The sequence below is a fragment of the Variovorax sp. P5_A3 genome, assembly GCF_056400665.1.
The window spans coordinates 1-54390 of record NZ_JBFUKW010000038.1 but is presented as its reverse complement, the minus strand read 5'-3'; the positions used below and the strand labels follow the sequence as shown (position 1 = coordinate 54390).

The window sequence follows — 54390 nt, the reverse complement described above, 5'->3', positions numbered from 1 at the left end:
GCCGATGTAGTCGTCAAGGCACTCGGGCAGCAGAGTGACCTGCTGACGGTCCTCGCCTTCGATGAATCGCTTCATGGGCCACCACCTCGTTCAGACGGGTTGGCTCAATATAGGCGACCATCAATGGAGTTTCCACACACCCTCGGCCCTCACGCGACTTCGGGCGGTGGCGACGGAGTGGGGCGCTGTGAATGACCGTAGACCGCCGGATTGCTGTCCGCCGCTTCCGCCTGCTTGGGAGTCCGCTGTCGCTGCCCGGCCGCACAGGCGCTCGCTCCCGCGATCTACGATTGGAGTGGTTGAAAGCTCCAGAGTGCAGCCGTGGGTGGCCGCGGCCATGACGGAGGGGCGGCCAATGCCGTCCGTCAAGGAAGGAGCGCATCATGGAAGCGCATGTCACTTCAAACAATTGTCCGTGGAACAAGGGAAAGCTGGTTGGGCAGAAGGCCCCATTGAAAGCGAAGGTGATCTGGGCCATTCGAACTCATCTGCAAATGAGCAAGCGTGTGCGCGATCTAGCGCTGTTCAATTTGGGGTTCGATAGCAAGCTGCGGGGATGCGATTTGGTCGGACTGCGAGTCCGGGACATCTGCCACGGTGACCGGGTATCAAGTCGCGCTATGGTCACGCAGAGCAAGACGCAGCGTCCCGTGCAGTTCGAGATCACGCAGACGACTCGTGAAAGCGTCGAAGCCTGGATTCAACGCAAGCATCTACGCTCCGACGACTTCCTCTTCCCAAGTCGGGTCACGGGGACGGCCCATCTCGGCACCCGTCAGTACGCCAGAATCCTCCACGGGTGGGTGGAGGACATCGGATTAGATACCGTCGAGTACGGGACGCACTCTATGCGGCGCTCCAAGGCGTCGCTCATCTACAAGAAGACGAAGAACCTGCGGGCGGTCCAGATTCTGCTGGGCCATAGCAAGTTGGAAAGCACCGTCAGGTACCTCGGAATTGAAGTGGACGACGCCCTTGAAGTTGCGGAGCAGATCGACGTCTAAGGTCTGATGGCAGCAGGCGGCGTACAAGGCGCCGCTTGCGGGCGCTGACCGGCCGCGATCGGGCGTTCCGCTGAAGGTTGCCTATCGCTGTGCGGCCGCCTAAGAGGAGGCCGCCTCGTTCATGCTGATTTGGCGGCGCCCAGTCGATCCAGGGCGGCGACCGCATCGGCCGCTAAGTCGAGCTTCGACGCCGCAAGGTTCTCGCGCAGATGCGTGACGGACGAGGTGCCCGGAATCAGCAGGATGTTGGGCGCGCGGCGCAGGAGCCATGCGAGCGCCACCTGCATCGGCGTGGCGCCCAACTGACGGGCCACATCGGAGAGCTCCGAGGACTGCAGTGGCGTAAACCCGCCCAGCGGGAAGAAGGGCACGTAGGCGATGCCGTCGTGCGCGAGGTCGTCGATGAATTCGTCGTCATGTCGATGCGCCAGGTTGTACTGGTTCTGCACGCAGACGATCGGACAGATGCGCCGGCCTTCGGCCACCTGTTGCGGCGTGACGTTGCTCAGGCCGATGTGATGCACCAGCCCGCGGTGCTGAAGCTCGGCCAGGGCCGTCAGCGGTTCCTCGATCGCACCCTCGGCCGGGCCGTGCGCGTCGAACATGAAGCGCAGGTTGACGACATGCAGTGCGTCCAGGCCGAGGTTGCGCAGGTTGTCGTGCACGGCCTGTTCGAGCTCCTTGGCGGACTCTGCCGGCAGCCATGCGCCCTTGTCGTCGCGACGCGCGCCGATCTTGGTGGTGATGACGAGGTCGTCGGGGTAGGGCGCGAGCGCCTCGCGAATGATCTCGTTGGTGATGTGCGGTCCGTAGTAGTCGCTAGTGTCAATGTGATTGACGCCCTCGGCAATTGCTTCGCGCAGCACAGCGAGCGCGCCCGCACGGTCCTTCGGCGGCCCGAACACGCCGGGGCCGGCCAGTTGCATTGCGCCATAGCCGACCCGCTTGACAGTGCGGTCGCCGAGGGTGAATTGGGTGGAAACGGTGGAGACAGGAGTTTTTGACATGGTGCTTCCTTGTTGATTGGACTTCAGTCTAGGCAACCCATGGCTGCTTGATAAGCCACCATAATCGGCACAGGCTGTGTGGAAATCCAAACAATGAAAGTCGACCTTGGCGATCTGAACGCATTCGTCGCGGTCGCGGAAGCCAGGGGCTTCCGTGAAGGTGCACGACTGCGTGGCGTCAGCGCGTCGAGCCTGAGCGAAGCCGTGCGGAGGCTGGAAGTGCAAATGGGCGTGCGACTACTGCATCGCACGACGCGCAGCGTGCTGCCTACAGAAGCAGGCCAGCGACTGATCGAGCGGCTGAGGCCTGCGTTCAGCGAAGTCGAAGCAGCGCTTGATGTGGTCAACAGCTTTCGCGATCGGCCGGCCGGCACCTTGAGGCTGAACGTGCCCATCAGCGCGTCACGTCTGGTGTTGCCGAAGATCGTGCCGGATTTTCTCGCAGCCTATCCGGACATCTCGCTCGAGGTGATCGCAGAGGATGGATTCGTGGATGTGCTGGCGGCGGGCTGCGATGCCGGCATTCGCTACGAGGACCGGCTGGAGCAGGACATGATCGCCGTGCCCATCGGACCGCGTACCCAGCGCTTTGCCGTCGCTGCCTCGCCCGAATATCTCGATCGCCGCGGTCGCCCCAAGCATCCGAGCGAACTGCTGGGGCATGCCTGCCTGCGTGGCCGCTTTGCCAGCGGCCTTATGCCGCCGTGGGAGTTCGAGCGAAGGGGCGAGAAGCTGCGCGTCGACGCGGCGGGCCCGTTGGTGGTGCGACTGGGCGGCACGGCCGATCTTGCGGTGGATGCGGCCCTCGCGGGCGCTGGGGTCATCTATCTCTTTGAGGACTGGCTGCGACCGCACCTGGATAGCGGTGCGCTGGAGCCCATCCTCGGGCCGTGGTGGCCGCGCTTCTCAGGGCCGTTTCTGTACTACCCGGGTCGACGACTACTGCCCGCGCCGCTGCGGGCATTTGTGGATTTCATCCAGAGGATGGTTTGGCAATGAATCCCTAAAACGGCAAGCTTCGTCGGGGTCAATGGACTGGCACGCGTCGAATGTCCCCAGGCTGCCTATCCTCAGTCTCTAGCGCTGGCCGGGCTGGAGGTCGGCTTTCGCTGCTCAACGAGCGCCCGCGCAAATTGTCCAATGGAACCCCCGTTGGGCGCGGAGTCGCCTGCTGAGAATTTCTCATTGGATCGAATGCACCCCGCCGCTGGGTCACAGTTCGGGGCAAGGTGCGGGGCAGCGACAATGCCCTTATGAGCATAGGCAAGCGCATCTCGGCAGACATCGGTGGTGACGCCCTGCACTCGATTCGGGAATTGGGTGCGGCGGCCAGGCTGGCCCGGACGACGGCCGGGGAGGGGCAGGCCGCAGCGGCCGCGCGCCCGGGGCGTGCATATCCAAACCATTGGGCGCATCGAAGCGGGGGAGCCCGGCGTTGCTGTGGGGCACGTGCTGGGGTTGCTCGCGCTCTACGGCATCGGTGTGAGACTGAAGCAGCCGGAGGACCGTTGAGCCATGGACTTGCTGTCGACAGAGCCCATCACCATCGCCCTTCGCACGCTTGCGAACGGGGCCCTTCGGCAACGCGCTGCTCGCAACAAGGCCAAGTACGAGCTGTCTCAGTGACTCGCTCGCTACTTGTTGCACCGCACTTTCAGCGCTACCCGAATCGAGAATGGGCCGTCGTAGGCAATCCGGTCGCGGCGGCGGCGGGCGTACGTTCGGGTTCTAATGCGAGCCATGAATACGACCTACCGCATGCCCGGGGCAGTTTTGACCGAGCGCGAGCACTCGGTTCCCTTGGTTCACGGCGATCCGCTGCGTGGCACGATCAGCGTGTTCACGCGCGAGCTTGCTGCCCCAGACGGTCTTGATCGCCCCTACCTCGTGTTCCTGCAGGGCGGCCCAGGCTTCGAGGCCGCCCGCCCGACGAGCCCGCCCTCAGGGTGGATGGCGCGTGCCCTTGCGGACTTCCGGGTCCTGCTGCTTGACCAGCGGGGCACAGGGCGCTCTGCGCCCGTCGGGCCAGTCATTCCTGGAGCAGCGCCTGCCGATCAGGCCGAGTACCTCACGCATTTCCGCGCCGACTCGATCGTGCGCGACCTCGAACTGATCCGCGCTGAACTCGGCGTCGACTGCTGGAGTCTGCTCGGTCAGAGCTTCGGGGGATTCACCTCGCTCACCTATCTGTCGCTGGCGCCCGAGGGCCTGAGGGAGGTATTGATTACCGGCGGCCTCGCGCCGATCACGAATCGGCCGGTCGACGAGGTCTACGCGGCGACATGGGCGCGCGTGCGCGAAGCGAACCAGCGCTATCACGCGCGATACCCAGGAGACCTCGATCGTTTGCGGACGATCCTGCGCCGGCTCGACGAGGAAGATGTCCGCTTGCCCAACGGCGACCGGCTCACATCGCGTCGGTTTCGGCAGACCGGAATGTGGCTCGGCGACAGCGCTGGGTTCGAACGGCTGCACCACCTGCTCGAACTGCCCTTCCGCTCGGCCGCATTCATGGTCGACGCGCAGATGGCGTCATCTTGGGAGCGCAATCCGATCTACGCGACGCTCCATGAGTCCTCGTACGCCGATGGGGGTGCTACTCGCTGGTCGGCACACCGGCTCGCGCCCGAGGAGGCGATGACCGGCGACCTCCTCGGCGCAGAGCACGTCTTCCCTTGGATGTGGGACGACTACGCGGGCTTACGCGCGCACCGCGAGGTGGCGCAGCTTCTGGCCCAGCATCCATGGCCGCGCCTGTACGACGCTGACCGCCTCGCCCGCAATGAGGTCCCAGTGGCAGCGACCGTGTACGTCGACGATGTCTACGTGGAGCGATCATTTGCCGAGGAGACGGCCCGTGGCGTTCGTGGGCTGCGGGCCTGGGTTACCAACGAGTACGTCCACAACGGGCTGCGGGCCGATGGCGAGCGCATCGTGGGTCGCCTGCTCGACATGGTCCGCGGCCGAGCCTGAACCGATGGACGTGGCCTTCGCGTACCCAGCAAAGGAATGTCTGCAGAGCGTTGGCTAGCGGGGGCCGAGGCTGTGTGCAAACCGTTGGCTTGCAGTGTGCAGGACATGACCGCGAACGCGACGGGTGGCCAAGAGCGGCTTATCCAGTACTGGTGCGTGGCAATTGCGCCCGGGGGCAGTCGAATTGATCGTTGGGAGGCATTAAGAGGCTCACGCCTCCATCGATCTCATCGCCTTCATCGTTCTGGCTATACCCAAGATCGCGATGACCCTCTTCAGGTTGTAAGCCAGCACGTGAAGGCTCATCTCGGTGCTCACGTGCTCCAGTTTCCTCGTCAGGAAGTGCGTCCAACCCATCCAGTGTTTGAAGGTTCCGAACACGTGCTCAACGATGCATCTTCGCAGCGTCATGGCCACAGGCTTGCGATCCATGCGTTGCTGGACACGCTCGAGGACCTCCTCATGCTCCCATCGACGGATGCGTCGGTAGTCGCCGGGCGTGCATCGATCCTTCATCGGACATCTGGGGCAAGCGCTGGTCCAGTAGAGACGCGCCTTGAGCCCGTTCCTCTCTAACGTGCTGAACCTGTAGATCGCTCGTTCGCCGGCAGGACACTGATACTCGTCAGCCTTTGCGATGTAGATGAAGTCGCTTTTGTCGAAGCGCCCCTCGGCCTTGGCATTCGAGGTCATCGGCTTGGGCACGTAGGTCTTGATGCCCGCGTCCTCGCAGGCCTGGAGTTCCGTGCCGTTGAAGTACCCGCGGTCGGCAAGGGCTTGCAGCTTGGTCTTGCCCATCGCCTCGCGCGCAGCCTTTGCCATCTTGCTGAGTTGCGCGCGGTCGTGACCAACGTTGGTGACCTCGTGCGCCACGATCAGGTGGTGCCTCGCATCGACGGCCGTCTGGACGTTGTAGCCCACGATGCCCGTGCTCTTGCCTGACTGAAGCATCGAGCGCGCATCGGGATCGGTGAGCGAGCGCTGCCCATCAGGCTCCTTCTTCAGCTCTTGCTTGGTCTCGTCGAGCTTCTTCATCTGCTCGCGCAGCTTCTTGATCTTGTCCTGCAGCCGCTCGGTCTTGGCTTCCACCTCAGGGGGCTGCGTGCGGTCGGCTGTCTCCAGTGCGTCGAGGTAGCGTTGGATGCTCTGCTCGATCTGCTTCTGACGACCGTCGATCTTGCCTGGGGTGAAGTTGCGGTCGCGGCTGTTGACCGCCTTGAACTTGCTGCCGTCGATGGCCACGACGGCGTGCGTGAACAGCCTGAGCTCACGGCACAGGATGACGAAGCGGCGGCAGACGTTGCGAATGCCCTGGCCGTTGTCGTGGCGGAAGTCGGCGATGGTCTTGAAGTCCGGCGCTAACCGGCCGGTGAGCCACATCAGTTCGACGTTGCGCAGCGCCTCGCGCTCCAGCCGACGACTGGACTGAAGCCGATGTAGTCGTCAAGGCACTCGGGCAGCAGAGTGACCTGCTGACGGTCCTCGCCTTCGATGAATCGCTTCATGGGCCACCACCTCGTTCAGACGGGTTGGCTCAATATAGGCGACCATCAATGGAGTTTCCACACACCCTCGGCCCGTAGCGACCGCTTCCCGGGCTGCACTTATGAGCCGAGCCTAGGCCTCTACAGTTAACTCAGCTGCTGTCGTTTGGTGCGAATCGGGCACCACTGTGAGCCCGTTCGCATGCCTACCGCTTCATCCCCTCTCTACCTACGATCAAGCACATGCGGCCTTCCGCCGTATTTCGTGCTCCGACACCCATGGGTGTTGAACTGCAATTTGCTGCCAGTTGCCTAGCTGGCTTGGCCCGAGTCCCGGGCCGTCCCTTTTGGAGATTTCGCCATGTTTTCTGTAGACGACACCCTGCATTCCGTTAGCCAGAGGTCCAACGATGCGGTTCCGTCCCGTTACGCGTTGCGGGTCGGCGAGATTGACGCCCTGGTGGTCAGCGATGGAGTGCTACCGCTGCCAACCTCGACGATGGCCACCAATGCCGAACCGGCTGAACTGGCGAACTGGCTGAACCACATGTTCATGCCGCCGGACAAGTTCGACTGGCCGCTGAACGTGATGGTGGTCCGTAGTGGCGAGCAAACCATCCTGATCGACGCCGGGCTGGGCAGACAGTTCTCGGGCTTCCCGCGCGCCGGGCAGTTTCCTCAGCGACTGGAGGCTGCCGGCATCGAACTCGAGTCAGTGACCGATGTGATCATTACCCACATGCACATGGATCACGTGGGCGGGTTGCTCGTCAGCGGGGTCAAGGAGCGCTTGAGTCCGGATGTGCGTATCCACGTCTCCGCTACCGAAGTCAAGTTCTGGACCTCACCCGATTTCTCCCACACCGTCATGCCGAAGCCGGTGCCGGAAGTACTCCGATCGACCGCCACGAGCTTCTACAACGAATACCGCGACCGGCTGAGGACCTTCGAGGACACGCATGAGGTCGCACCGGGTGTGGTCGTCCGTATGACTGGCGGCCACACTCCTGGGCATAGTGTGGTCGACTTGGTGTCAGGCGGTGAACGGCTGACCTTCGCCGGCGACGCCGTGTTCCCAGTGGGGTTCGACCACCCCGACTGGCAGAACGGATTCGAACATGACCCCGAGGAGGCGACCCGAGTTCGTGTCCGTCTTTTCCGGGAACTGGTGGAGACCCGCGGACTCTTGGTGGCCGCTCACCTGCCGTTCCCGTCCGTTGGTCGGGTGGCGGTCGACGGTGATGTGTTTCGTTGGGTACCGGTCATCTGGGATTACTGACCGCGTGCCGGCGGCGGATGGCAATGTACTGGTCGCCTGATTCGTTCAGCGCGTTTTGGTCAGGGGCGCTGCCAGCGATGGGTAGGTGTGTAACATTGCCTCGACCTCTCCCCTGCCATCGACAAAGTAGCGACCATGAAGAACGCCATCGCAGCCTTCCTCGCATCTGCGGCGGCGTGCATCGCGTCACCGGCGGCGCTCGGACAGGATGTGAAGCTGGATCCCGACACGGGCTTGCCGGCGTCGCAGCCTTTCGATTTCCCTGAACTGGGGGTGGTTGCCCCGTTTTGGGCAAAACGTCTGACAGGCTACTTCACGACGGCTGACGGGACCGACCTACGGTACAGCGTGCTCTTACCCAAGGGATCGGGAAAATTCCCCGTCATATTGAGCATCAATGGGTACGACGCGGGCTCTATCGGAGGCTCTCCCTATCTGAAACATAGGACTGCCATGTCGGTCGAGCTCGACAAGCTGCTCGTCGAGGCTGGCTATGCGGTGATGGGTGTCAACGCGGCCGGCACGGGATGCTCCGGGGGGCAGCTCGAGTACACCCGACCGCAGCTTGGCAGACACGGCGCCGAAGCCGTCGAGTTCGCTGCGTCGCAACCCTGGTCGGACGCAAAGGTCGGGATGGTCAACTGGTCGTACGGTGGCTCTTCCCAACTTGCGACTGCGCAGTTCCAGCCGCCGCATCTTCGGGCCATCGTGCCCGGCATGGTGTTGACGGACTTCCGCGATGCCCTGGTACCCGGCGGTGTTCCGGCGCCCGGGTTCATCACGCCCTTTCGGATCGCTTTTCGTTCGTACTGGGAGAAGGTGGTCGCGCAGACCGCAAAAGAGGAGGGCGACGATCGTTGCCTGAAGCAAATCGAGAGGAATCTCGCAGCCGAGGACTCCAACTCCGAGATGCTTCTGTTCTTGTCCCATCCCTTGCGCGACGAGTACTTGAACAGTTTCGACCTCGCACGCCTTGCCGATCGCGTTCAGGTCCCCGTGTTGTCGCTCGAAGCGTTCCAGGACCAGGCCATCACGCCTCGCAGCGGCTACTACCAGTCCAGGCTCGATCCCGACAGGCTGTGGCTGATCCAGACGAACGGTCGGCACGACATGTATTTCGCCACGGAATTCCAGGCCGTGGCCAAGAGGTTCCTCGACCGATTCGTCAAGGGCGAGGACAACGGCTTCGAGCGCGACACGCCACGCACCACCGTCTGGATGGAGGCCTTCGAGACGGGGGACAAGACTTTGGAGCGGCGGACATCTCCAAAGGCCCGCTGGGTGGTGCGCAGGGGTGCGATCAAGGCCGATGATCTGGTCGTCAAGGAGTTTCACCTTGGTGCCGGCAACCTTCTCGCCGACAAGACCATGCCCGGGGCGGCCGACGGAATCGATTACCCGGGTGCCGGAGTGGCCGTCAACGACATCGCGGGCAACACGTTCTGGGGACCATTGCCGGCCGACTGGACGAAGGCGAGCGTGGCCTACACCTCGGCACCACTCGGCCAGGACATGATGGTCTACGGACCGGGCAGCGCGGACCTCTGGGTCTCGGCCAATGGCGGCGATGCGGATGTTCAGGTCACCGTCACCGAACTGCGGCCTGATGGTCAGGAGACCTACGTGCAGCGTGGCTGGCTGCGTTTGTCGAACCGTGCGCTCGACACCGCGCGTTCGACCCTTCTTCTGCCGGTGCATGCCGATCGTCCCGAGCAATTCCTGCCTCTGTTTCCGGTACGTCCGGTCTTCGCTCGCGTCGAGATCAACAAGGTGGGGCACTACTTTCGCAAGGGTTCGCGGCTGCGTATCTGGATTGATACCCCGGCTCAAACCGGCGGCCTCCGGTTCGACACATTCACGCAGCAACAACGCATCTACATACTGCACAACGCGAAGTACGACTCGCTGGTGCGATTCGGCGTCCTGAAGGATGTCAAGGGGCCGGAGGTCTACCCGGAGTGCGGCAAGGCGATTTTGCAGCCGTGCCGTCCGGATCCGTTGGCGAGCAACTGAGCGGCCGGCTCCCATGCGCTACAACCCGGCGCTCGACGGTGTTCGGGCCCTGTCCATCCTCGCGGTCCTGTTTTTTCACTGTGGCGTGCCGGGCGCCGGCGGTGGGTTCGTCGGGCTGGACGTATTCTTCATCCTCTCCGGCTACCTCATCACGTCGCTGCTCGCGACGGAGTACCGCAGCGGCGGCATCCAGATCGGGCGCTTCTACGCACGGCGAGCCCTTCGGCTTTTTCCGACTTTGCTGTTGGTGGTGGTGGCCTACGTCGCGCTGGCGCCCGTGCTTTGGCCATCCGAGGATCGATGGTTGTCCGCCGGCCTCGCCGGGTTGTACATCTATGACTATGCGTTGGCCTTCTACCAGGTGCCCTACACGATCGGCCACACCTGGTCGCTCGGTGTCGAGGAGAAGTTCTATCTGCTGTGGCCTCTTCTGCTTCCGTTCCTGTTGCGAAGGCGACACCCGGTCGCCTGGCTTCTGGCGGGTTTTCTTGCAGTAACCGCGTGGCGGTATTACGTGGCCATGACCTGGCCGTGGCCGCAGGCCTACTTCCGTTTCGACACGCGCATGAGCGGCATAGTGCTTGGGGCGATTGCCGCACTGACGGGCTTGAAGGTCTCCAGGTTAGCGGTCGTCGTCGCATGCGTGGCGCTTGCGGTCCTCGTCGCGCTACCGTCACTCCCGAGGATCTATCAGACGGAGGCGGTGACATTGCGCATCACGTTGGCAGAACTCTCCGCCTTCGTGCTGGTATGCCACGCCGCGGAGCACAGCAATTCCTCAGTCCTCGCGTCACGCCCCTTGGTCTACGTCGGCAGGCTGTCCTATGGCGTCTACCTCTGGCATTTTCCTTTCGCCGTGTGGGTGCGTGACTCCCAGCCTTGGTGGATCACGCTGAGTACCACGGTCGCCTTCTCTTTCACGATGGCCGCGCTCTGTCTGCACTTGGTGGACGGGCCAATCAAGCGATGGCGCCAGAAGGCGCTGCCGCTGGTCCACAGCGCCACCTGACCTGCGCCGGCAGCCACTGCCGGGGATTCCGAAGGTGCACCCCTCCAAAGGATGACCTTAAGATCCCCTCATGAAAATCGCCGAGGAGGCATCCGACACCCACTGGCTCTTCGGGTCTTTCGTCGTCTGGGAGACGCAGCGCCGGCTCGAACGCTCCGGACAGGCAGTGCGCCTGGGGCCGCGATCGTTCGACCTGTTGCTCCAGCTGATCAAGCGAGCCGGTGAGTTCGTTGGCAAGGAAGAACTACTCTCCACGGTCTGGGCCGGCGTCGTGGTCGAGGAGGCCAGTGTGCGAGTCCACATGTCCACGCTTCGCAAGGCCCTGGGCGAACCGGATGATGGCGACGGGTGCGAGGAATGGATCACCAACGTTGCGCTGCGCGGCTATCGATTCAACGGCCGGGTCCGGCGCGAGGCCATCGTCGACCCATCGATCGCCCTGGCGCCGCCGATTGCTCCTTCGTTCGCGAAGCTACCGGTAAGACTGACCGACCTTGTCGGACGCGAAACCGACGTCGAAGGCGTTCTCGCGTCGCTCGCCGATCACCGGCTGGTCACGATCGTCGGCACAGGGGGCATCGGCAAGACCAGCGTCGCAATTCGTGCCGCAGAGAGCCACCAACTCAAGCACGGCACCACGATCGCTTTCGTCGACCTTGCGCCACTGATTTCCCAGGACCACGTGCTCGGCACCATCGCGCGTTCGCTGGGGGCGCCGGCCGACATGCCCGATGTCGTCCAGGCCATCCATCGGTGCCTGACAGGGCGAGACGTGCTTGTGCTGATCGACAACTGCGAGCACGTCGCGGATTCACTCGCGTTGGCGATCAACGGATTGCTCTCGACATTGCCCAGTTTGCGTGTCCTGGCGACCAGCCGCGAGGCGCTGCGCGTGACCGGAGAGTACGTGCTTCGGCTGTCACCGCTCGCGGTTCCCGATGCAGAGTCTGACACGCTCGCGGAAGCGTTGTGCTGGCCCTCGGTCAAGCTGCTCGTCGAGCGGGCCAAGGCTGCGGGGGCCGGCGTGTTCAACGATTCACATGGTCGTTTGCTCGCGAGGATCTCGCGGCAGCTCGATGGCATACCACTCGCCATCGAACTGGTGGCCGCGCGGCTTGGCGTCCAGTCCGTCGGGGATCTCGCGCTCCGGCTGGATGATCACCTTCGGCTTTCCTCCGTCGGCAACAGGGCTGCTCCACCGCGGCATCGCTCGCTTGCGGCGGCGCTCGACTGGAGCATTGCCCTGCTGAGCGAGGTGGAACTGCGGCTGTTCCGGCGGCTGTCTGTCTTCCGGGGCCGCTTCGACGTCGAATCCGCGCTCAGCGTGACTGCCGGCGATACGGATCCAGAGGTGGCGTTCGATGCGCTGATCTCGCTGGCCAACCAGTCACTGGTTTTCTTCGATGGCAGCGACGCCATTGCACCTTATCGCTTGCTGGACACGACCAGAAGCTATGCTGCCGCGCTGTTGGCGCAGAACGAAGAAAGTCCGGTGTTGCTGCGCCGCTATTCGCTGTTCATGCTCGACCTCATGAAAGCGGCGACGGCGGATCTGCCGAAACTCTCCGAGCAGGCATGGGGCGACCAGTATGCGTTCCGCCTGGATGATGTGCGCTTCGCGCTCGAGGTCTGCCTGGCGCGGCAACCCGACGCGAAGACGGCCGCTTCGCTTGTCATTTCGTCCGCGCCCTTGTGGTTTCACGTATCGCAGGTCGCGGAGTATCGCGACAGGATTGCGGCTGCGCTCGAATTGATCGACCGGCAGCCCGAGCCGGACACGGAGACAGCCACTTGGTTGAGTACCGCCCTGACCAGTGCCCTTCTTCATACGGGAGGCTCGATTCCGGAACTGAATGCCGCCTGCGACCGCGCACTCGCCGGAGCGCTGGTGGTCAACGTGCGCGTGCTGGAGGTGCAAGCCCGCTGGGGCAAGTGCACGCATGACATGTTTCGCGGCGAGCATTCGATGGCGCTAAGGGAGGCCGAGAAGCTGATGACGGTCGCGCAATGCTGGTCCGAGCCGGCAGCCCTCAATCTCTCCCACCGCGTGATGGCGATGGCGAGTCATTTCTGCGGCAAGTTCGACGCGTCGAGGCAGCATAGCGAAGCGGCGATCCGCACTGGCGGCGGCCTTGGACTTACGCGGGCCAGCATGGTCGGGGTGGACGTTCTCGTCGCGGCGAACGCCATGCTTTGCCGGACACTCTGGGTGCAAGGGAAGACGGCGAAGGCGCTGGAGTCGGCCAGCGAGGCCGTAGCGCGCGCGGAAGCCGCCGGAAACGCGGTGTCCCTGTGCGCCGGGTTGTACGGGGCTTGCGCTGTCGCCCTGTGGTCAGGCGAACTGGAGCTTGCCCGCAAGTGGGTTCCCATGATGAAGGATGCCGCGCAGCGAAGGGGGCTCGTGGGCTGGCTCCGCTATGCCGAATGGTTCTTCCAGGGCCTACTGCTCGAGAGCGCGGAGGATCGAAGCCTCTACATCCGTGAAGTGTCCGATCGGCTCGCCACTTATGACGCGCCGCGCAGGGAGATGCTGGTGACCTTCTGCGCCGACTGGGTCGACGACGAGATGATCGCGCGCGTTTCCGGCGGGGAGGGCTTGTGGAGCGCGTCGGAGGTATGGCGAGCCGCCGGCGGGCGCGCCGAACGGCGCGGCACGCCCGATGAAGCCGAGGTCTTCTACCTCCGGGCCATCGAGACCTCCAGGCAGCAGGGCGCGATGGGTTGGGAACTTCGAGCGGCGCTGAGTCTGGCGAGGATGTGGGCGAGCCAGGGTCGACCCGAACAAGCGGTGAAACTGCTGGACGAGACTTGCGCGCGCTCCACCCCCGACAACAAGAACGCCGCGCAAGCGGAGGCCGACGAGTTGCGCAAGCAACTCTCGCCCTACTAAAAAAGCCGGGTTTTGTTCCATGCGGAGGCGGAGTTCATACGCGGCGGGGCGCGCGCGTCACTCCGAGGGCGGACGTGCGGGTGACACGGCTCCATTGAACCCGCGCGCCGACCAGAGTTCGGGAAAGGGGAGTTCATCCATTGCTGGCGCCAACGATGCGTGACGTGTTGCCATGCGTTCGCGATAGGTCCAGGCCGAAAAGGCTTCAGCTATCTCCGCGAGCGTGTCGCCGAGTAGCTGGAGGGAAGGGTCCGGGAACGGATCCTCATGGATGTCACGCCAGATCTGCTCGATATCCTGGTTAGGGACATAGGGGGTGCTCGGATCGCGTTCAAGCAGATGTTCCGGCACGGTCATCCCGGTGCGGCTGAAATAAGCCAGGACGTCGTCGTAGAGGCTGGGTTCGACGAGCGCAGCGTTCGCCTGCTCGACGCCCAGCAGGCACACAAGGTGACGATAGCTCCGACCTTGAAGGGGAGTTGCGTCTCCGAGCCTCGCGGAAACTTGCGAAGTCATCGCGAGCAATCCCTTCGGCTTCATCCATGCGATCGAGCGCCACGTAGCGTTCAGCGGTTCGAAATGAGCGACAACGCGCTTGAGCGTTCGCGTCGCTTCGGCGAGGTTGTCGACGCGCAGTTGCTGCTGAGCGGCCTGAAGTTCCCTGGCGATCAGCATCCACCAGAGTTCGGACACCTGGGCTGCGACGATAAAGCCGAATTCGCCCGAGCGGTCGATGAGGGCCTGCTGAAAGTTTTCGTGCTTCACCACAGGCTTTCCAGCAGCGCGTCGAGCTTCGCCGTCGCGCCGTGACCAAGATCCGCAACTTCGTTGGGGTAGTTCTTCTTGAGCAGTGTGGCGACTTCGGGAAGTCTGGCCTTATCAAGATCGAACGCATCGACACGATCTGGCAGGCCCAGCGCGTTCACCACGCCTGAGATCCTGCCGGCAAGCCGCGCCGCGACATCTTCCTCGCCAGGATGCGCGGAAAAGACTTCGAGCTTGTCACCATAGAAATCCGCGCAGGCCCGGATGACAGGCGCGAGGGTGATGCAAGACGTCGCGCTGTGGGGCAGCCCGTAGGTGCCGCCGAGGATGTGTCCGATCCGGTGGCTGAGTCCGTAGATGACCGATGCGGGAGAAAAGTAGCACTGCCACGCGGCCAGTTGAAGTTGCAAAAGGTCGTTGGTCGTCACCAGGCCCTTGTCGATTGCCTCGCGCGTCTGCATCGTCTTGGGCCATTTCTCGAGAACACGGAGAAATCGGGCGACCCCACTCGCGGCCATGATTGCATGCGGATGCTCCTTGGTCACCTTGCGCATACCCTCGACTGCGTGATCCATGCCCTTGATCGCCGAGGACAGGAGCAGCGCGCGCGGCGTGTCGAGCACGAGCACGGGGTCGACCACGACGACCTTCGGGGTGGTCTCACGAACGGCGTAACTGCGCTTGAACTTCTGTGCGCCGTCGGTCTCGGTGATACCAAAGTAGTGCGAGAACTCCGAACCGGACAGTGTCGTGGGCATCGCCGCGATCGGCAGGAAGCGGCCGGTCTTCTCATGATGCAGATGGGACACCGCCTTCGCCGCGTCGAGCACGGATCCGCCACCGAGGGCGATGATGGACTCCGCACCGGCATGCAAGCACGCATCGAGTCCTTGCTGCACGGCGATGTCAGGGACGTGTGCAGGCAGATCCGTGAAGCTGCCGACGCCCTGCTTCACGTTCGGCTGCACGTGGGTCTGGTTCAGCTTTGCCAACGGCTCCACGGTGAAGGTGATCGCGCGGCAGATCCCGTAGTCCCCGAGCCGCGCCACGGTGCTTTGCAGGATGTGCTCGCCCCAGAAGACTCCGTCTTGCGGCAAGCAGTTGTATTGGTTCATTTCGATCGACCTTTCCGATGACTGAATCGAAAAGATAGACCCTCGGCTTTCCTCTCACAAGCCGTCGAAATTCAAACGCAGCGTCCATGTCGGTGGACGACCGAGGTCCGGGAGCGCTACGGCCCGTCGAATGCCGTGATGACAGGAATCTCGACGGCCAGGAAGTCAACCAACGAACGTACGGCTGGCAGCAATCCTGTGCGGAAGGGAATCAGCGCGGACATGCGAGCGTCCGCAGCCACCCAGTCGGGCAACAACTGTCGCAGGCTGCCGCTTTGCAGTTCCGATCTGCAGATGTAGCCGGGCAGTGCGGCGATCCCGAGGTTGGCGCAAGCTGCTTCCTTGAGCGCGACCATGTTGTTGCTCTGGAATCTGGGGTCGATGGGCATGACGACTTCCGCGCCGTCAGGCCCTTGCAATTGCCACTGCAAAGGTCCGTTGCGCACCATCGAAATGGTGGCGTGTTTCGCAAGATCCTCGGGACGCTCGGGCACGCCTATCTGGTCCAGGTACTTCGGTCCGGCGAAGAGATACCAAGGTACGTGGGCGATCGCCCGCTGCACCAGCGTCGAGTCCTGCAGTGGTGTCGTGTGACCGCGTATCGCGAGGTCAAAGCCTTCGCCGACGATGTCCACGTAGCGATCGGTCGCGATTTCGATGATGTGGACCTTCGGGTGCCGGTTGAGAAAGATAGGCAGAAGATCCCGAAGCGCGAACTGGGCAATTTCAACGGCTGTTGTCAGGCGAATCACGCCGCTGGGCTCGGTCAACCTCTGTCGGACCGCCTCCTCGGCAGCCTCCGCACTCTGGAGCGTCGCGATGGCGTACTGATAGAACTCCTTGCCAATGTCGGTCATTCCGAATTGGCGGGAGGTCCTGTTGAGGAGGCGAACGCCGAGGGACGCCTCGAGTTCCTGTACGCGGTGACTCAATGTCGACTTGGGCAGGCGAAGGCTCACGCCGGCGGCCGTGAATCCGCCGCGGTCGACGACCTGCACGAAGTAGTAGACATCCTTCAGATCCAGCATGTGAGCCCTGATGAGAAGTGGCGCGAGGCTGCAGCATGATGCCGGAAGGGCGAGGCGGTCAATGGACCGCCCCGTTCAACGTCCCTGAATTCGCTCAGGACACGGCCTCGAGTTCGCGCTCGCTGGCGCTTGCCAAGGCCTGTGCGACCGATGCGACGCGTCGCCCCTGAAAGTTCGCCACCGCCAGGTGGTCCGCGTCGGGCATCACGGAATCCTGATGCGATACATGGGTTGCACCGTAGGGCGTACCGGCCCTGAACATCGCGGCGTCGGCATATCCCAGCGGCACGATGATCAGGCCAAGGTGCGCCATCGGTCCGTAGATCGACAGCAGCGTGGACTCGTTGCCGCCATGCTTCGACGAGGTCGAGCCGAACACCGACCCAACCTTGCCGTTGAGCTTGCCCTGGAACCAGAGGCCACCGAGCCCGTCGATGTAGGCCTTCAGCTCCGCGGAGATCGATCCGAAGCGCGTCGGCGTTCCGAAGACGATTGCATCGGCCCATTCGGCGTCTGCCTCCGTCGGGGCTTCGTACTTCGCATTCATCTCGGTGGCGCGCTCCGACCAGCCGGGCGATTGGCGCATGACTTCGTGGCTCACGAATTCCCGGGCGCGACGAAGCCGGACTTCGGCACCCTCCGAAATGGCACCTTCCGCGACGGCTTTGGCCAGCAGCTCGGTCGAACTGTTGCGGGAATAGAAGGCGATGAGGACTTTTGGTTTTGACATGGAATAGACCTTGGTTGAGGTGGAACGAGTTCCTTCCCGGTACTCGTCGGCCGCGTCCGTGCAGACCCGCGGGCGTCCGATACCGGGGAGATACAGCTTTCAAAGCGACGCGTGCCGCACCAGTGCGGCGAGCGTGGCGGTGATGAGTTCAGACCGCGATCGGCTCCAGGCGGCTGAGGAGTTCGTGCTTGCGCTCGCGCAGCCACGGCGGGAGTTGGAACTCCGCGCCGAAGTGACCGGGCTCTTCGTCTATGGCGAAGCCGATGTCGGTCGTGGCCGCCTCGAACATCACGCCACCAGGCATCTTGAAATACATCGAGCGGAAGTAGTTGCGATTGACGGACTCGGAGGTGTCGATGTGGCCCATCGACATCAGCTTTTCCTTGATGATCATTTGCTGTTCGACGTTGTCCACCGCGAAGGCAACGTGATGGATCGTGCCTTCGCCGTAGATCGAGGACCCTTGCAGCCGGTCGGGCTCGTGCAGGAACTCGACGACCGTACCGGGCGTGCCGTCGGCGGTCTCAAAACGGTGGTAACGACCCGACTCGCCGGCGTAGCGGAATTCCAGGGCGTCCTGCATGAAGATGATGGACTCGGCCACCTCGCGAAGCGACAACGTAATGCTGTGTACGCCGCGGATCGCGAACTCCTGTGGAATGTCGCTGGCCGAGCAGGGCGGGCGAGAGTCCCTGTCCGACGCGACGAGGTCGAACTCGATGCCGCAGGGATGCTGGAAGCGCTGCCGCCGTTCGCCGAAGCGCTCCACCACGTCCCTGTCGAACACGATGCCTTTGGCGCTGAAGCGCTCACGCCAGAAATCCAGAGAGTCCCTGGGCACGGAATAGTTGATCACCTTGATCTGACCTGATCCGCGTCGTCCCTTCACGCCCTTCTGTTTGAAGGGGAACGAGGTCACCAGTGTGCCGGCGTCGCCATCGGCATTGCCGTAGTAGAGGTGGTAGACGGGGTCCTCGCCGTCGAGGAGGACTGTCTTCTTGACGAGACTCTGTCCCAGAAGCTTGACGTAAAAGTCCACATCTTCCTGTGCGCCGCTGACGCAGGCGGTCAGGTGATGGAAGCCTTTGATGATTGACATGGAAATTTCCTGTAGATGATGAAGCGGGTGTCGGATGACTTCTCGGATGCCTGTGCTACGCGTCGATGAAAGAGGTGAAGTCATCCATCTGTACCTTTTGCAGGGTCATCTGGTTCTCGGGCAGGCTGTTGTCTGCCCAGCCGAGCGACATACCGGCAATGACCATCTCGTCTTCGGGAATGCCAAGCTCGGTGCGCAGCACGGGATACTGCAGAGACCAGATTTGTTGGGGACAGGTATCGAGCCCTCTGCCCTTGGCGGCCAGCATGATGCTCTGCAGGAAGCAGCCGTAGCAAATGAAGCTCGCCCACTCGAGGCGTCGGTCCATCGTGAAGATGATGCCGACCGGTGCATCGAAGAAGAGAAACTGCCGTTCGACATCACGCATGCGCCCAGTCTTGTCGCTGCGATGAACGCCTTGCGCGTCGCCGAGCTGGCCGCGGAATGTGTTGAAGCGGGTCGAGTACGGGTCGTGAAGCGGCTGCGGGAAGAAGGGATATTCGGGTGCCAGCTTCTCGGGCCCGGCACGAAACGCCGCCACGGCTGCCGAGGTCACGCGTTCGCGCGCGCTGCCCGTCACGACATAGCAGCGCCAGGGCTGCGTGTTGCTCGAACTCGGTGCGTACTTCGCTGTGGAAAGTATTTCCCTGACTGTTTCGAGCGCAACGGGTCGATCGAGGAAGCCTCGCTTGGTCCGTCGCTCTCGAATCAGGTCATCAATGAACGGGTTTGCAGTCATTTCGTAATCCTCGATCCGTGGGTTCGCTGACATGGTGTGCTCCTCGTGTGTGTGACGCCTTGATGAACGCAGGGAAATCGTAGGGACGCAGTGATCGGTTGAGAAGGCGGCAATGCTTGTACGCAGGGTTTCGGATTGCCGAACGATCCTTGCTCGAATCCACCTTAGGCATCAGCGGCAGCATCCGCAGCGGACATTGGGTCTGCCCCGCCCTCTCTCTTTCGAGGGGGGCTTGCTCCAATCGTCGCCGGACCTTGCCCACGCGAAGGGGCTTCTTCCTCCGCGCACCGCGCCGCTATCTTCCTTGACTGGCCATATGCGGGCACACCGGCGGAGGATCGCCGATGAAGGTGCGGGCCGACCAGAGCTCTGGGAATGGAATTTCGTTCATCGTGGGAACGAGCCAAGCAACACCTTCAGTGCCGAAGTAGGCAGGCCGCGCGCCGAAGGTCCGGCGCGTCGCCATCAAGTGGCGATGCTTCCAGGCGCTGAATCCTTCAGCGATGTCGGCGAGCGTTTCGCCGAGTTGCTGGAGTTCGGCATTCTTCCCCGGATCCGCGTAGATGTCGCGCCAGACCTGTTCGACTTCCTTGCTGGGCTGGTACGGCGCGCTCAGGTCGCGTTCGAGCAGTGCTTTCGGCACGTCCATGCCGCTGCGCCTGAGATAGGCGAGTACGTCGTCATAGAGGCTCGGCTCCGAGAGGGCTCTGCTGAGTTGCGCCCAGCGCTGGGGTTGTGGCTTGAAGTGCTCCAGGTGCTGTGCCTGCTTGATCCCCAGCAGGTAGACCATCTGCCGATAGGTCCAACCCTGGAGTGCGGTGTCCTTGCCATAGGTGGCCACGGCGCGCGAAAGAATGGACAGCAGGTCGGTAGGCGTCATCCAGTCGATCGAGCGCCAGATGGCCTGCAGCGGCTCGTGGTGGGCGACCACGCGTCGCAAGGTACGGTGGGCCTGGAACAGGTCGCCGGCGCGTAGGAACATCTGAGCGGCCTGGATCTCCTTGATGATGAGCATCCAGTAGAGCTCCGACACTTGCACATGGGTGATCCATGAATGCTCTCCAGGATGATCGCTGACCGTGCGCTGCAGCGAATGCAGGGCGTCCGTCTGCATCCACGCGCTGTAAGGCGTCTGTCCGCTCGCCTGGCTGGTCGGCGCGTGGCTCTCGAGGCTCGTAGGGGTGTTGCTCATCGTGGTGCTCCTGGTTGTGTTGACGTGGGTTGTTTGACTGGTGGCCGGGCGCCAAGGATCAACTCCATCTGCTGCGCAATTTGCAGGAGCGCGCCGTCCTGGCCGGGCCTGGCCACGATCTGCAGCGATGCAGGAAGCGAGGAGTCGGAGCAGGCCAGGGGAATCGAGATCGAGGGGAATCCCGAAACGTTGAAGGGGGCGGTGTAGGTCATCAACGCCTCGCGGACGGTGCCGGTCCATCGGCCGATGGTTGCCGACTGCGCGCCAGCAAGTGGTGCCGCGCAGGGGCAGGTCGGCAGGACAAGGTAGTCGATCGCGAACATCACCTCGTGCAGGCTCGCTGCAAAGCGCCTTCGGATCTGCTGCGCCCGCGCGTAGTCGCGAAGAACGACGGACTTTGCGTGTTCCAGCCGCTCGATCGTCTCCGGGCTGTAGTGCGTGATGATCCGGGCCCACTCATTTCTCCTGAGGTGCTCGATGGCTCCTTCGGTCAGGACAATGCTCGCGAAGGCCTCGTAGACGGAATCGAAGAGGCTCTGTGCATTGACTTGCTCGCACGCGAATACTTCGTCGAGACACTCGATGGCGTCGTCGAATGCCAATGCAATTTCGGGACTCAGTGGAACCGGCGGAATCTCGCGCAAGACGCCGAGTCGCGCGGAGACCCACGCATCGTTGCCGGGAGCCTCGATATGGAAGGCGCTCGCGAGGATGCCGACGTCTTCAACGCGCTGTCCAAGGAGGCCGGGGTGATCCAGCGTCGGCGCCAATGGGAATACGCCGCGCGTGGATAGCGTGCCGATCGTCGGCTTGAAGCCGACGACACCGCACAGCGCGGCGGGAATCCGGACGGAGCCACCCGTGTCGGTGCCCAGCCCGGCCGCGACTGACCCGTAGGCAATGGCGGCAGCCGCCCCGCCACTGGATCCACCAGGAATTCGAGTTCGGTCCAGAGGATTCAGCGCGTCACCGAACACGGTGCTGGAAGTCGTCACGCCCCACGCGAATTCATGGGTGGTTGTCTTGCCGATGGGAATGGCGCCTTGCTCGACCAGCGATCTCACGACGTCGGCATCGGCGGTGGGGATGTGGCCGAGATAGGCGGCCGAGCCGTAGCGGGTTTCGACGTCCTTCGTGTCGATCAGATCCTTGACGCCGAAGGGCAGCCCTTCGAGCGGCCGCTGCCTGCCTTGCGCGATTCGAAGATCGCTGTCCGCGGCGGCTGTCAAGGCGCGGTCCCAGGCGATAACCGAGAAGGCATTGACGCTTCGCTTGCAGTCTCCCGCCGATTCGAGCGCTTGCTCCGTCAACTCGACAGCGGTCGTGCGTCGCGCGGCAAGGGCGTCGGCAGCCTCTCGAAGGCCTGGGGCCCGCATGGGTGAATGACAGGTGTTGCTCATGGGTGGGTTTAGCGATCAAGGCGTATCTCTGGCGCAAAAAGATATGCCATCCACCGACCGTTGTGTTCCGTTCATTCCGGGACACAGCGTTCATGAACGTGGACGATCGACGGAGCAAGAGATCGTTCGCCTTACTCGGACCCAGCGTGCAAGGAGTGCCAACTTCTCAAAGGTCGCAGGCGAACCTAGAGTGCCCTTCGACCACCCTGAATGGAGTACCTGTCATGAATACAACCCAGATTGAAGCTATAGCGAGTGATCAGTCGTTGACGACGATGGCGGCTGCCGCTCGCGCCACCATGGCGGACCCTGCCCGCTCATCCATCGTGGGCGGCGACGACAATCCGCGCTTTGAGCTGTTCCATGCGGCGAGTTCCCTGTGTTCGCAGAAGGCGAGGACGGTTCTCCATGAGAAGCAGTTGTCCTATCGCTCGAACGACATGGTCATCCTGGGTTCGATGGGCGCGGAAGGGCTTGTCCCCGCCGAGCATTACAGCCCGGCATACGTGCGTCTTCGGCTGATCGCCGGCAGGGAGCTGGGCCGGGAGTTCGTCTCCAGCTACAGCGGTCGAACGTCGGTCGAGACAGAAGGCTTTGACCCGTGTGTCGTGCCGCTGCTCGTCGATCACCAGGCTGGTCGCGTGATTGCAGATTCCTTGCGGATCTGCTGCTATCTCGATGCCGTGTCGCGCGAGCCGATTCAGCTTGTTCCGGATGACCCCGATGATGTCGCGGAGGTGATGCGCCAAGTGGGAATTGTCGACAGGATTCCCAACACGGCGTTGCTGTACGGCTTTCATCCGGATGCCGACAGGCGACCGGAGCCGCTCAGGTCGACGATGGCAACCGTGTATGAGCACAAGATCATGGCGTTGGAGGCAATGATCGCTGCCAGTGCCGGTGAGCCCGAGTTGGTCGCCGCATATCGCGCCAAGATGGCGAAGGAGAGCGGCGGCCTGAGGATGCGTTACGAGGCGTCGTTCCAGCGCGCCGCTCGCGACCATGCGGCGGACCTCCTGAAAGACCTCGATCTCGTCATGGAGGGGCAATCAACCTACTTGAACGGCGCCTCGTTCACGCTTGCGGACGCCGTCTGGGGTGTAAACCTGGTTCGCATGGCGTATCTGGGCCTGGCGCCTATGTGGGATGGGCTTCCCAACGTCGCTCGCTACTTCAATCTTCTCGTCGAGCGGCCTTCCTTGCGCAAAGAAGCGATCCAAGCCTCGATCGACAGTTTGCCACGCTCGGATGCCATGGGTGCCCTCTTGCGCTAAAGCCGAAGCGACCTGCTGCAAAGGATGGTCATAACAAGCCTTGACAGGCATTAACTGGTCTTTGCGAACCTGGGCGAGCAGAGTAGCCGTACCGATTTGTATCGCGAAACGAACTCTCTGCCTCCTTTCCAACCAAGGAGCTGCCCACATGACATCCTCTTCCGCCGTCTACCCTGCACCCACTCCGCTATCACCGCGCGCGGATCCCCTGGCATCCAGCTTCGCCACGACCTACGCCGGCGTTGTCGCCTTCATTGCGGTCGTCACCGAAGGCAGTTTTGCCCGGGCTGCCGACCGTCTCGGCATCGGTCGCTCGGCGGTGAGCCGCAGCGTCCAGAAGCTCGAAGACCAGTTGAACGTCCGCCTTTTTCTTCGGACCACGCGAAGCACGAAGCTGACCCGTGAAGGCGATCTCTTCTACGCCAACTGCCACACCGGGGTCGACCGAATCGTTCAGGCCGTCGAAGAAATGCGGGATCTGCGCGAGGGACCTCCTCGCGGGCATCTGCGCATCAGTTCACCGGTCGGATTCGGTCGGAAGGTTGTCGCGCCGCTGCTCGGGGAGTTTCGTGCCGTCTACCCGGACGTGTCAATCGATCTCGTCCTCGACGACAAGCCGACCGATTTCATCTCGGACCGCGTAGACATTGCGTTTCGCAACGGCCGTATGGAGGACGCCCAGATCATCGCAAAGCAGATCATTCCCATGCAGGTGCTGGTCTGCGCTTCGCCCGAATACCGGGATGCTCACGGGTTGCCCGAAACGGTAGATGACTTGCTCCATCACAGGTGCATCAACTTCCGCTTCGGATCTGGTCGGATCTTCGAGTGGGAGTTCAAGGTGGATGGCCAGGCGCGCAAGTTCCTGCCGCAAGCAAATGTCACCTACAACGACCCCGACCTGGTGTTGCAGGCCGTGCTTGACGGCCACGGCATTGCCCAGATGGCGGGGTACCTGGTCTGCGATCAACTCCGCTCCGGTGCCCTTGTTCCGTGCCTTCTGCGGAATGCGCCCGATGACCGCGGTCACTACATCTGCTACTTGAGCCGGCAACACCTGCCTTCGCGTATGCGAGTCTTCATCGACTTCATGACCACCAGGATCAGGGCGTCCGACCTTCAGTGCGCAACGGACTTCGGCGTGACGGCCGGAGTACCGGGAGCCAGGGTCTGAAGACGACTATTGGTGCACCCGCAGCAACAGCATGAGTCCTGTTGCGGATCTACAGGCATCGGCAGCCCGAACCTACGATTTGCGCCATGGGCCGACATCGCCAATCCCACGAGGAGGCGTCCGCCGATACATCATTTACGTCAGACAGGAACCGCTCATGAACACCCCGCAAAACCCATTGCGTCGCAACCTCATTGCGACCGGAGCCGCAGCCGTTGCCACCAGCACGCTTGCATTCGGCCTTCACGACGCAGCTGGCGCCGCAACCCAGCAACACACCACCCAATCCGAACGGAGCTCAAAGATGGCCAGCAGCACTATCACCATCAAGGACGGCACGCAGATCTACTACAAGGACTGGGGCGACGGTCCCGTGGTCACGTTCTCGCACGGCTGGCCGCTCAACGCCGATGCGTGGGACGGACAGATGCACTTCCTCGCCCGCAACGGCTTCCGCGTCATCGCCCACGACCGCCGCGGTCATGGCCGATCGACCCAGTCGTCGTCGAACAACGACATGAACGGCTATGCCGATGACCTGGCAGCGCTCTTCGACGCGCTCGACCTGAAAAGGGTCGCCATGGTTGGCCATTCCACTGGCGGCGGCGAGGTCGCCCGCTACATCGGCCGCCACGGCACGAAGCGAGTGGCCAAGGCCGTGCTGATCGGGGCCGTGCCGCCGATCATGGTGAAGTCCGCAGCCAACCCTGAAGGCCTCCCCCTCGAGGTCTTCGACGGCATTCGCGCCGGTGTCGCGGCCGACCGCTCCCAGTACTACAAGGATCTGGCGATGGCGTTCTACGGCGCCAACCGCCCGGGCGCGAAGGTGTCGCAGGGTATCCTCGATCAGTTCTGGCTCTGGAGCATGCAAAGCGGCCAGAAGAACGCCTACGAGTGCATCAAGGCCTTCTCCGAGACTGACTTCACGGAGGATCTGAAGAAGTTCGATGTGCCCACGCTGGTGATGCATGGCGAAGACGATCAGATCGTGCCGGTCCACGACTCCGCGAAGAAGTCCGCGCGTCTCATCAAGGGCGCGAAGGAAATCTACTACCCCGGCGCGCCCCACGGTCTCACCGCGACGCTCCAGGACAAGGTCAACGCAGATCTTCTCGCGTTCCTGCGGAGCTGAGGCATGCAAATGGCCGGATGCCACATGACTGTCGCGCCATGCTGAAGCTGTTGCTGCAGACTACGATCGAGGGTGACCCGGACGACTGGAACGTCGATCGATTCAGTCGCCTACGCTCGTTCCTTTCCGAATTGCAGACCCAGGAGGGCGAGCCCGCATTTCGGGTGGAGGCTCGCAATCGGACAAGGCGTGGCGAACCGGACCCCGTTTTATCGAATCTTGACTATTCGGATTTCGACCAACTCTGGCTTCTCGCCGTGGATGTCGGTGACGGCCTGACTTCCGAGGACTGCCAGGCCATCAGCCGCTTTCGACGTCAGGGTGGCGGGCTATTGGTCACGCGCGACCACATGGACCTGGGTTGTTCGATCTGCGACCTGGATGGTGTCGGTGCCGCACACCACTTTCACAGTCATAACCAGGAACCCGACGAGAGTCGTCGCTGTCTCGACAACCCCTTTTTGGCAAACATCTCGTGGCCTAACTATCACTCAGGTGCCAACGGCGACTTCCAGCGAGTGCAGCCCGTCGGAAGCATTCATCCGGTAATGCGAGACAGGAACTCGCCGACCGGCGTGATCCAGTATCTGCCCTCTCATCCGCATGAAGGCGCCGTGAGTGCTCCGCCGGACGATTCGACCGCACGGGTTGTCATGGAGGGAAAGAGCTCGGTGACAGGTCGGCGCTTCAACTTGTCGGTGGCGTTCGAACGTGCCGGGAAAGGTGGCCGGGCGATCGCGCAGTCGACCTTTCATCACTTCGCCGACTACAACTGGGATCCGTCGACAGGCTGCCCGTCATTCGTGAGCGAGGCCCCCGGCGACGGCATCGTCAAATTCCCGGAGGCGCTTCGCTCGACCCAACAGTACGTCCGGAACGTCGCAATCTGGCTAGGCGCCCGAAACCAGATTCCGTGATGGAGAAGACCATGAACAATCAGATTCCTATCGGCACATCCGACGGCACTTTCATGGCGTATGTCGCGCGTCCACAGGTGATACCAGCACCTGCGGCCGTCGTCGTCCATGAAGTCTTCGGCGTCAATGCAGACCTGCGACAGTCTTGCGACGAGCTTGCGGCACGAGGCTATCTCGCGATCTGCCCCGACCTCTTCTGGCGGACGGACCCGGGTATCAGCATGACCGATCGAACCGAAGCTGAGCGGGCGAAGGCATTGGCGCTGTACATGGCGTTCGACTCCGATGCCGGTGTGAGCGATATCGCGGCCACGATTGACGCAGTTCGCGTGATGCCGGACTCCACCGGTAAGGTTGGCCTAGTGGGTTACTGTCTCGGCGGCCTCATGACCTACCTGACGACCGCACGGGTGGGTGCGGACGTTGCGGTGACCTACTACCCCGGCAACGCCGACAAATATCTCGACGAAGCAGTTGAAGTAACAAGTCCGTTGATCGTCCATCTCGCGGAAGAAGACGAGTACATCTCGAAGGATGCGCAGCAACAGATCTTGGCCGCACTGAAGGGCAGTCCGTGTGTTCAGGTTTATCGCTACCCGGGTTGCAAGCATGCATTTGCTCGCCATGGCGGCATCAGTTTCGACGCATCGGCGGCGGCACTTGCCAATGGCAGGACCGATGCATTCCTTGCGCAGTATCTGAAGACGGGCTAAGCGCCCGTGAAAGCGATGGACTGGACCGCGCAGCAACAGGAGCGACCATGAATCAGGCGTCGCGTCACATATCTGTCCGCATTTGTCATGACGAGCCATTGCTTGCCGCGGGGCTGCTTGCGCTGATCGAGCAAGCGCCTGGCATCGAGGCGGGCTACTTCAGACGCGATGGTGATCGTGACTTCGATGTCGTTGTGACGGACCTTCCGAATGGACTTGCACTTCTCGCGTCCAGGGGAGCGGCACACAGTTGGCCCAGGATCATCGTCATCACACGCCAGGCCTGCGAGGGCGATGTGATGAACGCGCTTGAAAGCGGGGCGCACGGATATCTCCTGCAGAGCTCCGATGCGGGAGAGTTGATCGACGCGATCCGACACGTCGCACGGGGTGGTGCACGCTACCTGTGTAGTGATGCAACGGCGCTGGTCGCCAGCGGTGTTCTACCAGCGAAGCTCACGGCGCGGGAGAGCGAGGTACTTCGCCTGCTGGTGCAAGGCGATCGCAACAAGGGAATTGCACGCCAACTCGATATCTCGACACACACCGTGAAGGCGCATGTATCGACCCTCTGCAACAAGCTTGACGCGATGTCGCGCACGCAGGTGGCGATCAAGGCGAGAGGACTAGGGCTTGTGCGAGTGGATGTCGGCTCGATTTCGGGCTGGATCGAGACGGAGTGACGTCAGAGCCTCCGTTGAGGAGCGCCCTGCCTAACTCGGTAGCCGGCCCAGAATCTGGTGAGCTGGGCTGGGGGCGGTGAGCAGTTCGGGCTACTTCACCGGGATGAAGAAATCAGCGCCCTTGTCTTTGATAAGTGTCACGATGAACTTGGCGGGTTGAGTGCTGCTCGCATTGCGCCCGACCGTATGGACATCGTTGAGTCCTTCGTAGAAGGACTGCCCCTTGGTCAGCGTGACCTCCTTTCCGCCCTTGACGCCCATCACGATGGAACCTTCCAGGACGTAGACAAGCGCGTGCGCATCATGCCGATGCACCGGGTCCACCGCGCCGGGTGGATAGTCTACGCTGATCATCAAAACCTCTTTGCCCGGAATGTTGGGTAGGTCACGCGTCATCAGCGGTGTGACGACGGCTTCCGGCGCTGCGCCAGCTTGCTGCGCGAGCACGATGCCGCATGCCATCAACAGGTATCTTCCAGATTTCCAGATGGACATCTTTTCTCCTTGAGAGGCCCCGTTAATCAGGGCCGGGTTGCAGATCGTCGAGACGCCGGTCACTCGAGCGGCGCTTCGGACGGAGGCTGGCGCATGCCCACGGCCATCCGGTTCCAGGCATTGATCAGGGCGATCGTCCAACTCAGTTCGACGATTTCCTGCTCGCTGAACAGGTCCTTCAGCTTGTCAAATGCACCGTCCTGGTCTCCGTGTTGATCGGCGAGCCGGGTCATGGTTTCGGCCCAATTCAGCGCCGCGCGTTCGCGTTCGGAGTAGATGCCGACTTCGCGCCAGGTCGAGAGGCTGTTGATGCGCTGCCAGCTTTCTCCGTGCTTGCGCAGGTCTCGGGCGTGCATGTCGAGGCAGAACGCGCAGCCGTTGATCTGGGAAACACGGGTCTGCACGAGCTCCATGAGAGCAAGGCCAAGGGTGGACTTGGCAATCGTGGCGTTGACACCTGCCAGGGCCTGGTAGGACTTCGATGTGATCTGGGTCCAGGGGAGTCGAGCTTGGTTCATGATGGTTCCTTGTTGAGGTTGAGGTTAGGGTTGATCGGATTCGCTCACAGAAGACGTTTGACGGCGTCCCGTTGTGACAGGCCCTCCGTCAGGGGGCGCTTAACATTGAGGAAAGGCGGGCCAGCTTCTCGGGATTGCACTGGGCATGAATGCGCACGATGCGTGCGCCGTCCGTCTCCAGAGACTGGGCGGATTCCAGGACGCCGTCGATGAATCGCAGAAGCCTCCACTCGCCGTTGATTGGCGCCAGCCGAATGCGCAGCAAGCTCCCGTAACGCTTGCGGGTGGCAACATAGAGGCGCGCGATGCGGTCGCTTCCGCGCAAGGGCCTTCTGACGCGTTGGGCGTTACTGCTGCGGTAGCCGACCAGTTCTGCGTCTTCTGTCAGCATCGCCTTCAGCATCGCAATGTCCCCTCGCTCCGATGCTGCCGCGAAGCCACGCAAAAGGCGGAGGTGCCGCGTCCTCACGACCATGGAGCGGGTGTGCTTCTCCAGGAGCTGAAGCTTGGCGCAATGGACCAGTTGGCGACAGGCAGGCTCGCTTGTTGCCAGCGTGATTGCCACTTCGCCGAAGTCCGCACCGAATACCTCTGTCATGAGGAACGCTGCCCGCGCCTTGGGCGACAGATGGTCGAGCAGAGTGAGAAAGGCGATCGTGATGTTCTCGACGTTCTCGCATACCTGATCGGTCGAAGGGGGCATGTCACCGAAGAGGGGCGTGGGCAGCCAAGATCTCGAAAATTGCGCGGTCTCGGCCCGCACTGTCTGCAGGCGGCGGACCGCCAGGCGCGTCGTCACCAAAGCCAGCCAATCCTCGGCGTGGTCCCGCACATGGTGCTCAGCTTCCTGCCAGCGAAGCCAGGCGCCCTGAACCACATCTTCCGCTTCTGCGGTGGAGCCGAGCATCCGGAATGCGATGCCATGCAGACTGGGGCGCAGGCGGTTGAAGGTGTGAGAGGAGTCGTAAGAATGAGTCATGGTCGCCTACCGTTTCTGCGCCGGGCGGCCGAGCCAATCCGCGAAGGCAATCTTGCCGAGTCGAGGGTTCTTTCCTGGGGTGAGAGACACATCGTTCAAGGCGGCACCAAAGTAGAGGGCATCTGGATCGATAGTCACCCTGCGAGCATCCTTTGTCGCGCGCAGGTACTGTCCGACGAACTTGTCGAGGCCCATCAACACAGGGCCAGCGATCTCGATCACCCTGTTCGTGGCCACCTGGGTAGCAATCTCTGCCAGCGATTCCGCAACGTCCTCGGCTGCGATGGGCTGGACAAGGGCTGGTGACACGCGGACCCTGTCCCCTTCAGTGTTGGCGTCGGCGATATCTCCGACAAACTCGAAGAATTGCGTTGCACGCACGATGGTGTAGGCCACGAGCGCTGCCTTGATCCGCTTCTCCTGGGCCAGCTTGGCGCGGAAATAGCCGCTCGCGAAAAGGCGCTCCGTGCCCACGATCGACAGCGCCACATGGTGGCGGACGCCGGCAACCTGTCCTGCTGCCAGAAGGTCGCGACTCGAAGTCTCGAAGAAGTTGATGACTTCGGCGTTCTCCGAGGAGCGCGAATCGGTGACGTCCACGGCGACCTTCGCGCCTGACAGGGTCTCGGACAGGCCTTGTCCGGTCATGGTGTTGACGCCGTTGGAGGGCGACGCGGCGACGCGGCGACGACGTGGCGGCGGTTTGGGGGGTGCATTTGTGACAGGTCTGCATCAAGCGGTCCTTGAACACGTCCGTCAGGCCGTGGGTTGATAGTTCAAGCTTAGGAATGCCCGGCTCGGAAGGCAGCGGCTGTTGGATTGAGAAATTCCTGTCTCTTTGAGGGGGGCGCTAGGGACGGTATGTCAAGAGTGGGCGACCACGCATTCGAACGGCGCTGTTCGTGTGCTGGGAAGTTGGTGGGAAAATCGTCGCAACGCCCAATCGATGATGGAGTCAACAGATGCTGCGCCTCTATGACAGTCGCTTGTCCGGAAACTCGTGGAAGGTGCGCATCCTGCTGAGCCAGCTTGGTCTTCCGTACGAGCGAATCACGCTCGATCTCGGCAAAGGCGATTCGCACCGCCCCGAATTTCGCAAGTTAAGTCGCTTCGCACGCGTCCCCGTTCTGGAACTCGAGAACGGTCAGACGATCGTCGAGTCGGCGGCGATCCTGCTCTATCTTGCGCAAGGCACGCCCTACCTGCCTGACGATCCCCACGTCCGAGCGGAAGTCACGAGTTGGCTGTTCTTTGAACAGGCCGACTTGCAAAAGGCGATTGCCATACCGCGCGTCTGGCATCTGTACGGCCTCGCCGGTGACAGGCAGCTTGAGGTTCAGCGTTTTCACGCGGACGGGTATCCGGCACTCGAGAAGCTGGATCAATGGCTGCTCGAGCGAACGTGGCTGGTCGGCGATAGCTACACGATTGCAGACACCGCGGTCTTTGCCTACGTGTCGCTGGCTACGGAAGGCGGCTACGAAATGGAGCGCTTCGCCTCCATTCGCGAATGGATCCAGCGAGTCAGGCAGCAGCCTGCATGGGTGGAACTGATACCGGACGCCCGCTGAGCCGCGAGTCCAGCCAGACCAGCTTTTCGGGATTCCGTTGCGCCTGGATGCGGTGAATTCGGACGCCGTCGGTTTCAAACGCCTGTGCCGATTCCAGGACGCCACCGATAAAGCGCAGCATTCCCCATTCGCCGTTGATCGGCGAAACCTGTGTGCGCAACGCCCTGCCGTAGCGTCGGCTGTTTGCAAAGTAGAGCTGCGCGATGCGTTCACCGCCTTTAAGCGGCGCGCTGAAACTTGGAACCTTGCCGCCTCCATCTCCGATGAACTCGGCGTTGTCCTCCAGCAGCGACTTCATCGACATGAAGTCTCCGCGCTGCAGCGCGCCGGCGAAGTCTTCCACAAGACGCAGATGGGCTTCCGGGGACACTGCGAAGCGCTTGCGCTTCTCCGAGATTTGAGTCTTGGCGCGACGCACGAGCTGGCGGCACGCAGCTTCGCTCTTGCCCAAGGTGCGGGCGATCTCGCCGTAGTCCGTGTCAAACACCTCTCGCATCAGGAATGCGGCGCGCGCGTCCGGCGCAAGTCGCTCCAGTACTGTGAGGAGGGCGATCGAGATGTTTTCCACCTGCTCCAGCATCATTTCCGGCGAAGGGGACGAGTCGGGGGTGAGCGGCTCGGGCAGCCAGATGCCAACGTAGCGTTCTCGCTGGACTTTGGCCGCACGCAGCCTGTCGATCGCCAGACGTGTGGTCACCGACACCAGCCACGCCTCAGAGTTGTCAACCGCGCTGGCGGCCGCCTCACGCCAGCGCATCCAGACGTCCTGGACGATGTCTTCCGCCTCCTCATGCGAGCCGAGCATGCGGTACGCGATGCCTTGAAGTCGCGGGCGCAGGCCTGCGAACATTGTGTCGTCGCCGTCTGCGTCGTTCGTGACTCCCGGCTCGCCTTCGTGGGATGACAGGGAATTGATCATCGGCCTTGCTCCTCTGGTTGGCCGTCGTGGGCGACGGTTTGATCGGTCCAGGACTGCTGATGCATGGAGGGTACGAACGCAAGGATGCACGGGCAGCCGCTTTTGGCGGGAGGGAAATCTGTCCAGTTTTGGGGGGGCAGCGTCGTACATGAGCGATTGATTCCGATTGCTCAACACGGTGCATCGCTGGTTCGATCTACCGAACAGCGAGGTCGATCAATAGCATGAGGACCGTCGCAGTGACCGCAGCGCATTGCGCGCGAGTTGCCCACGCAGCGTTCACCCCACGTAGAAAGACTCTGATGTCCACGAATGATTCACAGCCGCCCGCGCGACGCGTCTTCCTGCGTCGGGTAGGCGGCGCATCCGGTGCTGCACTGGCGATCCCGTCGCTGCTCGGTGGCCTGGCGGTATCGCCCGCGTCGGCGCAAGACGCGGGCTCCCCCGAGGACGAAAAGTCCCAGCGTCCTACCTATCTGTCGCTGGGCCGGCAGGAAGCTGCGTGCGTCGAGGCCTTGGTCAACGTGATGTGTCCGTCCGATGCTCTGACGCCGAGCGGCGTCGCTTGCGGAAGCAGGCCAATGCTGATTGGTACGCGCACGCCTTCAACGTCGCGGTCCATGGCAGCAACTATCCGCACCGCGAAAACGACCCGGATCTTGATCCGACCTACCGCGACGCCTACGGCATGCCGCTGGTACGCATGACTTTCAATTTCCACGAGAACGACTATCGGATGAGCGAGTACGTCACGAGCAAGGCCGCCGAGATTGCGCGTGCGATGGGTGCCACGGCGGTAGGCACGCCGCAACCGAGACGAGGCGACTTCGACGCCAGGCAATACCAGACAACTCACACCACGGGAGGAACGATCATGGATGTCGATCCCTCCACGAGCGTGGTGTCGCCACGGCTGCAGCATTGGGACGCCCAGAACCTTTTCGTGGTCGGTGCGTCGATCTACCCGCACAACGCCGGCTACAACCCGACCGGACCGCTCGCAGCTCTGGCGCTACGCCTGGGCGATGATCTCGTGCGGTATGCCAGGCAGCCGCGGATGTTGTGAGGAAGCTGCGATGCGAACCATACTTCTTTCCGTCTGCGCAGCGGCCCTCGTGAACCTGGCTCATGCGCAGCAGCCCGTCGAACCTCCCAAGACATGGCTGACATGCGCGGCATGCCATGCGGCGCAGGGTTCGGCTGCGATCGGTCCGTCGCTCAGCGGCGTGCTGGGCCGGAAGGCCGGCTCGGTGCCGGGCTTTGGCTACAGCCGCGCGATGAAGGGCTCCGACATCACCTGGGACGAAAAGTCGCTGACGGCCTTTCTGAGTGATCCGCAGCAAGTCGTGCCAGGCAATCGGATGCCCTTTGCAGGCGTTCCCGACCCGGTCCAAGTGGCGGAACTCGTCAAGTACCTCGCGACGCTGCGCTAGCCGCTCACCGCCTTTTTCAACAGTCAATCATCATGACCAAGCTGACGCATGCGAACGGCGCCCCCGTCGTCGACAACTTCAACATCATCACCGCGGGCGACAGAGGCCCGGCGCTTCTTCAGGACATATGGCTCATCGAGAAGCTCGCGCACTTCGATCGCGAAGTCATCCCCGAGCGGCGCATGCATGCCAAGGGATCGGGTGCGTTCGGAAGCTTTACGCTCACGCACGACGTCACGGCTTACTCGAAGGCAAGAATGTTTGCCGAGGTCGGCAAGAAGACCGAAGCGTTCGTTCGCTTCTCCACTGTGGCGGGAGAGCGCGGGGCTGCCGACGCCGAGCGTGACATCCGCGGCTTCGCGGTCAGGTTCTACACCGAAGAGGGAAACTGGGACGTCGTGGGTAACAACACGCCCGTGTTCTTCATGCGCGACCCATTGCGATTCCCTGACCTCAATCACGCCGTCAAGCGCGATCCGCGGAGCAACCTGCGCAGCGCGCAGAACAACTGGGATTTCTGGACCTTGCTTCCAGAGGCGCTCCACCAGGTCACCATCATCATGAGCGATCGAGGATTGCCCGATGGTTACCGCTTCATGCATGGATTCGGCAGCCACACCTTCAGCCTCATCAATGCCCGCAACGAACGCCATTGGGTCAAGTTCCACTTTCGCAGCCAGCAGGGAATCCGGAACCTGACGGACCAGCAGGCTGCTGCTATCGTGGCGCAGGACCGCGAGAGCGCGCAGCGCGACCTGCTCGCGGCTATCGACGCTGGAAACTTTCCGAGATGGACGCTGTGTATTCAGGTCATGACCGAAGCCCAAGCGGAACGCAGCCCCTTCAACCCCTTCGACCTGACCAAGATCTGGCCGCATGCGGATTACCCATTGCAGGAGGTCGGCGTGCTGGAGCTGAACCGCAATCCTGCCAACTACTTTGCTGATGTCGAGCAAGCCGCATTCACACCGGCGAACATCGTGCCGGGAGTCAGCTTCTCGCCGGACAAGATGCTGCAGGCGCGGCTCTTCAGTTACGGCGACGCGCAACGCTACCGTTTGGGCGTGAACGCGCAACAAATCCCCGTGAACGCGCCGCGGTGCCCGTTCCATAGCTTCCAGCGCGACGGCCGCATGCGTGTGGACGGCAACCACGGCGCAGTTCCCGGGTATGTCCCGAACAGCCTCGGCGAATGGGCAGACAGCCCTCAACTTGCAGAGCCTCCGCTGCCGTTGAGCGGCACGGCGAAGCACTGGGACCATCGCGCGGATGAAGACTACTACTCGCAACCGGGCGCGCTGTTCAGGCTGCTCTCGTCGGAAGCGCGGCAGCGGCTCTTTGACAACACGGCGCGATCACTCACCGGAACGACCGAGGCAATCAAACAGCGGCATGTGCGCAACTGCTCACTCGCTGATCCCGAATACGGCACCGGCGTCGCCGCCGCTCTGGAGAGGCAGGCACTGGCGAGCCTTAACGGCATGCTCAACTTCATCTGACGGTTGCCGACCTCTTTGCCTGTCGAGCCCGGGACGTCCATGAATCGCGCTGAGCTTACCCGGCGGGGCCGACATCGCGGACAGCTGTCAGCGCGAGGCCCTCGATGTCAGGCGGGCGCGCATCGCACGCATCCTCGATGACGAGGACCGCACCATGTCGTCCACCAACTTCGTCCAGCAGGCTTCTCATGGTCTGTGCCGCGCGCAGCTCCCAGCCCCTCGCGCCTTGCTCGTTTGCGACGTCCAGGGCCCTCAAATAGAGAGCCTTCGCTGCGGCCTCGTTGCCTTGTCGCTCCTGGCAAAGGCCGGCAGCGCGGAAGACCTCAGCCGCACTCCACTGCCCCTCGCCCCGGTTCGCACGCGCGACCAGTCGGGCGGTGACCCATTCAGGCACGAACGTAGCGAGCATCTCAATTCGTGCGTCGTCCATTGTCGACAACCTGTTCGAGATTTTCTGGATGTACGCACTTCGATCGGCGACTTCGGAAACCTTAAGTGCATCGTCATAGCAAAGTGCCCAGTCGTGCCAGTAGGCGAAGGCCTTCGAACTGGTCTCCCTTAGCATTCTGTCAACCCACTCACGTGCGATCCTCTGCTCGCCGGCCCAGATGGCCACTGGGCAGATCCAGAAAAGCGCAACGCTCAGCGACATTGCATGGGCAAGCGCTTCTGCTTCTTCGAAGCAACGCGCGGCAGTGGTCATGGCAAGTCGATCGTCGCCCTGAATCCACAATGTCCGGGCGAGAATGGCCATTGCGGTGGTGCGCGCATCGGGTTGAAGGGCATTTGCGTGGTTGCGCCGGGTGAGGCCGCCCACATTCATCGCCGCTACCGCATTCAGCTTCGCCTCGGCAAACGCGCCGCAGAAATGGCTGGCGAGTGCCAGCATCCGATGCGACAGATTCCGTGTCGCGTCGTTTTCCGATTGGCTTGCGAAATCGCTGAGTCTTTTGGCATGCCGCAGTGCCGATGAGTAATCACCGCGAGTGATGTTCAACGCACAAAGGCCCCAGCGAGCCTGGAATTCAAGGGTTTCCGACTTGAACTCCAAAGCGATGGCAAGAGCACGCTCGCAGGTTTGGGTCATGTCGGCCACCGTCCCTCCGGTATGCCAAAGCGCGTTGTAAAGCGCAAGTAGCAGCCGCCCGGTCGTCATCCGGTCGCTTCCGGGCGTCGCATTGACGTAGTTCAGCGTCATTTCGATGCGACCGCGATACTCGCTGACCTCGGATAGACGAAACCAAAGCGGACCCGAAGCAGTCGCGAGCGCTCCGACGATTTCGGTATCTTCGGTCTGGGCGATCGACGCATCCATCGCAGCACGTACGTCATCGAGAAGAGATCCGTAGCGCTGCGTCCAATCCTGCGCGTCCAGCGTGGCCAAGTCGGCGGTCGCACGTTCCATCAGTTCGAGAATGAGGCGGGCGTGCCTTCTCGACACCAGCTCCCGCTCGTCAGCGCGGACAAGCAGGACTTGTGCATAGCTTCTTGTCGTGTCGAGCAGCCGGTAGGGCGCACGCGTGCCGTTGTTGGCGTCGAAGACGACCAACGACTTCCGGGCCAAGGCGATCAGCGCGTCCGACGCCACGTCATGCTCCATCTCTCCGCTCACGATGCTGACCGCGGCCTCGACTCCGAATCGCGATCGAAAGATCGACAGCCTTCGGAACAGGAGCAACTCCGATTCGTTCAGCAGGTCCACGCTCCAAGCCAGGGTAGCAGCCAAAGTTCTCTGTCGGGGAAGGACAGCGCGACTGCGCGCTGAATGGAGCCGCATGTGGCCGTCGAGCCTGGACGACAGATCGCTTGCGGACTGCACGGCCAGGCGTGTCGCGACCAGTTCGATCGCCAATGGAATGCCGTCGACCTGTTGGCAAATGCTTGTCAGCGGGCCGCTGCTCGCGTCGTCGAACGCCTCGGCGCCTGCGGCAGTGGCTCGCTCCAGGAGGAGCTGTACCGCAGGCGACTGCAATGCACGGCCCAGGGAGGCGGGCTGACGATCGTGGACGGCGAGTGGAAGCAGTCGCAATACACGCTCGCCTGCGATGCCCAGCGTCTCCCGGCTGGTCGAGAGGATCCGCAGATTCGGCAACGCTGCGAGGAGGCGGTAGGCAAGCGGTGCAAGTGTCGCGATGACATGCTCGCAGTTGTCGACAAGCAACAGCGCGTCTTCGTTTTCAAGTCGCCGGATGATCGCTTGTTCGACTTCTTGTCCGTCAGCTCGCACACCGATCGACCTGGCAACTGTCGTCAAGACGTGGCCTTGTGATGTCAAGGGGGCAAGATCCACAAGCCGAACACGAGAGTGGTGGCGTTGCCTGTAGTGCTCCGCGGCGCGAATGGCGACGCTCGTCTTCCCCACGCCACCCGTTCCCGTCACCGTCACCAATCTGCCGACAGTGAGCATCTCCAACAGCTGCTCCACTTCGACGCTACGCCCAACAAGGTTCGACAACAGGGCGGGCAATTCCACGTCCGGCTCGTCTTCAGTCGAACGGGCCGCCTGGACCGCGTCGATGGGCTGCCCGAACTCGCAATCAACCCGGCCCAGAAAGCGATATCCGCGAAGTGGAATGTTGGTAATCCACTCGACGCACCCGTCTTCCTGGCCGGGCCTACCGAGAACCTTCCGGAGTATCGACATGTGGACGCGAACACTGGCTTCGTCGACCACCACATCCGACCAGACGGCCGCGAGAAGTTCAGCCTTGCTGACCACCTCGCCCGCTCGCTTCAAGAGTTCCAACAGCAGGCCGAAGCTTCTCGAACCCAGGCGCACGGGCTGTTCATGGCGCTCGAGCCGACGCTGACTTTCACGGAGGACGAACGGTCCAAAGCGCCACACGCGATCGCTGGATTTATTCAACTGCACTCAACCAACTCTAGTCACGTCGCGTCAAGACCGCCATCGACTGTGATGATCTGGCCCGTGACCCAGGCGGCTGAAGGCGAAGCGACCGACACGATCCACGCGGCCACTTCTTCCGGGACACCGCGACGTCCGAGAGGGATCTGACGCCGTTCGTTGGCCTTCACGTCTTCCGCCTGCTCGGTAGTCAACTGCATGCGTTCCACCAGGAAGTCCGTCTCAGTGGGGCCGGCTGCGATGGCGTTGACCCGAATGCCCTCCGTCGCGAGTTCGAGTGCCCAGCAGCGCGTCATGTGTTCGACGGCAGCCTTGCTGGACGCATAGTGGGAAAGCGAAGCCGCCGCCTTGTGGCCGAAGGTGCTTGACAGATTCACGATGGTGCCCCGCGATGCCTTGAGGTGAGGGAGCGCAGCCGTTGCCAAGAGAGAAGGGCCGACCACGTTGACAGCGAAGATGTGAGCGACCTGCGCCGCACTGGCTTGCGCCAGGGGAAGGATGGCACCCGCGCCGGCGTTGTTGACGAGCACGTCCAGGGAGCCGCACATCGCGATCACGGCGTCGACGGTGCGGTTCGCGTCATCGGGATTCGCAACGTCGGCGACCAGGAAGTCGATGGCGGGATGCTCCTTCGCCAATGCTTCAAGCTGGCCCGCGCGGCGTCCGGTAACGACCACACGCGCCCCTTCGTCGGAGAACTGAAGGGCGGCAGCGCGCCCGATGCCGGCGCCGCCTCCGGTGATGAGAACTACCTTGTCCATGAACCGCTTCATTTGAATGTCCTGAGTGTTGGATGAAATGTCCGAGCCCTTGGGGACCCACGGTGGGCTCTGAGCGCATTTGCGACTCATCTGACAAGACGAATGAGCAGGGTGTTCTGTGACAAGAATCTGATTCGAGACGTGTGATTGGTGCTCGTCCGGCAACATGGTGCGCCACGACGAATGCCTTCCGTTGCCGCCCTTGGCTGCCTACGATCGACCAACTGAAAGCACCTCAGCCACCACCCGCATCGGCGAACCTGGGGCGGCTGCATCAAAGGCACGGATCACCCATGAAGCTCTATCACACGCCCGACGCGTGCTCATCCGCCGACTTGAACGTCCTCCAGTGGAGCTGCGCGGAACACAAGGAGATCCCTGTGCCAACCTCGGCGTTGCCGGTTCAATGAACATGCGCTGCGCGACCAGAGACAGTGTGCCGGCCATCGACGCCGATTCAGTCAGGCTCGAGCAGATCGTTGGGAATCTGTTGGAAAACTCCATCAAGTTCACGCCCGCCGGCGGACAAGTGGTCGTGCGCATTTTCTCGGAAGACGGCTTCGCCAAGATCTCCGTAGCTGACAGCGGCTGCGGTATCGCACCCGAATTTCTGCCGAATGTCTTCGGACTGTTCAGTCAGGCGGGGGGGCGCCGGCGGCGAGGGGATGCATGGCGGGCTGGACGTCGGTCTCGCCCTGGTTCACGGGCTGACCGCTGCACATGGCGGGTTCGTGAAGGCAACTTCCGCGGGAATCAACCGCGGCGCGGAATTCAGCGTTTGGCTGCCACTTCATCGAAATATGTGGCGCTCGTCTTCGCCTTCGTCCGACCTCGACGTCTCAACGACCGACTGCAACTCATGAAAATCACTCTCGATCCTTCTCTTGACTCGTCTTACCCACACACCTTTGCGTCGACTACGCTGAAGACTTGGTACGACGGAAATCCCGCCATAAGACGCCTCTGGGCCGTCCGGGCGGACGGGATCGCCGACGCCTCGGCGCTGCGCGTCATCGTGATGTTGGAGCCTTCGCCAGATGGAGACGAAACCAGTCCCACCTGGATGGCCCACGCCGGTACTTGGGCGCGTGAGCTGCGCGAGCTACTGGCTGGCGCGGTTCAACTGGAGCGAATCGATGGGCCGCTTCCCGACGAGTTCGAGATCGATGGCGAGGGCGTGGTGTTATCGACGTTTCATTGGCGCGATTCCACGTCATTGCAGGACTGATTGCGTGGCTCAGAAGTGAAGCTGAAGTTGAATTCCGAAACTCGAGTTCGTACTAGCCTGCTTTAGGGGGTACATCGTGCCAACTCGTTCATTTGATTTTCTCAACCGCGAAGGTCGGCGCCTGTCCGGCAGCCTTGAGTTGCCTGAAGGCGTACAACGCGGCTGGGCGCTCTTCGCGCACTGCTTTACGTGCGGCAAGAACAATCTGGCGGCGGTGCGCATCGCGCGGACGCTCGCCGCTGCGGGCATCGGCGTGCTGCGCTTTGACTTCACCGGTCTTGGGGACAGCGAAGGCAGCTTCTCTGGCTCGAGCTTCAGCATGAATGTGCAGGACCTCGTGTCGGCCGCTGCAGCGATGCAGGTAGCGGGATTGCCCGCCGACCTCTTGATCGGCCACAGCTTGGGCGGCGCCGCGATCCTCGCCGCCGCGGGCGAAATTGCCGGAGTCCGTGCGGTCGCAACTATCGCGGCGCCGTTCGATGTATCGCATCTCCTGCACCTGCTGGATCCCGTGGGTCTTGCACAACTCGAGAGGCGAGAGCAATCACTGGTCCAGGTGCTTGGACGTCCTCTGTCCGTGGGCAAGGCATTCGTCGATGATCTGCGTGGGCAAAATCAAGGCGTTCGAATCGCGGCGTTGCGCCGACCGCTGCTGGTGCTGCACGCGCCTCGCGACCAGACGGTTGATATCGAAAACGCCACGCGCATCTTTCTCGCGGCACGGCATCCCAAGAGCTTCGTCTCGTTGGACAAGGCCGACCATCTTCTGTCCAGTCGCAACGATGCGGAGCAGGTGGCAAATTTGATCGCGACATGGGCTTCACTCTACCTGCCAGATCCCGTACGTGGGCCGGCCGAAGCAGACGCAGTAGCCGAGGAGACCGGGTTGGGCAAGTTCCAGCTAGCGCTGCGCTCTGGCGGGTCGCGATGGCTTGCCGACGAGCCAGAAACTGCGGGCGGCCTCGGGTCGGGCCCCACGCCGTATGACTTGCTGTCGTCGGCGCTCGCCGCCTGCACCACCATGACGCTGCGTCACTACGCTGACAGCAAGGGCTGGGCGGTGACGCGCATCCGGACGGCTGTAGACCATCGCAAGGAAAAAGAGCGCTCTCCCGCTGATGTCTTCACCCGAAAGGTCTCCGTCGAAGGCTCGCTCGACGACGCCCAGCGCGCGCTGCTGATGGAGATGGCGCACCGATGTCCTGTGCATCGCACACTCGAGCGAGGCGTCCGCTTCGACTCCATAACGCTCGACCCGCCAATGTGAGGCCGATGCGAACAGCTGCAGCACGAGACCCTCGCTCCTCGGTGCCGATGACATTGGTTCTTCGCAGGCAACACCGTGAGCCTGCCCTCGTGCCTACCGCACGAGATGTTCGATCTCTACGATGGACTACACAATTTCTTCGGGCACGCCAGGGCAGACCATGATCATGACTGCAAGACAAATCGGCGCGACGCTCATGATCGCAGTGAGTGCACTGACCGCGGAGGAAGCGTTCGGACACGGGGCTGCGCACGACGCGGTCGTCATGCCGTTGCTTGTCAAGGAACTGTCTGACATGCCCGGCAAAGAAGTCTTGATGATGACCGTGGACTATGCGCCGGGCGACGTCGACCCTATTCACCGCCACAACGCGCACGGCTTCATCTACGTGCTCGAGGGCTCGATTGAGATGGGACTGAAGGGCGGAAGGGTCGTGACGTTGCATGCCGGTGAGACCTTCTACGAGGGACTGGATGACATCCATACCGTAGGTCGCAACGCAAGAAAGGTATGGCCCGCGAAGTTCCTCGTCGTCCTGGTCAAGAACAAGGGGATCGATGCCATTTCGCCGGTGAAGTAGACGCTTTTGCCTCCCACCCGCGGCTACGAAGATGACGGGGTCGCCAATCCACTTCGCGGCGTGAAATCCGATGCGGCCTACGTCTCGGCGGTCGTCGCTTCGGTCAAGGGACCGGTCGTCCTGGTCGGCCATTCTTCCGGCGGGTCGGTCATCTCCGCCGCTGCCGAAGGACAGTCCAATGTCAAGGCGCTGGTCTTCGTCGCGGCCTTTGCTCCCGAGACAGGAGAGTCCGCTGTCAATCTGGCGGGCAAGTTCCCAGGCAGCACCCTCGGCCCGACGCTGGCGCCTCCTGTTCCATTGCCGGATGGAGGCAAGGACCTCTACATCCTTCAGGACAAGTTCGCCAACCAGTTCGCTGCCGATGTGCCGCCAGCCGCTGCATCCCAGATGGCCGTGTCCCAACGGCCGATAACAGAGGGCGCGCTGGGCGAAGCGGCTCCTGGCGCAGCATGGAAGACTGTGCCGTCGTGGTTCATCTATGGCGACCGTGACAAAAACATCCCCCCTGCGGCATTGGCATTCATGGCTGAACGCGCCAAATCACGGAGGACGGTAGTGGTGAGAGGTGCTTCGCATGTGGTCATGATTTCGAACCCCGGCGCGGTGACGCGCCTCATTCTTGAAGCGGCTGAGGCCACGAAAGCGGAGGCAGCGCAGCCTTGAGCGCCTCGGTGCCCGGCGCAGCGCCGTGGCCGAATTGGTGCGCGTTGGGAAACACCGTAGTCCCCATCGGCAGCCTACCGCTCGGACACTGCCCAGCCTACCCTCGGCGGATCGTGCTGCCTTCGTCGCGTACCCCCTGCTGCGACGACAGTGAACGATCCGCCCCGGAGACCCTGTATGAACGCATCCGAACAAATACCTCGCAATAGCAATGGTCGAAGGCCGAGTCCGCTTCACCAAACGAGGCTCCATCGTCGCGCTGTATGGCTGCGGCGCTTGCAAAGCATTGCATGCACCGTTGCGGTGTTCATAACGTTTGCCGCCAGCTCTGTGGTCGCGGCCTCGGAAGCGCTTCATGAGCCTGGCAATGCCTTTCGAGCGTTCTGTGACGCGTTTGCAAGACCACGCGGCGCGTCGGGTGCACCGTCGCTTGATGCCGACAAAGCGACTGCGGATAGGGGGTTGTGATGACGCGTGTCGATCCTGAAGCAGGTTATCCCTTGGCTGCGGGCCTGTGGTCTAGCGAAGCCGATGATGTATTTGAAGCCACAGGAATTGCGGCGCGAGCCAAGCGAGCGGGAGAGCCCGCTCCCGACGTGGTCCTGCCTGATGCACATGGCAAGCAGGTGCGTCTTGCAGACCTCTGGAGCAATGGCCCGTTGGTGATTGTCTTCTACCGCGGAGGATGGTGCACTTACTGCAACCTCCAGTTGCGCGCGTGGCGTCGACAGGAGGGCGAACTTGCACGGCTAGGTGCGACGCTGTTGGCGATATCGCCGCAAACGCCAGACAACTCGCTGAGCACAGCCGAGAACAATGAGCTTGGCTTCACGGTCCTTAGTGATTCAGCCCTGGAAGCGGCCAACGGCTTCGGAATCGCCTTCACTCTACATCCGGGCCTGGTGGACTTTTACGCCTCGGTCGGCACCGACATTCCCGTCCTGAATGGTAACGGGCTCTGGGTGCTGCCCGTTCCCGCAACGTATGTGATTGACCGCGCCGGTTGCATCCGCTTCGCCATGATCGAGGAAGACATCCGCCAGCGGGTCGAGCCTTGCGATGTCATCGCAGCCATTGAGGAACTTGGTCCTCGCAGATAGCGAAAGTTCGGGCTTCATGTCAACCGCCCGTGCGAGCGAGGCGCGAATCAATGAAGGTCCGTGTTTGAGCCCCACCGTACTCAGGAAGAGATCATCATGCATATAGGCAAGACCTACAGAGTCTCCGAATTCATCACCTGGACGCGGCGGCAGATCTATCTTCTACTTGCGGTGGGCGTGGTCCCCGTGATCTTCTACCAGGTGCTCGGCCTCCGGTGGCTCAATATTCCATTGACCGTGGTGGGGCTCCTGGGGACCGCAACGTCATTCATCGTCGGCTTCAAGAACGTGCAGACCTATAACCGCACGGCCGATGCTCAGCAGGTCTGGACTTCGATCCTCAACAGCAGCAGGTTCTGGGGCATCAGCATCCAGGGATTCGTGACGCGTACTGGCGACGCCCGTCAGCTTGTGGAGCGACATGTCGCGTGGCTGACATGCCTGCGATATGAGCTCCGAAGTCCGAGGGTGTGGGAGTCGATGGACAAGGCATCAAATGCCGAATATCTCAGCGCTTCCTACCGCATTCCGGAGCGAGAGACTTCCATCGATGAGGCCCTGTGCATGCATCTCTCAGAGGCGGAGCAGCAGCAGATACTGAAGACCGGCAGCAAGGCCACTCAGGTTCTATGGCTTCAGAGTCGCGCGCTGAGGCGAATGCTGGACGAGGATGAAATATCGCTGACGTCCTATATCGAATTGACCAAAGTCATGAAGGAGTTCGTCGAACAGCAGGGACGCGCGGAGCGAATCAAAAACTTTCCGTATCCACGGCAATACGCCATTATCAATGCCATCTTCGTGTGGGCATTCTGCATCCTGCTGCCGTTCGGCCTTCTCAAGGAATTCGACAAACTCAACGAAGGAGTCGCCGGCTTCATGCAGGGCAGCATGGTGTGGCTCGTCATTCCCTTCAGCGCGACCATCTCGTGGATGTATACCTCATTGGAGCAGGTCGGCGAGAGCACTGAGAATCCGTTCGAAGGCAGCGCCAATGACGTCCCGATCACGCAGATCGCAAAGATCATTGAGCGCGAGCTAAAGGAGATCATCGGTTTGCCCGATCTTCCCGCTCTGCCGAAGCCGGTCAACGACATCATTCTTTGAGGACGGCGCGCGTCGAGCTCGCCCATTGGTGCCCGGAGCTCAACATGGTGCACCCCCGCGCGTGGCTACCGCCGGCGGCGTCTCAAATCTACGATCAAACCGCTTCCTCGCGATGTTCGCAAACGGGCAACTCAGCCGCTCTGAGTCAAGGTATGTATCGAACCGCCTTCCAAGGGAATCCGTCATGAAAATCGTCGTCATCGGTGGCTCCGGCCTCATCGGCTCCAAGGTCGTCAACAAGCTGCGTGCGAGTGGGCACGAGGTCATCGCCGCATCACCCGCGTCCGGCATTAACGCGATCACAGGCGAGGGCCTCGATTCGGCACTCGCAGGAACACAAGTGGTTCTGGACGTGGCGAACTCCCCCTCGTTCGAAGACAAGGCCGTCTTCGAGTTTTTCCAGACCTCGGGACGCAATCTGCTGGCCGCTGAAGCCAAGGCCGGGGTCAAGCATCACGTGGCCCTGTCGGTGGTGGGCACCGACCGCTTGACTGAAAGCGGCTACTTCCGCGCCAAGATCGAGCAGGAGAGGCTCATCCGCGAATCGAAGATCCCTTACACCATCGTCCACTCGACGCAATTCTTCGAGTTCCTGGGCGCGATTGCGCAATCGGGCGCCGATGGAGACACGGTGCATCTGTCTCCAGCCTTCGTGCAGCCGATCGCATCGGACGATGTCGCGGCGGCTGTGGCGGACTACACCGTGGGTTCGCCGTTGAACTCCGTGGTCGAGATCGCAGGACCCGAGCGAGTGCGCCTATCCGAGCTGGTGCAGCGCTTCCTCAAAGTCTCGAACGATCCGCGCACCGTGGTGCAGGACGTGCACGCGCGCTATTTTGGGGCCGAGCTCAAAGACGACACGCTTGTCCCGGGCCCTAACCCGCGAATCGGCGCACTCAACTTCGAAGCCTGGTTCGCACTGCCCAAGGTGCCTCGGTGATGCGAGCACCTCTGCCGCGACAGGTCATGAAAACTGTCTTCCAGGCTTGATTGATCATGGCCACGCTCCAACCGCCACCGGTAACGCTGTTGAACAAGTATCACGGGCCGGAATTTCATCCGATCTATTCGACGAGGGTCACGGCAACTGGCGGAGAAGCGGAGCATGCGCGTGCCTCGGGCATCGTGCGATCTGATGATGGCAATCTCGACGTGGAGTTGCGGCTCCCGCCCGAGCTTGGCGGCCAAGGGGGTGGCACGAACCCGGAATAGCTGTTCGCGGCTGCGTTCGCAGCGTGCTTCGATGGAGCGCTCAATTTGCTGGCGCTCAAGAGTGGCATTGCGATTCATGGCTCAAGCGTTCACGCGTCCGTGGCCCTCGGTCGCGATCCGATCGATGGACTCTTCACGCTCACGGTCGATCTTCGCATCGACCTGCCGGGCATCGAGAAGAGTCTCGCCGAAGAACTGGTGCGAAGCACCGAACGATTCTGTCCTTACGCGAAGATGGCAAGAAGCGGATTCAACAGCATCGTCGCGCTGGCAAAGTAACGAGTCGAGTTCACATGACAGTACAAACCCAAGATCCGAAGATCAACGTGGCGATCACGCATCAAGACGCGTACGTCGCCGCCGGAATCTCCGCGCTGCTTCGCTCACGTGCTGACTTTTCGGTGCGGGTCGGAGACCCGGAAGACGCAAGTTGCGATGTGTTCGTAACGGACTACGCGACCGGCCTTCATCGAGCGACCGAGACCTTGCGACTTCGCCGGCGTGCTTCCACTTCGGCTCTCATCGTTACCGACCAGAACGCGGGACTGCAGATTCGCCGGGCCGTGGATGCCGGGATTCGCGGCTATGTTCTGCAAGACTGCTCGGCCGATGAGCTGTCGGAGGCGGTGCGCAGTGTGGCTGCCGGTCGTAGGTACCTCTCCGTTTCGGTGGCGGAGCAGTTGCTGGACAGTCTCACATTTGTTGTACCCACAGCCCGCGAGCGGGAAGTGCTGCAGCTCATCGCCGTCGGCCTGAGCAACAAAGACATCGGGCGTCGACTCGGCATCGGCGAGGGCACAGTCAAGACCCACGTGAAGTCCATTCTGGGGAAACTGGGCGAGTCGACACGGACTGCGGCAATCGCGGAAGCACGTCGGCGCGGATTGCTTTCGGAGACGAAGGTTCTCAGGCACCCTCGCGGCTGATGGACAGGAACGGAGATCCGAACGGCGTGGTCGATCAGAACGAGTTCGGGATTCTCTCGCCGGTTTTCCTCGACGCGACGAAGCTCCGCTGATGCCTTTTCGGCAACACGGTGGTCACCGATGGCCGCCTACCGACTCGACGAACCGTTGGCTAGCATTTCGAAAGACGCCACCTAGGCATCGGACGACCCTGTTGATGGGATGCCGCGATGGCGAACACAAGCTCATCCAACGAAATGTTCCCATGCAACCTTGTCTGCAGCCAGTCATTCGCATCGTTCGGCAGGGCCGCCTCCTTAACGCGATCCTCGTTGCCGCCTTTGGGCTGACCGGACTTGCCGGCGCCGGCGAACCGTCGCTGTTACCCGATACCGCCTATGTGCAGGCCGGCGCAGGCGACAACGTCGCATCGGGAACCTTCGGTGTCACGTGGGACCTGCCCTGGCGCCACGAGAACGACTGGGGCGTTTGGGAAGGCTATCTGGATCTGTCGCTGGGGCGTTGGCACATGTCTGGCGGCGGGATCAGATCGGGGCACGACGATGTGACGCAAGTTGGAATCACGCCGGTGATCCGCCTGAGACCGACGGGCTGGAACCACTTCTTTCTGGAAGCAGGCATCGGGGTTAATTGGATCTTTCCGATCTACCAGAACGATTCCCGGCAGTTCAGCACGACCTTCAACTTCGGGGACCACCTCGCCGCAGGATGGCAGTTCGGCGCATCCGGCAATCAGGAGCTGACGCTTCGCCTGCAGCACTTTTCCAACGCGGGCATCAAGCATCCCAATCCTGGAGAGAACTTCGTACAGCTGCGTTATGCGCGGCGGTTCTGAGGGCGGTGGAGCATCTCGACTATGCCGCAGGTCTCCGCGCCCACCCCGCCTGGCGCTTTCAAGCGCCTACCCGCGCCGCCGCGTCTGGGCAGACGAGCCCGCTCCACCACGCCTACGGTGCACACGAGACCCAACTACCTGGGCCGGCTGCTTTGGCTCTTTGACGTAATCAATCACGGTAACTGATCGTTGGGGAGGAGCAACCGGTGTCCATGCTCAAAATCGCTCGCACGAATATGTATGACGAAAGTCGCTGCACATTGGTTCGTCGCCTCCAATGCATGGCTTCAGGAGTGCATGCCGATCGAACTGTTGAACTCAGACCTCTACGCGGTGCTCGGTGCGGCGCGCGCGCATCGGTTCACCGCGAACGGCTGAATTCTCATTGCGCTGGTGCCTGCGAGGAAACACCGAAGTGAGCGAGGGGTGCCTTCCGGCAACGAGTTCATCTGTCTAGCATTTGCTTCAATGCGTCGCACCACGAAGACGTCCGATTTCGAAAGCAGGCCACAGTCCCACATTGACCACGAGGTGAGCACATGAATCAGTTGATCCTTCAGCAAGAGAATGTTGCCCATCAGGGAGGCGGCGGTGTCAGCGCTGACAACAGATGCTTGGGATTCCTCCCGGCCTTTCGGAATGCCGAGACGGGCGACGTTTATCCCTCACGGTTTGCCGACGGCCGATTGGCCCCGATTCACCTGATCGACGGATTGCCCGATGACCTGGTCGTTGCGAGGGCGGCAACAGGCAAGGTCATCTCGGTAAAGGATTCGGTGCAGTCCGGCTTCATTTTGTACGGCCGCTTCTATGACCGTGAGCAGGCCGCAAGCTATTCGCGCGTGGGCCGGCGATCGATCACGTCGATCGACCGTTCGTGACCGCGCCAGCGCCATCCATTCTTGTCCCCATTACTAGGAGCTATTCATGCGTCTTCCTGTCATTGCCCTGGCCTGTTGCCTGGGCACCTCCGTCAGTGCCACTGCGGCAGACGTCAGATCGATATCACGCCTCGCTGCGGGACCCGACAACGTACTCTTCGTCGCCGACTGGAAGAGTGCACGCGTCCACGCGATCACCCTTCCTTCGGTTGCGAAAAAGCCGGCGGGAACGGCGTTCAATATCCTCGATCTCGAGACGCTTCTATCGCGTCAGGTCGGCGGCGCCAAAGTCACGGTCGAGGACATGGTCGTCCGTCCGGGAACGGCTGAGGTGTATGTCGCGGTCAGCTACGGCGCTGCAAAGACGCCGGCACTGATCTTGGTTACCGGCGACAAGAAGGCCCGTCGGGTTGACTTGAGGGCGGCGACTTCGACTTCGATTGCACTTGGCGATGCGCCCGCACCGAATGACAAGTTCTGGAAAGAAACGCCCGAGCGAAGCTTCACGGTCACCGACATGAAGTGGCGCAACGGGGAGCTCTTCGTGGCCGGTCTTTCCAACCAGGACTTCGCCTCGACCCTTCGCCGTATCAACTACCCATTCGGCGCCAAGCCGTCGACGACCTCAGTGGAGATCTATCACGGCGGCCACAACCTGATCGAGACGCGCGCTCCCATTCGGGCAATGAGCTTCGCGAGCTGGGGGGGCAAGCCATACCTCGTAGCCGCCTACACGTGCACGCCTTTAGTGATCATTCCGCTCGACGAGCTGAAGAATGGTGCCCATGTCCGTGGCAAGACAGTCGCCGAGCTCGGCTATGGGAACACCCCCGCCGACATGATCGCCTACACGAAGACCGAGCAGGGCAAGTCGGAAGAATATCTGTTGCTGGTGAACTTCGAGCGCGTGTCGAACGTCATCCCGGTGTCGCAGCTGGAGGCAGCGGGCGCCCGGCCGGGCATCGAGAAGGTCGTGCCATTCGGACAGATTGTGGGTCTGGACGTGATGACAGCCCCTCTGGCAGGCACGCTGCGGGTCGACAATCTCGACGAGAAGTCGTTCGTCGTCGTGCGGCGGCAGCTCGAGAAGGACACACTGCAGCTTGTCACTATCGGAAAGGACCTCAGCTTCCGGCTGTCAGACCACATCTCGGAGTACGCCTTCTCCCAGTACAGCTTCAAAGGCGATGACTTCCAGCTGAAGAACATCAAGCCCCGGCAGGACATGCTCCTGGAACACGAAGGTCTCGCCGACTTGATCAAGCCATCGGAGTAGTTCGTGCAACTCTTTCGATGGATAGCCGGCGCGGCTCTCTTGGTGGTCTTGAGCAGTTCCTATGCAGACCAACAACCCCCGCGCGTCGTATTTGTTCGGCCGTCGGCCAGCGAGGTCCCGGCCAATCTCCTTCGTATTTCTATCGAGTTCGCAGGGCCGCCCGAAGGCCCGGTCCTTCCGAGGCTCGCCTTGATCGGCCCCGACGGAAGGCGAGTCCGGGAACCGTTCCTTCAGCAGGAGCTTTGGTCTCCAAGCGGCAAGATCTTGACCGTCATGATGCATCCCGGACGCGTCAAGACCGGCCTGATTGCGCGAGAAGAATTGGGGCCGATCCTGGTCGTCGGGGATGCCGTGACGCTCGCGCTGGATGGACGTCCCATCAAGCATTGGATCGTTGGACCGACGGATGTGAACGGGCCGGACGTATCGGCCTGGAAGCTGTCGCCCGTACGCGTCGCGTCGAAGCAGGCGCTCGTCGTTACGCTGGATGCCGCAATCGACGGGCGGGACGTTGACTATTTGGTGATTGCGGACGACCGCGACCGTCGCGTGGAGGGACGCGCCGAGCTGACGAACGGCGAAAGCACTTGGACATTCACTCCGAAAGCGCCATGGCGCACAGGCCAGCACAAACTCATCGTCCGCAGTACTCTGGAAGACTCGGCCGGCAATCGGATGGGCGGCCACTTCGAGTCACCGATCGATTCGCCGCCGGGATCAGTGGCCGACGCGGCCCTCGTCTTCTCGGCAGCCAAAGGGGATTGAGTCCACCGGCACGACGCCTGAGCGTGGATGCCTGGATAGCCGCCGACCCGGTCGTCTGTTGGTTGGGAGCGACGGGTTTCCTCGAAGATTCCGCATCTTTCGCCGGGGTTAGTCGAAAATTCCCACAACTTTAGTAACCCAATGTCTTCTTTCATTCGGCCACTCAGGCCAACTCTGGTGATCACGCCCTCGCACTCACCGGATCGGCGTGCGCCCTGCGCTGTCGCTCGCGGCTATTGACCAGGTGGATACGCATGGCGGCGCGCGCCGCTTCAGGATCGCGGCGCTCGATGGCCGCGTAGATATCCTGATGCTCCTGATTGACTTTTTGCAGGTGCTGGGCGCGTTGCTCGACATTCAGCCAGGCGGATGAGACCCGCGTGCGCGGTATGACTTCCAAGCCCAGATGTCCCATTAGCTCGCTGAAATAGTGGTTGCCCGTCGCCTGCGCGATGGCCAGATGGAATCGGAAATCAGGCGCGACGGTTTCGCCGACGGCCGTCAGGTGCTGTTCGAAATCGAGGAGCGCACTGCGCATCTCCCGAAGGTGCTCGTCGGTGCGACGCAGCGCCGCAAGGCCGGCCGCCTCTGCTTCGACACTGGTCCGAAGCTCCAGCATTTCCAGCATGTCCTCGATGTCGCCGGGCGACGAATGGTCGAACTGGAATCGGCCTTGCGCAGCGGGCTCCAGCGCGAAGGTGCCCACCCCGTGGTGCGTCTGCACGAGGCCCGCCGCTTGCAGCCGAGAGAGCGCCTCGCGGACGACGCCTCGGCTGACGCCGAACGTTTGCATGATGACCGATTCGGCCGGCAGCTTGTCGCCTGGCTTGATCGTCCGGCGTCGCAGTTGCATGCCCAGGGCTTCGACCAACTCGTGCGTAAGTCCCTTCCCTTGCCTCCGATGGGCTCCTGACGCGCCTCCCACTTCAGCGTCTATCTGAGCGGCCGGAGGGGTCAGCGGAGGGTCTTGCATGTCCCGAATGATAGGACGCGCGACGGAGGACTGTTTCATCTCGCGGATCGCCTGGGCCTTTCGAAACAGTGTCTTGGCGTGGAAAGCGCAAACGCTATGTTGTCCGACATCCTATGAATACTTTGGTGTATCGCGAGCAAATAGCAACATTTCTTCGGGCAAACCCTGTGCGTTCCTCCACTCGAATCATAGATATTCACCTCTTGTCATAGGACATCAGACAACTACGACGGTAACTTGCGCCATGCGCCCAGTCCCAGTTCGAACCACGCGATCGGCATGTACCCGGTCACTGATCGATCGCTCCAGGTTCGTACTAGCCATCGCTTTTTCACCTTGCCTCGACCGGTCGCTGTCCCATGGCGGCTGTGCAACCTCCACGCCGACGGCCTTGTCACGCCAGCAATTTTTGGCCTTTCATCCACGGAGCAAAACCAATGAAAACACCTAGCAATGAAATCACCGAACCGGGCCGCGCTGCACTTTCGGCACAGGACACGAACCCGCTTGGACGTCGCGCGTTCATGGCCCTGGTCGGCGCGTCCACCGGTGCCACACTGATCACCGCGTGCGGCGGCGGAGGCGGCGGGTTTCCGATCATTCCATCCGCGCCTGCACCGGCACCCGCCCCACCCCCTGCGCCGGCACCAGCGCCCGTGGCAGCCCCTGATCCGATCTGGGGACCCACCGGCCTCGGAACGCAGATCATTGCTTCCCTTCAAGGCATCAATCAGTCGATGTTTGCCGCCAAGGATTTCATCGTCACCCAATATGGCGCGCAGACCTGCCTGACCGTGGCATCGCCCAATCCGTACACCGACCTGACCAAGTCGCCGCTGAGCGTGGGTGCCGATACGACGCACGCGCCGGGATCGTTCGATTCGCGCCCGGCCTTCCTCGCTGCCATCGCCGCGTGCAATGCTGCTGGCGGCGGCCGCGTTGTGGTGCCGGCCGGGGATTGGTATTGCGCCGGCCCGATCGTCCTGCTCAGCAACGTCAACTTCCACCTGAGCCAGAACTGCACGATCTATTTCAGCCCCAACCCTGCCGACTACGCGAAGGATGGCCCGATCGATTGCGGGGCAAACGGCAAGCTCTATTACGGCCGCTGGCAATCCAACGACTGCCTCAACTACGGTGCTCCCATCTACGCACGCAACCAGACGAACATTGCCGTCACTGGCGAAGGCGATACTTCGATCTTCAACGGCCAGGCCATGACGCCCTTCGCAGGCACCGGCAACACCAGCACCTGCTGGTGGACATGGAAGGGCAATGCCGGCGTCTATGGCGTGGTGAACTCAAGCACACCTTCCCAGGCCAGCGTCAACGCACTCAACATTGACCTGAAGACCTTCGTGCCGGGGATCTCGGACGCCCTGTACACGCTGCTTACCAACCCGGTCACTCCTTGGCAACAAGATCAGAACTACCTTCCAGCACTGTCGGAAGCGGGCGTTCCGATTGAAAAGCGCATCTTCGGCCTCGGGCATTTCCTGCGGCCGTGCATGGTCGAATTCCTGGGTTGTACCAATGTCTTGATGGAGGGTTATCAGACTCGCAACACGCCGTTCTGGCAGCACCATCCAACCGACTGCAAGAACGTGGTGATCCGCAAGGTCACGGTCAACAGCATCGGACCGAACAACGACGGTTTCGACCCGGACGCCTGCGACAACGTGCTCTGCGAGGACGTGGTTTTCAACACTGGCGACGACTGCATCGCCATCAAGTCGGGCAAGAACCTCGACAACGAATACGGCCCGTCCATTCGTCATGTAGTTCAGAACTGCACAATGAACAGCGGGCACGGCGGCATCACCCTGGGCAGCGAGATGGGCGGCGGGGTCGAGAAAATCTATTGCCGCAACCTCGCGATGCTCAATCAGTTCTGGGCCACGAACTCGCTGAACATCGCGATCCGGATCAAGACCAACATGAACCGTGGCGGCTACGTCAAGGACTTCTATGTCGATGGCGTCACGCTGCCCAATGGTGTCAGCCTGACGGGCGCCGGCTATGGCACGAGCCTGCTGGCTGGCAGCCCGATCAACGCCAACGTACCGATTGGCGTGAGCACCGCGGCAAGCAGCAACCCGTCGGCATCGCAAGGGGGAATTGTCACTTTCGATTGCGACTACCAGCCAGCGAAGGACGCCATCCGAACCCGCCCGGCCTTGTTGCAGAACATCAATATCTCCAACCTCGTGGCCAAAAACGTCACGCTCGGCGGTGTGACCGGCTCATGCTTCCAGGCCATCGTGGCGCAAGGCCCCGTCGCCTTCGACTACAACGGCCCCGCACCGACACCGCCAGTGCCTGCGATCGAGGGCGTCAACATCATCAATTGTGATTTCGGCAACCCCACTGCGTTAGGACCTGCCAGTGCAACGGTGGCGGGTCCGATCTACGCGTATAACGTGCATGACATCACGCTCGCAAACACGTTGATTGCGGGAAAGATCATGGATACGACGGTCGCAGACCTTCGCTGATAGAGAGCGCTGGAGTCAGTGAATCAACTCGAACGATCTCGATCACACTGAGTCTGGGGCGTGATTGCGAAGAGGCGTTGGACAGTCCTTCGCCAGGTCGCGGCACCTGCTGCCACGCACTGGAGCACGCGCACGCTGGCCGCGCAGCTCGGTGTGGGGCCCACAACCATCCGCCGCGTGTGGCAGCGCAACGGCCTGAAGCCGCATCGCCAGGGCAGCTTCAGGCTCTCGCGCGACCCGCGCTTGTCAACGCCGATTTAAATCTGACCCACCGGGGGTGCGGCAGAAATCTTGGACTGGTTATGCCGCGAGCCCCAGGCTTTTCCGATATTCAACAGGACTGAGAGCGCCGAGGGAGAGCTTGATCCGCTTCTCGTTGTACCAGCGGATGTAGGAGTCCAAGGCCAGGGTGAACTGCTCG

Annotated in this window: 50 protein-coding genes and 2 pseudogenes; 33 read left to right on the top strand and 19 right to left on the bottom strand. The window is 62.0% G+C overall.

What is annotated here, in order from left to right; genetic code table 11:
* The first annotated feature begins 383 nt into the window (after positions 1-383).
* Positions 384-1004 (top strand): tyrosine-type recombinase/integrase, encoded by a 621-nt coding sequence (locus AC1D3B_RS33645; RefSeq protein WP_478195011.1) that lies wholly within the window; start codon positions 384-386, stop codon positions 1002-1004.
* A 119-nt stretch (positions 1005-1123) separates the two neighbouring features.
* On the opposite strand, the gene AC1D3B_RS33640 is transcribed toward AC1D3B_RS33645, so the two are convergent.
* Positions 1124-2011: an aldo/keto reductase family oxidoreductase gene (locus AC1D3B_RS33640; protein ID WP_478195010.1), complete on the bottom strand. Its 888-nt coding sequence runs from the start codon at positions 2009-2011 to the stop codon at positions 1124-1126.
* Between the two features lie 93 nt (positions 2012-2104).
* On the opposite strand from AC1D3B_RS33640, the gene AC1D3B_RS33635 reads away from it, so the two are divergent.
* Together AC1D3B_RS33635 and AC1D3B_RS33630 are read left to right on the top strand one after the other, a co-directional pair.
* A complete protein-coding gene (locus AC1D3B_RS33635) occupies positions 2105-3010 on the top strand; it encodes a LysR family transcriptional regulator (RefSeq protein ID WP_478195009.1) in 906 nt (301 codons plus the stop codon).
* Positions 3011-3751: 741 nt separating this feature from the next.
* A complete protein-coding gene (locus tag AC1D3B_RS33630) occupies positions 3752-4984 on the top strand; it encodes an alpha/beta fold hydrolase (protein WP_478195008.1) in 1233 nt (410 codons plus the stop codon).
* Positions 4985-5194: 210 nt separating this feature from the next.
* On the opposite strand, the pseudogene AC1D3B_RS33625 reads toward AC1D3B_RS33630, so the two are convergent.
* Positions 5195-6489: pseudogene (locus tag AC1D3B_RS33625) on the bottom strand (IS1182 family transposase).
* Between the two features lie 340 nt (positions 6490-6829).
* Here AC1D3B_RS33625 and AC1D3B_RS33620 point away from each other — a divergent pair.
* From AC1D3B_RS33620 to AC1D3B_RS33605, 4 genes are all read left to right on the top strand, one after another.
* Positions 6830-7747 (top strand): MBL fold metallo-hydrolase, encoded by a 918-nt coding sequence (locus AC1D3B_RS33620; protein ID WP_478195007.1) that lies wholly within the window; start codon positions 6830-6832, stop codon positions 7745-7747.
* Positions 7748-7882: 135 nt separating this feature from the next.
* Positions 7883-9760 carry a CocE/NonD family hydrolase gene (locus AC1D3B_RS33615; protein ID WP_478195006.1) on the top strand — a complete coding sequence of 626 codons (1878 nt, stop codon included), beginning with the start codon at positions 7883-7885 and terminating at the stop codon, positions 9758-9760.
* Between the two features lie 13 nt (positions 9761-9773).
* Entirely contained in the window at positions 9774-10769 is a 996-nt protein-coding gene (locus AC1D3B_RS33610) for an acyltransferase family protein (protein WP_478195005.1), read from the top strand.
* A 70-nt stretch (positions 10770-10839) separates the two neighbouring features.
* The gene (locus tag AC1D3B_RS33605; RefSeq protein ID WP_478195004.1) at positions 10840-13659 is read left to right on the top strand and encodes an ATP-binding protein; all 2820 of its coding nucleotides are present in this window, start codon (positions 10840-10842) and stop codon (positions 13657-13659) included.
* Between the two features lie 57 nt (positions 13660-13716).
* On the opposite strand, the gene AC1D3B_RS33600 is transcribed toward AC1D3B_RS33605, so the two are convergent.
* From AC1D3B_RS33600 to AC1D3B_RS33565, 8 genes are all read right to left on the bottom strand, one after another.
* Positions 13717-14424, bottom strand: coding sequence for a tryptophan 2,3-dioxygenase family protein (locus AC1D3B_RS33600; RefSeq protein ID WP_478195003.1), 708 nt, complete (start codon positions 14422-14424; stop codon positions 13717-13719).
* Positions 14421-15539 (bottom strand): iron-containing alcohol dehydrogenase, encoded by a 1119-nt coding sequence (locus AC1D3B_RS33595; protein WP_478195002.1) that lies wholly within the window; start codon positions 15537-15539, stop codon positions 14421-14423. The genes AC1D3B_RS33600 and AC1D3B_RS33595 overlap by 4 nt, the downstream gene beginning before the upstream one ends.
* A 116-nt stretch (positions 15540-15655) precedes the next feature.
* The gene (locus AC1D3B_RS33590; protein WP_478195001.1) at positions 15656-16567 is read right to left on the bottom strand and encodes a LysR substrate-binding domain-containing protein; all 912 of its coding nucleotides are present in this window, start codon (positions 16565-16567) and stop codon (positions 15656-15658) included.
* Between the two features lie 94 nt (positions 16568-16661).
* Positions 16662-17297: an NAD(P)H:quinone oxidoreductase gene (gene wrbA, locus AC1D3B_RS33585; protein ID WP_478195000.1), complete on the bottom strand. Its 636-nt coding sequence runs from the start codon at positions 17295-17297 to the stop codon at positions 16662-16664.
* Between the two features lie 148 nt (positions 17298-17445).
* A complete protein-coding gene (locus tag AC1D3B_RS33580) occupies positions 17446-18396 on the bottom strand; it encodes a ring-cleaving dioxygenase (RefSeq protein WP_478194999.1) in 951 nt (316 codons plus the stop codon).
* 55 nt (positions 18397-18451) lie between these two features.
* Complete coding sequence (locus tag AC1D3B_RS33575; protein WP_478194998.1) at positions 18452-19135, bottom strand: nitroreductase; 684 nt, start codon at positions 19133-19135, stop codon at positions 18452-18454.
* Between the two features lie 295 nt (positions 19136-19430).
* Positions 19431-20327, bottom strand: a complete 897-nt coding sequence (locus tag AC1D3B_RS33570) for a tryptophan 2,3-dioxygenase (RefSeq protein WP_478194997.1) — start codon at positions 20325-20327, stop codon at positions 19431-19433.
* Entirely contained in the window at positions 20324-21727 is a 1404-nt protein-coding gene (locus AC1D3B_RS33565; RefSeq protein WP_478194996.1) for an amidase, read from the bottom strand. The genes AC1D3B_RS33570 and AC1D3B_RS33565 overlap by 4 nt, the downstream gene beginning before the upstream one ends.
* A 224-nt stretch (positions 21728-21951) precedes the next feature.
* On the opposite strand from AC1D3B_RS33565, the gene AC1D3B_RS33560 reads away from it, so the two are divergent.
* The 6 genes from AC1D3B_RS33560 to AC1D3B_RS33535 all read left to right on the top strand — a co-directional run bounded on the left by AC1D3B_RS33560 (position 21952) and on the right by AC1D3B_RS33535 (position 27620).
* Positions 21952-23001 (top strand): glutathione S-transferase family protein, encoded by a 1050-nt coding sequence (locus AC1D3B_RS33560; RefSeq protein WP_478194995.1) that lies wholly within the window; start codon positions 21952-21954, stop codon positions 22999-23001.
* A gap of 148 nt (positions 23002-23149) precedes the next feature.
* Positions 23150-24175 carry a LysR family transcriptional regulator gene (locus AC1D3B_RS33555; protein WP_478195013.1) on the top strand — a complete coding sequence of 342 codons (1026 nt, stop codon included), beginning with the start codon at positions 23150-23152 and terminating at the stop codon, positions 24173-24175.
* Positions 24176-24332: 157 nt separating this feature from the next.
* Positions 24333-25307 (top strand): alpha/beta fold hydrolase, encoded by a 975-nt coding sequence (locus tag AC1D3B_RS33550; protein ID WP_478194994.1) that lies wholly within the window; start codon positions 24333-24335, stop codon positions 25305-25307.
* A 38-nt stretch (positions 25308-25345) separates the two neighbouring features.
* Positions 25346-26224 (top strand): hypothetical protein, encoded by an 879-nt coding sequence (locus tag AC1D3B_RS33545; protein WP_478194993.1) that lies wholly within the window; start codon positions 25346-25348, stop codon positions 26222-26224.
* Positions 26225-26235: 11 nt separating this feature from the next.
* Positions 26236-26937, top strand: coding sequence for a dienelactone hydrolase family protein (locus AC1D3B_RS33540; RefSeq protein WP_478194992.1), 702 nt, complete (start codon positions 26236-26238; stop codon positions 26935-26937).
* A gap of 47 nt (positions 26938-26984) precedes the next feature.
* Positions 26985-27620 carry a LuxR C-terminal-related transcriptional regulator gene (locus tag AC1D3B_RS33535; RefSeq protein ID WP_478194991.1) on the top strand — a complete coding sequence of 212 codons (636 nt, stop codon included), beginning with the start codon at positions 26985-26987 and terminating at the stop codon, positions 27618-27620.
* A 90-nt stretch (positions 27621-27710) separates the two neighbouring features.
* On the opposite strand, the gene AC1D3B_RS33530 is transcribed toward AC1D3B_RS33535, so the two are convergent.
* The 4 genes from AC1D3B_RS33530 to AC1D3B_RS33515 form a co-directional block, all read right to left on the bottom strand.
* A complete protein-coding gene (locus AC1D3B_RS33530; RefSeq protein ID WP_478195012.1) occupies positions 27711-28082 on the bottom strand; it encodes a cupin domain-containing protein in 372 nt (123 codons plus the stop codon).
* A gap of 92 nt (positions 28083-28174) precedes the next feature.
* The gene (locus tag AC1D3B_RS33525; RefSeq protein ID WP_478194990.1) at positions 28175-28633 is read right to left on the bottom strand and encodes a carboxymuconolactone decarboxylase family protein; all 459 of its coding nucleotides are present in this window, start codon (positions 28631-28633) and stop codon (positions 28175-28177) included.
* Positions 28634-28721: 88 nt separating this feature from the next.
* Complete coding sequence (locus AC1D3B_RS33520) at positions 28722-29612, bottom strand: sigma factor (RefSeq protein ID WP_478194989.1); 891 nt, start codon at positions 29610-29612, stop codon at positions 28722-28724.
* 6 nt (positions 29613-29618) lie between these two features.
* On the bottom strand, positions 29619-30212 hold the full coding sequence (locus AC1D3B_RS33515) for an SDR family oxidoreductase (RefSeq protein ID WP_478194988.1): 594 nt from the start codon (positions 30210-30212) through the stop codon (positions 29619-29621).
* Positions 30213-30574: 362 nt separating this feature from the next.
* Between AC1D3B_RS33515 and AC1D3B_RS33510 the strand changes: the two genes are divergently transcribed.
* Positions 30575-31183, top strand: coding sequence for a glutathione S-transferase family protein (locus tag AC1D3B_RS33510; RefSeq protein WP_478194987.1), 609 nt, complete (start codon positions 30575-30577; stop codon positions 31181-31183).
* Here AC1D3B_RS33510 and AC1D3B_RS33505 read toward each other — a convergent pair.
* Positions 31137-32102, bottom strand: coding sequence for an RNA polymerase sigma-70 factor (locus AC1D3B_RS33505; RefSeq protein ID WP_478194986.1), 966 nt, complete (start codon positions 32100-32102; stop codon positions 31137-31139). The genes AC1D3B_RS33510 and AC1D3B_RS33505 overlap by 47 nt on opposite strands.
* Before the next feature lie 565 nt (positions 32103-32667).
* Here AC1D3B_RS33505 and AC1D3B_RS33500 point away from each other — a divergent pair.
* Genes AC1D3B_RS33500 through AC1D3B_RS33490 form a run of 3 tightly spaced genes read left to right on the top strand, consistent with a single transcriptional unit; the run spans position 32668 to position 35034 of the window.
* Positions 32668-33168 carry a GMC oxidoreductase gene (locus AC1D3B_RS33500; RefSeq protein ID WP_478194985.1) on the top strand — a complete coding sequence of 167 codons (501 nt, stop codon included), beginning with the start codon at positions 32668-32670 and terminating at the stop codon, positions 33166-33168.
* Positions 33169-33178: 10 nt separating this feature from the next.
* On the top strand, positions 33179-33535 hold the full coding sequence (locus AC1D3B_RS33495) for a c-type cytochrome (RefSeq protein ID WP_478194984.1): 357 nt from the start codon (positions 33179-33181) through the stop codon (positions 33533-33535).
* 32 nt (positions 33536-33567) lie between these two features.
* Positions 33568-35034: a catalase gene (locus AC1D3B_RS33490; RefSeq protein ID WP_478194983.1), complete on the top strand. Its 1467-nt coding sequence runs from the start codon at positions 33568-33570 to the stop codon at positions 35032-35034.
* 55 nt (positions 35035-35089) lie between these two features.
* On the opposite strand, the gene AC1D3B_RS33485 is transcribed toward AC1D3B_RS33490, so the two are convergent.
* Both AC1D3B_RS33485 and AC1D3B_RS33480 read right to left on the bottom strand, forming a co-directional pair.
* Entirely contained in the window at positions 35090-37906 is a 2817-nt protein-coding gene (locus AC1D3B_RS33485; RefSeq protein ID WP_478194982.1) for an ATP-binding protein, read from the bottom strand.
* Between the two features lie 14 nt (positions 37907-37920).
* On the bottom strand, positions 37921-38673 hold the full coding sequence (locus tag AC1D3B_RS33480; protein WP_478194981.1) for an SDR family NAD(P)-dependent oxidoreductase: 753 nt from the start codon (positions 38671-38673) through the stop codon (positions 37921-37923).
* Between the two features lie 154 nt (positions 38674-38827).
* Here AC1D3B_RS33480 and AC1D3B_RS33475 point away from each other — a divergent pair, with 154 nt between their 5' ends.
* From AC1D3B_RS33475 to AC1D3B_RS33410, 14 genes and pseudogenes are all read left to right on the top strand, one after another.
* On the top strand, positions 38828-39889 hold the full coding sequence (locus AC1D3B_RS33475; RefSeq protein ID WP_478194980.1) for a sensor histidine kinase: 1062 nt from the start codon (positions 38828-38830) through the stop codon (positions 39887-39889).
* Positions 39890-39965: 76 nt separating this feature from the next.
* The gene (locus AC1D3B_RS33470) at positions 39966-41156 is read left to right on the top strand and encodes a bifunctional alpha/beta hydrolase/OsmC family protein (protein ID WP_478194979.1); all 1191 of its coding nucleotides are present in this window, start codon (positions 39966-39968) and stop codon (positions 41154-41156) included.
* 160 nt (positions 41157-41316) lie between these two features.
* On the top strand, positions 41317-41736 hold the full coding sequence (locus AC1D3B_RS33465) for a cupin domain-containing protein (protein WP_478194978.1): 420 nt from the start codon (positions 41317-41319) through the stop codon (positions 41734-41736).
* A gap of 6 nt (positions 41737-41742) precedes the next feature.
* On the top strand, positions 41743-42399 hold the full coding sequence (locus tag AC1D3B_RS33460) for an alpha/beta fold hydrolase (protein WP_478194977.1): 657 nt from the start codon (positions 41743-41745) through the stop codon (positions 42397-42399).
* Positions 42400-42866: 467 nt separating this feature from the next.
* Positions 42867-43499, top strand: coding sequence for a peroxiredoxin-like family protein (locus tag AC1D3B_RS33455; RefSeq protein ID WP_478194976.1), 633 nt, complete (start codon positions 42867-42869; stop codon positions 43497-43499).
* Positions 43500-43595: 96 nt separating this feature from the next.
* Entirely contained in the window at positions 43596-44606 is a 1011-nt protein-coding gene (locus tag AC1D3B_RS33450; protein WP_478194975.1) for a bestrophin family protein, read from the top strand.
* Between the two features lie 184 nt (positions 44607-44790).
* A complete protein-coding gene (locus tag AC1D3B_RS33445; protein ID WP_478194974.1) occupies positions 44791-45546 on the top strand; it encodes an SDR family oxidoreductase in 756 nt (251 codons plus the stop codon).
* A gap of 56 nt (positions 45547-45602) precedes the next feature.
* A pseudogene (locus tag AC1D3B_RS33440) lies at positions 45603-46097 on the top strand (Ohr family peroxiredoxin).
* 47 nt (positions 46098-46144) lie between these two features.
* Positions 46145-46744, top strand: a complete 600-nt coding sequence (locus tag AC1D3B_RS33435) for a LuxR C-terminal-related transcriptional regulator (RefSeq protein ID WP_478194973.1) — start codon at positions 46145-46147, stop codon at positions 46742-46744.
* Positions 46745-46988: 244 nt separating this feature from the next.
* Positions 46989-47579: an acyloxyacyl hydrolase gene (locus AC1D3B_RS33430; RefSeq protein WP_478194972.1), complete on the top strand. Its 591-nt coding sequence runs from the start codon at positions 46989-46991 to the stop codon at positions 47577-47579.
* Positions 47580-47819: 240 nt separating this feature from the next.
* Complete coding sequence (locus AC1D3B_RS33425; RefSeq protein WP_478194971.1) at positions 47820-47957, top strand: hypothetical protein; 138 nt, start codon at positions 47820-47822, stop codon at positions 47955-47957.
* Positions 47958-48118: 161 nt separating this feature from the next.
* Positions 48119-48460 (top strand): hypothetical protein, encoded by a 342-nt coding sequence (locus AC1D3B_RS33420; protein WP_478194970.1) that lies wholly within the window; start codon positions 48119-48121, stop codon positions 48458-48460.
* Positions 48461-48506: 46 nt separating this feature from the next.
* Positions 48507-49736 (top strand): hypothetical protein, encoded by a 1230-nt coding sequence (locus tag AC1D3B_RS33415; RefSeq protein WP_478194969.1) that lies wholly within the window; start codon positions 48507-48509, stop codon positions 49734-49736.
* A gap of 189 nt (positions 49737-49925) precedes the next feature.
* Positions 49926-50501, top strand: a complete 576-nt coding sequence (locus AC1D3B_RS33410; RefSeq protein ID WP_478194968.1) for an Ig-like domain-containing protein — start codon at positions 49926-49928, stop codon at positions 50499-50501.
* 181 nt (positions 50502-50682) lie between these two features.
* On the opposite strand, the gene AC1D3B_RS33405 is transcribed toward AC1D3B_RS33410, so the two are convergent.
* Positions 50683-51474: a FadR/GntR family transcriptional regulator gene (locus AC1D3B_RS33405; RefSeq protein ID WP_478194967.1), complete on the bottom strand. Its 792-nt coding sequence runs from the start codon at positions 51472-51474 to the stop codon at positions 50683-50685.
* A 437-nt stretch (positions 51475-51911) separates the two neighbouring features.
* On the opposite strand from AC1D3B_RS33405, the gene AC1D3B_RS33400 reads away from it, so the two are divergent.
* Positions 51912-53969 (top strand): glycoside hydrolase family 28 protein, encoded by a 2058-nt coding sequence (locus AC1D3B_RS33400; RefSeq protein WP_478194966.1) that lies wholly within the window; start codon positions 51912-51914, stop codon positions 53967-53969.
* A 60-nt stretch (positions 53970-54029) separates the two neighbouring features.
* Positions 54030-54230 carry a hypothetical protein gene (locus AC1D3B_RS33395; RefSeq protein WP_478194965.1) on the top strand — a complete coding sequence of 67 codons (201 nt, stop codon included), beginning with the start codon at positions 54030-54032 and terminating at the stop codon, positions 54228-54230.
* A gap of 39 nt (positions 54231-54269) precedes the next feature.
* On the opposite strand, the gene AC1D3B_RS33390 is transcribed toward AC1D3B_RS33395, so the two are convergent.
* A partial coding sequence (locus AC1D3B_RS33390; protein ID WP_478192473.1) for an IS3 family transposase occupies positions 54270-54390 on the bottom strand: 121 nt, incomplete at its 5' end.

Coding starts and splice junctions, on each gene's coding strand:
- AC1D3B_RS33640 (WP_478195010.1), bottom strand. CDS start 2,011: ATGTCAAAAACTCCTGTCTCCACCGTTTCCACCCAATTCACCCTCGGC.
- AC1D3B_RS33520 (WP_478194989.1), bottom strand. CDS start 29,612: ATGACTCATTCTTACGACTCCTCTCACACCTTCAACCGCCTGCGCCCC.
- AC1D3B_RS33540 (WP_478194992.1), top strand. CDS start 26,236: ATGAACAATCAGATTCCTATCGGCACATCCGACGGCACTTTCATGGCG.
- AC1D3B_RS33465 (WP_478194978.1), top strand. CDS start 41,317: ATGATCATGACTGCAAGACAAATCGGCGCGACGCTCATGATCGCAGTG.
- AC1D3B_RS33555 (WP_478195013.1), top strand. CDS start 23,150: ATGACATCCTCTTCCGCCGTCTACCCTGCACCCACTCCGCTATCACCG.
- AC1D3B_RS33495 (WP_478194984.1), top strand. CDS start 33,179: ATGCGAACCATACTTCTTTCCGTCTGCGCAGCGGCCCTCGTGAACCTG.
- AC1D3B_RS33490 (WP_478194983.1), top strand. CDS start 33,568: ATGACCAAGCTGACGCATGCGAACGGCGCCCCCGTCGTCGACAACTTC.
- AC1D3B_RS33635 (WP_478195009.1), top strand. CDS start 2,105: ATGAAAGTCGACCTTGGCGATCTGAACGCATTCGTCGCGGTCGCGGAA.
- wrbA (WP_478195000.1), bottom strand. CDS start 17,297: ATGTCAAAACCAAAAGTCCTCATCGCCTTCTATTCCCGCAACAGTTCG.
- AC1D3B_RS33630 (WP_478195008.1), top strand. CDS start 3,752: ATGAATACGACCTACCGCATGCCCGGGGCAGTTTTGACCGAGCGCGAG.
- AC1D3B_RS33595 (WP_478195002.1), bottom strand. CDS start 15,539: ATGAACCAATACAACTGCTTGCCGCAAGACGGAGTCTTCTGGGGCGAG.
- AC1D3B_RS33560 (WP_478194995.1), top strand. CDS start 21,952: ATGAATACAACCCAGATTGAAGCTATAGCGAGTGATCAGTCGTTGACG.
- AC1D3B_RS33605 (WP_478195004.1), top strand. CDS start 10,840: ATGAAAATCGCCGAGGAGGCATCCGACACCCACTGGCTCTTCGGGTCT.
- AC1D3B_RS33610 (WP_478195005.1), top strand. CDS start 9,774: ATGCGCTACAACCCGGCGCTCGACGGTGTTCGGGCCCTGTCCATCCTC.
- AC1D3B_RS33415 (WP_478194969.1), top strand. CDS start 48,507: ATGCGTCTTCCTGTCATTGCCCTGGCCTGTTGCCTGGGCACCTCCGTC.
- AC1D3B_RS33420 (WP_478194970.1), top strand. CDS start 48,119: ATGAATCAGTTGATCCTTCAGCAAGAGAATGTTGCCCATCAGGGAGGC.
- AC1D3B_RS33475 (WP_478194980.1), top strand. CDS start 38,828: ATGGTGCGCCACGACGAATGCCTTCCGTTGCCGCCCTTGGCTGCCTAC.
- AC1D3B_RS33405 (WP_478194967.1), bottom strand. CDS start 51,474: ATGCAAGACCCTCCGCTGACCCCTCCGGCCGCTCAGATAGACGCTGAA.
- AC1D3B_RS33570 (WP_478194997.1), bottom strand. CDS start 20,327: ATGAGCAACACCCCTACGAGCCTCGAGAGCCACGCGCCGACCAGCCAG.
- AC1D3B_RS33580 (WP_478194999.1), bottom strand. CDS start 18,396: ATGTCAATCATCAAAGGCTTCCATCACCTGACCGCCTGCGTCAGCGGC.
- AC1D3B_RS33620 (WP_478195007.1), top strand. CDS start 6,830: ATGTTTTCTGTAGACGACACCCTGCATTCCGTTAGCCAGAGGTCCAAC.
- AC1D3B_RS33615 (WP_478195006.1), top strand. CDS start 7,883: ATGAAGAACGCCATCGCAGCCTTCCTCGCATCTGCGGCGGCGTGCATC.
- AC1D3B_RS33530 (WP_478195012.1), bottom strand. CDS start 28,082: ATGGCATGCGGCATCGTGCTCGCGCAGCAAGCTGGCGCAGCGCCGGAA.
- AC1D3B_RS33430 (WP_478194972.1), top strand. CDS start 46,989: ATGCAACCTTGTCTGCAGCCAGTCATTCGCATCGTTCGGCAGGGCCGC.
- AC1D3B_RS33550 (WP_478194994.1), top strand. CDS start 24,333: ATGAACACCCCGCAAAACCCATTGCGTCGCAACCTCATTGCGACCGGA.
- AC1D3B_RS33505 (WP_478194986.1), bottom strand. CDS start 32,102: ATGATCAATTCCCTGTCATCCCACGAAGGCGAGCCGGGAGTCACGAAC.
- AC1D3B_RS33445 (WP_478194974.1), top strand. CDS start 44,791: ATGAAAATCGTCGTCATCGGTGGCTCCGGCCTCATCGGCTCCAAGGTC.
- AC1D3B_RS33400 (WP_478194966.1), top strand. CDS start 51,912: ATGAAAACACCTAGCAATGAAATCACCGAACCGGGCCGCGCTGCACTT.
- AC1D3B_RS33525 (WP_478194990.1), bottom strand. CDS start 28,633: ATGAACCAAGCTCGACTCCCCTGGACCCAGATCACATCGAAGTCCTAC.
- AC1D3B_RS33480 (WP_478194981.1), bottom strand. CDS start 38,673: ATGAAGCGGTTCATGGACAAGGTAGTTCTCATCACCGGAGGCGGCGCC.
- AC1D3B_RS33590 (WP_478195001.1), bottom strand. CDS start 16,567: ATGCTGGATCTGAAGGATGTCTACTACTTCGTGCAGGTCGTCGACCGC.
- AC1D3B_RS33575 (WP_478194998.1), bottom strand. CDS start 19,135: ATGACTGCAAACCCGTTCATTGATGACCTGATTCGAGAGCGACGGACC.
- AC1D3B_RS33455 (WP_478194976.1), top strand. CDS start 42,867: ATGACGCGTGTCGATCCTGAAGCAGGTTATCCCTTGGCTGCGGGCCTG.
- AC1D3B_RS33545 (WP_478194993.1), top strand. CDS start 25,346: ATGCTGAAGCTGTTGCTGCAGACTACGATCGAGGGTGACCCGGACGAC.
- AC1D3B_RS33535 (WP_478194991.1), top strand. CDS start 26,985: ATGAATCAGGCGTCGCGTCACATATCTGTCCGCATTTGTCATGACGAG.
- AC1D3B_RS33510 (WP_478194987.1), top strand. CDS start 30,575: ATGCTGCGCCTCTATGACAGTCGCTTGTCCGGAAACTCGTGGAAGGTG.
- AC1D3B_RS33565 (WP_478194996.1), bottom strand. CDS start 21,727: ATGAGCAACACCTGTCATTCACCCATGCGGGCCCCAGGCCTTCGAGAG.
- AC1D3B_RS33425 (WP_478194971.1), top strand. CDS start 47,820: ATGACGAAAGTCGCTGCACATTGGTTCGTCGCCTCCAATGCATGGCTT.
- AC1D3B_RS33450 (WP_478194975.1), top strand. CDS start 43,596: ATGCATATAGGCAAGACCTACAGAGTCTCCGAATTCATCACCTGGACG.
- AC1D3B_RS33645 (WP_478195011.1), top strand. CDS start 384: ATGGAAGCGCATGTCACTTCAAACAATTGTCCGTGGAACAAGGGAAAG.